The organism is uncultured Gilvimarinus sp. (assembly GCF_963975215.1).
In the GTDB taxonomy this organism is placed as follows: Bacteria; Pseudomonadota; Gammaproteobacteria; order Pseudomonadales; family Cellvibrionaceae; genus Gilvimarinus.
This window is the reverse complement of the sequence record NZ_CAXBFW010000003.1, coordinates 173,015-230,685: the sequence shown is the minus strand read 5'-3', so window position 1 is coordinate 230,685 and position 57,671 is coordinate 173,015. Positions and strand designations below refer to the sequence as shown.

Genomic DNA, 57,671 nt, shown 5'->3' with positions numbered 1-57,671 from the left:
ATTATTCACGACGAGTCTCTACAGGTGAACGCAAATCAAACCGTGCAGCGCGCGTTAGCTCGGTGCCGCACAGCCGGCGGCTAGCCCGCCCAATCAATAATGTAGCACCGGCAGGCGAGGCCTGCCGGTGGCTGGGTTACAGCGATGAAACGATAGAGATCATAACCCCGGCCGCTACCGCCGACCCGATCACGCCGGCCACATTGGGGCCCATCGCGTGCATCAGCAAATAGTTTTGCGGGTTAGCTTCAAGCCCAACTTTGTTGGATACCCGTGCCGCCATCGGCACAGCCGACACACCAGCCGAGCCAATCAATGGGTTAATTTTATGTTTGCAGAATAGGTTCATTAGCTTGGCCGTTAACACGCCCATCGCGGTGCCAATGCCAAAGGCCACAATCCCCAGCGCCAAAATACCCAGGGTTTTAGGGTCGAGGAATTTATCGGCGGCAAGCTTGGAGCCCACCGACAAACCCAAAAAGATAGTGGTGATATTGATCAGTGCGTTTTGCGCAGTGTCGCTTAAACGCTCAACCACACCGCACTCACGCATCAGGTTACCAAAGCAAAACATACCCAACAGTGGCGCGGCACTTGGCAGAATCAGCGCCACCAAGATCAACAAAATCAATGGGAAGACAATCTTCTCGCGCTTAGAGACAACGCGCATTTGCTCCATGCGGATTTTGCGCTCGTCCTCATTGGTGAGCAAACGCATAATGGGCGGCTGAATCAGAGGCACCAACGCCATATAAGAGTAGGCGGCAACAGCAATCGCACCCAACAATTCAGGCGCGAGAATGCTCGCCACGTAAATCGCCGTGGGGCCGTCGGCACCACCGATAATACCAATGGCCGCTGCGTCCTGGATCGAGAAGTCGATAATACCCGTAGTGGATAAACCAACCGCGCCCAGTACCGTGGCAAAAATACCAAACTGAGCCGCCGCCCCCAAAAACAAGGTTTTGGGATTGGCCAGCAGTGGGCCAAAATCGGTCATGGCCCCCACCCCCATAAAGATAACCAGAGGCGCTACACCACTGCCGATGGCAACCGTGTAAAACGAATAGAGCATGCCATTGGCATAGCCCAAATCGGTCGCCAAACGGTAAGCGTCGGCCTGCACGGCGGCGGGCGCGTGTTTATAGGCATCATTCAGAGCCTGCATACCGGCATCAGCGCTGGCGCCCAGCACTTGAGCAACTTGTGCCAACACATCCGGATACCCCGAGGCAATGGCATTCTCTACCGCCGACAGGGACAAACCGGCGCCGGGAATATTGGCCAAAATGGCACCAAAGCCAATCGGCACCAGCAACAGCGGCTCAAAGCCTTTACGAATCGCCAAAAACAATAGCAGCAAGCCCACCAGCAGCATCACACCTTGCCCCAAATCGAGGTGGTAGATGCCCGAGTCGTGCCACAGGCGTAAAAAGTTTTGCATAATCTAATTCCGACTAATTAAGCGATGCTGAGCAGACTGTCACCGGCGGTGACGGCGTCTCCGGCCTGGACATTGATAGAGGCGATAGTACCCGCGCGCGGCGCGCTTACCTCGGACTCCATTTTCATGGCCTCGAGAATGAGCAAGGTGTCACCCTCTTCCACCTGCTGCCCCACCTGTACGGTAAGCTTGCAAATGGTTCCGCCAAGTGGCGCTGGCACTGGCTCGCCGGTACCAGCCGCAGGCGCTGCTGCCGAACCTGATGCCGAAGCACCACCCACCGCCCCCAGCGCTGTGATATCACCGCCGTTTGAGACGGTAACGGCGTACTGCTTACCGTCCACCTCAACGGTGTAAATCTCTTCACCCGCTTCAGTGGTGGGCACACTACCTTCTTTACCGGTAGGTACAGGCTCAAAGGCGTCAGGGTTGCCACGGTTTTGCAAAAATTTAAGGCCCACCTGAGGAAACAGCGCATAAGTCAAAACATCGTCTATTTCACCGTCACCGGCGCTTAGCTCAATATTCTTTTCTTTTGCCTGAGTTAACAGCTCGTCTGTCAAAGCCTGTAGTTCGGGCTTAATCAGGTCGGCCGGGCGGCAAGTAATTGGCTCTGCATCGCCCAACACACGCTTTTGCAACTCGGCATTAACCGGTGCCGGTGAAGAGCCGTACTCGCCCTTAAGGACACCTTCGGTTTCGCGCGTAATGGTTTTGTAGCGCTCTCCGGTCAGTACATTCATCACCGCCTGTGAGCCCACAATTTGTGAGGTAGGTGTTACCAGTGGAATGTAGCCTAAATCTTCACGTACTTTAGGGATTTCACTCAGCACATCATCGAGCTTGTCGGTGGCGTTTTGCTCGCGCAGTTGGTTTTCCATATTGGTGAGCATGCCGCCGGGCACTTGTGCCACCAAGATACGCGAGTCGATACCTTTAAGGGCACCTTCAAACTTAGCGTACTTTTTGCGAACCTCGCGAAAGTAAGCCGCAATATCTTCGAGCTTATGAATGTCCAAGCCGGTGTCGCGCTCAGTGCCTTCAAGGCTGGCCACCAAAGTTTCAGTGGGGCTGTGACCGTAAGTCATGGACATCGACGAAATAGCGGTATCGACGTTGTCGATGCCCGCCTCGACACACTTGAGGTTAGTGGCGTGCGCCAAACCGGTGGTGGCGTGGCTTTGCATATGGATGGGGATACTGCAGCTTTCTTTAAGACGCTTAACCAGCTCGTACCCAACGTAGGGCCTCAGCAAACCCGCCATGTCTTTAATGGCGATAGAGTCAGCGCCCATGTCCTCAATGCGCTTACCCTGCTCGACCCAGCCCTCTAAGGTGTGAACCGGGCTTATGGTATAGGAGATAGTGCCCTGAGCGTGTTTGCCCTGCTGCTTAACAGCCTTTAGCGCCGTCTCGATGTTGCGCATATCGTTCATGGCATCAAACACCCGAAACACATCAACACCATTGTGAGCGGCACGCTCGACAAACTTCTCAACCACGTCATCGGCGTAGTGGCGATAACCCAACAAATTTTGTCCGCGCAGCAGCATCTGCATCGGGGTTTTGGGCATGGCCTTTTTCAGCTCGCGAATGCGGTGCCAAGGGTCTTCCCCCAGATAGCGGATACAGCTGTCGAAGGTCGCGCCGCCCCAGGTTTCTAACGACCAGAAGCCGATTTCGTCGAGTTTTGCCGCAATCGGCAACATATCATCGAGCCGCATACGCGTGGCAAACAATGACTGGTGCGCATCGCGCAAAACCACATCCGTAATACCCAATGGCTTTTTAAGCTCGCTCATGGTGTTTTCTACCCCAAAATTATCGTTCGTATCGGCGAAGCGCCGCTCACATCAATTGTTATCTGGTTGACTGTCGCCTCAGTGGCGCGCGCGATGCAGCTTGATGGCCTTTTCGATGGCGCTGCGCACGGCTGGGTCCACCCCGGTCTCGGCTGCGACCTGCCGCGAGGGACGCGGAGTTTCAGCGATCACAGGGTCCGGGAAAAAACGCATCACCAATTTCGACATGATCAGCGTGGCAATAACCAACAATGTCAGAAAGACCAGCACGGTACCCATACCGTAGATCATGAGATCCATGCCCTGCTGCATCAGAGTATCTTGCATTATGATTACCTTTAATTAATCGTCATTGGCGCCAATGTAAGACAGCGCACCATGACAGTGATCAGGCGGCGCGGCGCAAACGGCCGTGCATTTTCTCTTATCTTTCAAAAACTTACAAGACGCCACATACCGCCCGACCAAAACTTGCAGACATTTAGCCTACGTTTTTTGAATTTTAACGAAATTTACCGAACTTTCACCGATTTTAAGCTAAAAATAATTGAGCGCCGACAGCGCCACACAAACTGTGTACACTACGCGGCCTTAAATCCGCCCCCAACCAAGGAGCACGCAATGAGCCATCTGCAGCTGGCCCCGATGGAGGGCGTTGTCGATCATCAGGTGCGCGACCTACTGACCCGCATTGGCGGCATTGATGGCTGCGTTACCGAGTTTGTGCGTGTGGTGGACCAGCGTCTGCCACGGCGGGTGTTTCGCCGGCTGGCCCCAGAGCTGGACAATGATTGCCTGACCCCCGCCGGCGTGCCGGTTAAGCTGCAATTGCTGGGTGGCCAACCAAGCCCCATGGCCGACAACGCGGTACGCGCCACCTTAGCCGGCGCCAATGCGATTGATATCAACTTTGGTTGCCCGGCCAAAACGGTAAACAAAAGCGATGGGGGCGCCTGCCTATTGCGTCAGCCCGAGCGGGTCTATGACATTGTCAGCGCGGTACGCAAGGCCGTTCCGGACACTATTACGGTTAGCGCCAAGATTCGTCTGGGTTTTGATGCCCGGGACAACTATCTGGAAAACGCCTGCGCGGTCGAGGCCGCGGGCGCCAGCTCACTGGCCGTACACGCGCGATCAAAAGCCGATGGCTATCGCCCTCCGGCCTATTGGGAGTGTATTGGCGAGATTAAACAGCAACTCGGCATCCCCGTGATTGCCAACGGCGAGATTTGGACTGTTGCCGATTACTACCGTTGTCGCGAGCGTTCAGGCTGCAGCGACGTAATGCTTGGCCGGGGCTTATTGGCCTGCCCCGATCTGGCGCGACAAATTAAAGCCAGTCTTGCCGGTGAAGCTTATACCCCCATGAGCTGGCTGGAGGTGTGTGCTTTATTACAGCAGTACTTTGAACTCTGCCGGCCAAACTACCCAGACAAATTTGCCGGCAATCGCATCAAGCAGTGGCTGGTCTATTTACGCCGGCAATACCCCGAGGCCGCCATATTTTTTGATGCGGTTAAGCGCATCCAGCAGCCCGAGTTGCTCAGCGCCCATTTCAGCGCACAACTGGCCTCACGCGCAGGCTAATACCTAGCAGCGACTGTGTTCTAAGTCGTCATGGCGGATAAGGCTCACCGGATCTGAACACAGTTGCTGCTAGTGGCGGTTGCGCTGCTCGAGCCGCGGCTCGGATACAGCGACAAAACCTTGCTCATCCAAGCCGATTGCCTGAGTGGAACCATAGGGGCCCAACTCTTTCATGGTATGCCCCAAAGCCTGTAGCCCCTCGCGCAACTCAGGGGCCGCCGATTGCTCCAGGTACAGAGCATCGGGCCGCCACTGATGATGAATTCGGCTGGCCGCCAAAGCTTTAGCCACGGGCATATTAAGGTCAATGGTATTCAACAGCGCCTGCACCACCTGGGTAATAATCGTCGGCCCGCCAGCGGCACCAAGAGTCATCACCGGCACTCCGTTTTGCAACAGTAGTGTAGGGCTCATACTCGACAGCGGCCGTTTACCCGGCGCAATGCTGTTGGCCTCGCTGCCCACCAGGCCGTAAATATTCGGCACCCCCGGCTGCGAGGCAAAGTCGTCCATCTGATTATTCATCACCACGCCGGTACCCGGGATAATGACCTTGGAGCCAAAGTCGGTATTCACGGTCGTGGTAATGGCAACCCAGTTACCGGCCTTGTCGGCCACTGAGATATGGGTGGTGTGCTTATCAAACAAATTAATATCGGCCGCCGCTGGGGTGCCGTGCGCCACCGTGTGATCGGTTTTATCCAGTGCAATCTTTTTGCTCAGAGTTTTAGCGTAGGCTTTGCTGATCAGGTTTTTTGGTACATCGGTAAACGCCGGATCCCCCAGCCAGTAAGCCCGGTCGGCAAACGCCAATTTCATCGCCTCGGCTGTCACATGATAGCGCTCAAGGGTAGACAGCTTCGCCATATCGAATGGCTCTAAGATATTTAAAATTTGCGCCACATGCACACCACCTGAGCTGGGCGGGCCAAACCCCACCACCTCATAGTCCCGGTAGTTCGAGCGAACAGGAGAGCGCCGGTGCATTTGATAACGGTTAAAATCCTCTTTGCGAATCAAACCGCCATTGGCCTGCATCCAGCGCCCAACCTGCCCGGCAAAGTCACCCTGATAAAAATACTTAGCGCCTTGTCGCGCTAACTGCCTGTAGGTTTCGGCCAAATCGTGCTGCAACAGGCGATGCCCCGCCGGCCAGGGCTGGCCTTGATTATCCAGCAGCACCTTGGCGGTACCCTTAAAACTGGCCAACTGGTCGCGATTGCGCGCCAGACGGTCGGCGTAAATTTGATCAATGGCAAAACCTTTTTCGGCCAAGGCAATGGCCGGCTGGTACACTTGCTCACGCTTTAACGCGCCGCCCTTTTGCAGCAGATAATCGTACACCGCCACCGACCCGGGAATGCCTGAGGCAAGTGCACCGATGCGACTTAAGTCCCGCTGCAACTTACCCTCGACCACATACATATCGCGGCTTGCCAGCATGGGGGCGGTTTCGCGCCCATCGAGAGCTTCTATGGTGCCGTCGGCCCAGCGCACCAGAGCAAAACAACCACCGCCAATACCTGAGTTGTGCCCATCCACCACCCCCAGCGCCAAAGCGGCCGCTACCGCGGCATCCAGCGCATTACCACCGGCCGCCAGCACCTCCATTGCCGCCTCCGTCGCCCGGGGCTGCACCGTAGCCACTGCCGCGCGCCCATCGGCGGTGACTTGCGCGTACCCTGTCATTTCCGCCCTGGCCATTACCGGGCACAACAACCAAGTAACTAGCAACAGCTGTAGTAATTGACGCATGAAATCTCCAAACGAGTGGTTAAGCGAGCCATAAAGGCCCATCAAGCAAAACAACCAGCTTACAAGCCTACCGCATAAATAAAAAACCCCCGCAAATTGCGAGGGTTTTAGGCGTTTATATCGGGTAGATTAAAACCAGAAGGCGTCTCCGCGACGACCTTCAACCCCCATATGGGCGCTTATTTTACCGCAGCGTACTACCCGAAAGCTCAGTACAGATAAACGCAGGCACTCAGTGAGACGAAACATGACATTACCTCTGAAAACAACGATTCGTTCAAGCTGCCGATTCTGACGCCAGTCAGAAGCACTGCAAGAGCACGCCCCGCGTGTATGAAGCGCCTCTCCCCAAAGTAACAAGTTTTGACTAATAACACGCCAAAACCGCACCTCGCGTTCCCTTTCTACCCATTATACCTAAATCCAGGTAACGATCATCTGTAAATTCGTCAGTATCGGTTAAGGCCCTGCAGAGCCCGCAGAGCTGGAACCGGAAGCCTCTTGCGCCTCTCCCGAGCTGACCTCGCTCGACTCTGGCGCCGAAGAGACGGTAGCCACGGCTTGCCCGGGGGCAACAGTAGACGGTATCGCGCTGGAGTCGCTGTCAGCGGACAGTACCTGATCCACAAGCTCGCGCCCCTGCTCTTTAATTGCCGTAACAATCGGCTCGCGAATCGATGACTCTGGCGAGGTAAATATCTCAGCCGGGGTTGTTTTGGCTTGCTCCTCACGCACGGCCTGCTGCGACGCTACCACTTTAAAACGCAGCACTCCTACCACCTGCCGCGCTTCGGTCATCACCTCTATTCGCCAGTTGCCCTGCGGATAGGGCGGAAACTTGAGCTTATGAGACCAGGCCCGATAGCCGGCTTTGCGGCCACCATTAATATCCAGCGCAATCTTATCGACCACCTTCCCGTTTAAGCGCCACACATGATAGATACGCTCGCGCAGCCCACGCGGCGCGTGAATGGCGGTATAGGCGTATAAGCCTTGCTGCAGCTGGTCAACACTCACCACCTTCAGCTGCTCGGTTGGCGCTTTTACCTTGTCATCGATGGCTCCGGTAATCGCCACCTCGGTCAACCAAAGCGTGGCGGGCGGTACCCAGGGGCGCGCCACCACACCAACCACAGCGGCGGCCAACAACAATGCAGCCGCCAGCGCCGTACGACGCCACCAACCAAACGAAAAATCCCGCACCATATTGAGAAAAGACAAAACCACCGCCACCGCTAACGACCAAAAATAAGACTGCGAGGTGGGCAAGTGCAAAAGAATCGGCAGTGCGGTCAGCAGCACGGCAAACAGCGTAAAACCGTGAAAAAAGAAATACAGCCAGCGCTTAGTGGCCAACCAGCGATAGTAGATCGGGTCGATAACTGAGATAGCCGCCGCCGTCATGAGCATAGCGGTAAACACCAGCTGGCCACTGTTCCAGGCGGTGGTGATAAAAAAGAAGGGAATAACAAAAAACAGACTTTCCTGATGCACCATTTGGGTGGCAAACTTCACGACCGGGTCTGGCAGCTCTACGCCAAACCGGTGGCTTAACCCACGCTTGAGCAAGTTTTCCAGCATCAGCAAAACCCAGGCGGCCAGCATCAGCAGCGATACCAGCTGGGCAAACCGCTCCTGCTCGCGCTCGACCAAAAAGAAACTGGCCACCCCGGAAACAAAGCCCACCAGCGCCAACAACCCCGGGTACCGGGCGGCCAGCTTGGCACAAACCACAACAAACTTTTTGATTACCTGCAAATGCTTTCACCTAACAATCGCGCAGCCCAGTGCTAGCGCCGACAAAATTATACTGCAACAAGCCGCTGCCGTACCTTGCGTAATACGCAATACCGAGCTGCCACCGCTGCGCCGGGCAGGTACCTTGGTTTGCACAGTATTACGCGATACTATCGGCTATAACATCCAAGCCAACAAAAGAGCCACGCAATGTCCGAGTTTCGCACGGTAAAATCCTCACAAATCGTCCTTAAAGAGCTGATGATTCCGTCTTATTCCAACTTTGGCGGCAAGGTGCATGGCGGGGTTATTTTGTCCTTGATGGATAAAATCGCATACACCACCGCCGCCAGTCACTCGCGCAACTATTGTGTAACGGCCTCGGTCGATTCGGTTAATTTTGTAAGCCCTGTGGAAGTGGGCGAGCTGGTCACGCTAATGGCATCGGTTAACTATGTGGGGCGCTCATCAATGGAGGTGGGCATTAAAGTCTACTCCGAAGACTTTAAGCTGGGCATAAATAAGCATACCAACACCTCTTACTTTACCATGGTGGCAATCGATGAAGACACGCGTAAGCCCGTACCGGCACCGGGCTTAATTTTAGAGGATGAAGTGGAGGTGCGCCGTTTTATTTGGGGTAAGTTTCGCAAACGTTTTAAATCTGAGTACCGGGAGCAGTTGCAAGGCTTACAACAAGATCTGGACATTGCCACCGAAACTCAAAAACTGATGGGCGAAAATTGCCAAATCGCCCTCCCCTAAAAAACCGTTATCTTTTAGCCCGGCAACTGACCTCACCTTCGTCGAGAGCGAGTGTCACTTCACGGGTTTGATGATCGATCGCAAGCACCTCGGCGGTAACCTCCTCCGCCGCCGTCATTGCAATAAAAGGTTTATCATCTGTGGCGGACGCCATCTCGGCAGGCACTTGTTCGGGCTCACTCATCACCGGCGTATTACTCGCAGGCTCTGATACTTTGACTTCAGCCGCCGCTGGCGGCTGTTCTGTGGCGGCAGTTTCGGGCTTATCGTTACAGGCGCTGGTTAAAACGCCCAAAGCAATAAGGGTAGCCATACTGCTGACCGTGCGTAGCATCTTCATGTCATCCTCTCCGTTGGATTGTCGTGCCCGTTGCGGGCAAGTATCAATTGATGAAGAGTATAGAAGGCTTCGCCGCCTAAAGACAGTAGCAGCATCACAGCTACATTAGACACACATAACTAACGGCGCGCCGCGGTAAACTCGTCCACCTCGTTGCTCGCTCCCAGAATTACCGGAACTCGCTGATGCAGGTGCTCGGGCTGGACCTCAAGAATCCGCTGCACACCACTGCTCGCTTTACCCCCGGCCTGCTCTACCAGCATGGCCATAGGGTTTGCTTCATACAGCAAGCGCAACTTGCCATTGTGAATATTACTTTGGGTGTTAGCGGGATACAGAAAAATGCCTCCGCGCACCAATACTCTGTGTACATCGCCCACCATGGCGCCGTTCCAGCGCATATTAAAATCTTTGCCGCGCGCGCCCTCGCTACCGGCCTGTAACGCTTGAATATACGCCTGAGTATCCGGCGCCCAGTGACGCTGATTGGAGATATTAATGGCGTACTCCTGACAGTCCGGTGCAATCGTCAGCTCGGGCTCGGTGAGCCAGTACTGACCATCGCTATCGAGGGTGTACAAACGCGACGGGCCCCCGGTGGTTAACGCCAATTGCGTTGACGGACCATACAACACATAACCGGCACACACTTGTGCCCGACCTGGCTGCGCGAACTGCGCGGGCGAGTCAGGGGCCACATCCAGGGCGCGGTACACGGTAAAAATAGTGCCGATCTGAGCATTAATATCGATGTTTGAAGAGCCATCGAGCGGGTCAAACGCCACCACGTAAGGGCCCCCGGCATTACCGGCCACGACCTGGTCCTCCTCTTCGGAGGCCAGCGCCCGCACCTGCCCCGAGGCCAACAGCGCCTGTTTAAGAATATCGTTGGCGATCACATCAAGCTTTTTTTGGGTTTCGCCCTGTACATTTTGCTGCGCCGCTGAGCCCAACACGCCAGCCAGAGCACCGCGACGCACTTTATCGGCAATGGTTTTACTGGCTTGCAGTAGCGTCAATACCAGTTCGCGCAAATCAGGTGCTACCTGATCGCGCTGCAATTGCGACTCGACAGTTTGCATAAAAAGTCCTTATGAAAGAGGTGCGCCACTGGCGGACAGCAATGCCCACCGCGGCAGTGTGCAGTGAGTGCGATAACCGTTACGGGGCTACGTCGTTGGCAATGGTGCAAATTTGGGCAAAGTGATCCGGGTCCAGACTCGCCCCCCCCACCAATAGACCGTCGACATTGGGCATTGCCAATAGCTCGGCCGCATTGTCTTTTTTAACGCTGCCGCCATAGAGGATCTGCACGCCCTCGGCCGCCTCTTCGCCCAATATGGCGCACAGCTCTTGATATATATACTGGTGAACGTCTTGCACTTGCTCGGCACTGGCCGCCTTACCGGTACCAATGGCCCACACGGGCTCATAAGCGATGCACAGTCTTTTTTCCTGCAGCGCTAAACCCGGCAGCGCCTGATGCAACTGGCGATACAAAATATCGTGCGTCAAACCCAACTCGTGCTGCTGATCATTTTCACCCACACATAAAATAGGCATTAACCCGGCGCTTAGCGCACGCTCAATTTTGGTGTGGCAAGAGGCATCGTTTTCGAGGAACATCTGCCGCCGCTCGGAGTGCCCAATCAGGCAAAAGCCGCAGCCTACCTCTTTTAGCATTTGCGCCGAGGTTTCACCGGTAAAGGCCCCCGAAGCAAACTTACTGACGTTTTGACTACCCACTAAAATATTGGAGTTGCGTAAAAAATTCACCATATCGCTGATGTACACGTACGGCGGCGCAATCCCCACCTCAGCCTTAAAGCTCTTGCTTAACACCGAGGCCACCGACGTGCAGATTAAATCGGTGCCGCCGTTGAGTTTCCAGTTCGCCACCACGAGCGGAGCGCGTTTTTTCATAAACTGACTTCCTTAAACAAGGCTTTTGCCTAACCAGTTAATATTTATGACTTACCAATATTACCTTAATCGTCATTATTGGTCTAGCCAATAATGACGATTACTGCCAATGCCGGATCCTATAAATACCGCACGGGCAGTGCTCTGCCTAAAAGAGTAGCCGCAGCCAGCGGCCTCTGGCAATCAAGCGGCGTGTAATCCGCTGCCACGGACAATAGCAAGATACCGCCTCGTCTATAGCCAATAGCAATACCTTCATCGATAATAGCCACACAACGTCGAACATAATAAAAAAGCGAGCCACCATGAAATCAACCGCACTGCTACTCGCGCTGGCATTATTAACGCCGCCGCTTGCCGCGTCTGAACCCGACCGCGACACAATCCGAACCAATGTCACCCTAACAGCCGAGCATTTACCTCAGCCTGGTGTACCAACCGGCGAGCTACAGGGCCCATTTGAGTTTCACAGCCGGATTATCCCCAACACGGTGCGGCGCTATTGGCTGTTTGTACCGGCGCAATACGATGCTAAAAGCCCCGCAAGCTTACTGGTATTTCAAGACGGACAGCGGGCGACAAACCCTGACGGGCCCATCCGCATTCAACATGTGATGGCAAACTTAATCGCCCAGGGCGATATGCCCGTAACGATTGGCTTGTTTGTCACGCCCGGGAACCTATCAAAGACCTACCCCGACAACCTCGGCATGAGCAACCCCGATCACCGCTGGCAAGAGTACGACGTACTAAGCGACCGCTACGCACGCTTGTTGATTGACGAGATGCTACCCGAGATCGAACAGCGCTATAACCTTACCGATGATCCAGAGCAACGCGCTATCGGCGGCACCAGCAGCGGGGCGATAGCAGCCTTTACGGTCGCGTGGGAGCGGCTCGACTATTTTCGCAAGGTGTACAGCGGCATTGGCAGTTACGTGTCCATTGGCTATCGGCCCGATGCCGAGCCGCCACGGCTGCAAGGCGGGCAGAATTACCCGGCACTGATTCGCCGTGAAGCGATCCGCCCGGTGCGTATTTTTATCCAAGACGGAAGTAACGATTTAGATAACGAGTGGGGAGACTGGTTTTTAGCGAATCAGCAAATGGTTAAGGCCTTAGCCTACGCTAATCGCGCCGCCGACAAGAACAATACCGCCGGCCCGCGCTATGAGTTTACCCACGTCTGGACCGATGGCGTGCACAACGATGATCACCCGGGCGCACTTTTACCCGAGGGCCTAAAGTGGCTATGGGCCGACTCTGCTAACGAGCGCTCACTCAGCCCTTGAGTGCGAGCTTGCACCGTGTCGCGCCCAGGCGGTGATTAACGACTCGCCGTCTCGGTATCTGAAACATTAGTCGACTGACTCGCCAGCATTTGCGCGGCAAGCGCCTGCGCCTTTTCTTGCTCGTAACGCGAAGCAGAGGCGACAACAGAGCCGCCATCACCGCTCGTCAACCAGCGCCGGATACGCCCGGCATCACCCAGTGGAGTGCGCTTGCCAAACGAATCTAACATCACCATCGCGGTGGGCTCGCCGGCGACATCCACCACCATCACCAAGCAGCGCCCGGCGTTGGTTAAATAGCCCGTTTTACTTAATAACACATCCCAGCGAGAGCTGCGCACCAAAGGGTTGGTGTTGGCGTAATACAGTGAATACCCCGGGTGGGTAAACCACACATCGTGTTTAGCACCGGTGCTTGCCTCGCGAACTTCAGGATAAGCAAACGCGGCTTTTAGCATTTTGCTTAAATCGGCGGCGGTGGATACATTGTCTTCGGACAGCCCACTAGGGTCGACAAAGTGCGTATGGCGCATCCCCAGAGCTTTTGCTTTTGCATTCATAGCCGCGATAAAAGCATCGTAGCCGTCGGGGTGATGGCGCGCCAACAGATAGGCGGCATAGTTTTCTGACGACATTAACGCGATCGTCAGTAAATCGCCACGCTTTGCCTTAGAGCCCGGACGGATACGTGAGTAGGCGTTGGCAGCGGCTGGCTTATGGCGCTTCTCTACGGTTAACCGCTCCGACAGCGAGGCTCCGGAGTCCAGCACGACTAGCGCCGTCATCACTTTGGTCACCGAGGCGATGGGCATAACCCAATCGGCGCGCTTGCTAAAGCTGGGCTCGCTGGCCTGTAGCGGCGCCACATAAGCACTTACCGAGGCCAGCTTTAGCGTTTCGGGTGACGGCGCCGCCCACACACCGACACTGGCTAGCAAAGCCCACACCACGGCCACCAGCGGCCTTGCGCCACGAACCCAATAGATCATTATTTTGCCTCCCAAAGCGCTACTTTATCTGCCACAAGGTTAACACGGTTTAGCCTTAAACAACCTCGACCAATCGAGCCCGCGGGTGGCTTTTTGCGGGTGGCGCGCACAAAGCCGGCAATAAACCGCATTCTTTACCCAGAGGCTGTGCTATAAACACAGTTTGTTGCAGGCTTGATCGGGGCTCGCCGCCCAAGCCTTTAAATGGCCAAGGAGATGACAATGAAACAGGTAATAACCGCGCTCAGTTTATGTGTATTGGCACAGGCTAGCACCGCCGAAACCCCTAACTCACTGGATTTAAACAGCTTAAGTGAAGCGGTCAGCAACACTCAGGCAGGGGCCGGGCAGGCCTCGGGGCTGATGTCCAGCCTGACCGAGCAACTGAGCATTTCCAAAACGCAGGCGGCGGGCGGCACATCCGCGTTGATGGCGCTGGCCAGCAATGGGCTGTCGGACGACAACGCGGCCATGTTAAAAGATATTATCCCCAGCAGTGGCGGCGCGGCGGGCGGGCTCGCCTCATCGCTGATGGGCTCTATTACCAGTATGGATGGGGTCGCATCGGCCTTTAGCCAGCTTGGTTTAGACCCCGCCATGATCGAGCAATTTACCCCTATTTTGATGGATTATGTAGGCAAAAATGGCGGCAGCGAGTTGTTAGGACAGCTTAGCTCTATTTGGGGCGGCTAAACTCCCGGCCGCCCGGCGCTGCATCCGGCAAAGCCGTCAGCGCCAGATTAAGCCTGGCAGGGTTGGCAAGATTGCGCGGCTACACAGTGCTTACCAATCTAAAAAAACATCGCGCGGATTAAACTCATAACTGACACAGGAGCGCTGTTTTAAATCGCGGATCGCACGTATGTCACGCTGAGCCTGGAGGCTCCAGATTGGAGGCTCGGAAGAGGCTAATTGATAACCGTTAGTCAGTAACTGTTGCACAATAGCGCGCCTAGCCCCCACGGCCTGCCCGGCGCGCTGAAACGGCCCCTGATGCGTCACGCGCTCGGGGGTAGCCGTGCGGCCGGCATAGGCCAACAAGGTGGCTATACCGCTTTCATCTTGACGTAAATGAATTTCGACCCGCCAGCCACGGCGCATTAATACCAGCGGATCGTACGAGGTTGGTATTAATACACAGCGCTGATCCGGCGACGACATAAAACCACCTCTTACAAGTTTTTGTCTAAAAACACCAAAATATCTTTGAGCACAGGCACGGCGTGAGTATCAAAACAACTGCCCAGCGCCTCAATACAACCGGTGTCCATATAGGCGTGGTTATTGCCCTCGTATACCGTAACGCTGGCCGCTTGCCCCGCCGCTTTAAGCTTGGCAACATAAGCCTTTACCGCCTCTGGCGGCGTGGTGGTATCAATGCTGCCCACGTGATGAAACTGCGGCGGAAGTTGATACTCGGACGCCTGCGGAATATTAAAAATCGGCGACACCGCCCGGTAGTAGTCGGGCTGATTTTGTACTGTCACAGCTGCGCCAAAAATACCGCGCGGCTCGGCGCCGGCAAACTGCCAAAACATATTGCCTTTTGTTTCAAAGCCGCCCTGGGCGGCGGCCAATAAATCGAACGCACCATAGCTGATCACGGCCGCCTGCACCGCCAAACCATCATCGTCCGCCACCTGCTCGGCGGTTTTGCCCGCGGGTAACCAAGTGGGGTTAAAACCTAAACTGTCACCGGCAAAGCCATCCGACTCCAGCGCCCGCCCGCGGGTTAACACCATGGAGGCCAGATGGCCACCGGCACTATCCCCCGTGACCGCAATGCGTGTCGGATCGCCGCCGTACTCGGCAATGTGGGCCTTAACCCAGAGCAACCCACCAAACACATCTTCGACAATCTCATTCATCCGCGTGGTATTGTCGTTATCGGGCAGTAAACGGTAATTAACGTTAGCCACCACATAGCCGCCGTGTTCGGCTAAATAAGCGCTCATGGCGTCCATCACGCTTTCATTGTTAATGAGCCAGCCACCGCCGTGGTAGATAACCACTACCGGTGCCTTACTCGCGGCCTCCGGCTGATAAATATCCAAACTCAAAGTTCGGCCGCCGGCCTCGGCCCAGGGAATGTCGTCGTGTTTTGTCACCCCTTTGCTAACCTCACCGGCCAGCGCCCAGGGGGAGACCGCAAACCACAGCAGCAGGCATAAAGCGTACTTAACACCCTTGCGGTGTGTGCTGGATACATCGTTATTCATTGTTATTAGCTCCGTTTGTTGAACAATATTGTCTGACTTTAATGTAAGCCTTACCCCCGCGCCAGATCAGCCAACACTTATTGGCACTACTTTACCAGCGCTACCAACTAACATCAGCGGCCTGGCGAATAAACGCATCGATATAGTCAGTTTCGCGCTCGGCTGAGCGCACGCCAAGGTAAATATGCTTATTAATCCCCCCCTCACCCAAACTGACGGCGCAGATAGGCAGGCTGCCGGCGTACTCCTCCACCAGCCAGCGCGGCAGTGCAGCCACCCCGCGCCCTACGGCAACAGTGTGCAACAAAATATCCGTCGTCTCGATGGTTTTGTGGCGGCGCGGCGCCACACCCGCAGGCTGCATAAACTGGTTGTAAATATCCAAGCGCTCGGCCGGCACCGGGTACGAAATTAACACTTCGTCGACCAACTGCTCTGGGCGCACAAAATCCGCTTGCGCCAGCGGGTGATTAGCGGCAACCACTAACACCTGCTCATAATCAAACACGGGGGTAAACTCAACGCCCGGCTTATGCAGTGGGTCGGGGGTGACCAGCAGATCAATATCGTGGCCAAACAGGGCTGCCATACCGCCAAACTGAAACTGTTGTTTTACATCAACATCGACCCCAGGCCACGCCGTTAAGTAAGGGCCCACTATTTTTAACAACCACTGGTAACAAGGGTGGCACTCCATTCCGATGCGTAAAATGCCACGCTCGCCGGCGGCCATACGGGCAATCACATCTTCAGCGTGCTCAAGCTGCGGCAACAAGCGCCCGGCAAGCCCCAGCAGGTATTGGCCCGCCTGAGTGGGCCGTAAGCTTCGGCCCTCGCGCTCCCACACAGGGGCCCCCAGCTGCAGCTCTAGTTTTTTAATAGCGTGGCTCAAGGCCGATTGCGTTAAATGCAATCGCTCGGCCGCTGCCGTTAGCGAGCCGCCCTGCTCCACGGCCCGTAAAATCGCCAAATGACTACGCTCGATCATTCCTATCCCAACCTCGGCCAGCATTAAATCATGAATATAATTCATTAAATAATGAATTAATACCATTTTTAATCATACAAAAGCCCGCCTACACTGGCGCCCTTACTGACCAGGAGGCCAACATGGCAACGACACACAACTTGGGGTTTCCCCGTATAGGCGCTAAGCGCGAACTAAAATTTGCCCAAGAGGGCTTTTGGAAAGACCAATTGCCCGAGCGCGAATTGCAACAAACCGGGCAAGCGCTGCGCGCCCGTCACTGGCAAGCGCAAGCACACCTCGACTGGGCGCCGGTGGGTGACTTCTCTTTTTACGATCAAGTGCTGGACACAAGCTTTACTTTGGGCCACATCCCGTCACGGGTAAATAACCTGGCCGGCTCCGAGCTGGACAACTACTTTCGTATTGCCCGCGGCCGCTCTAAGGGCGATAGCGATTGTCAGTGCGTGCACGCCGGGGAAATGACCAAATGGTTTGACACTAACTATCATTACATCGTCCCGGAGTTTAGCGCCGGGGATACCTTTACCCTCAACCCCGACCGCCTGCTGGCGCAATTGGCCGAGGCTCGCGCGCAAAACGTCAACGCCAAGCCGGTGATTATCGGACCCATTACCTATTTGTGGCTGGGCAAAAGCAAAGACGGCTCGGAGCGCTTAGCATTACTTGAGCAATTGCTGCCCGTTTATAGCGAACTACTGCGGGTATTTGCCGGCGAAGGTATAGAGTGGGTGCAAATCGACGAGCCCGCGCTGGTGACAGATTTAGATGGCGACTGGCAGCACGCCGTCAACGTCGCGTATCACACCTTAAAAAGTGCTCCGGTAAAATTACTGCTGGCCACGTACTTTGGTGAGTTGGCTGACAATTTAAAACTCACCTGTGAGTTGCCTGTGGCGGGTATTCATATTGATGCGATCAGCGCGCCGGACGAGGTAAACAAAATTGTCGATTGGCTACCCGGGCATAAAGTCCTGTCGCTCGGCGTTATCAGCGGCCGCAATATTTGGAAGACAGACCTCGGCGCAACACTCGACAGGCTCGAACCTATTGCCGAAAAACTCGGCGATCGTTTGTGGCTTGCGCCTTCGTGCTCGCTGCTGCATGTGCCGGTGGATCTGGACGCGGAAGAATCCCTCGACCCAGAGGTTAAAAACTGGCTGGCATTTGCACAGCAAAAGCTCAGTGAGCTGGAGGTTATTGCCACTGCGCTAAACGGCGGGCGCGCGAGTGTTGCCGCCGAGTTAGAGGCAAATGCCAAAGCAGTGACTGCACGTAAAGTATCCAACCGCGTGCATAACGAGGCGGTAAGAGCGCGGGTTGCCAGCATCACCCCAACCCTGGGCGAGCGACAAAGTCCCTACGCCCTGCGCGCCAAAAAGCAAAGCGTGCGTTTTAAACTGCCGGCGTACCCTACCACCACCATTGGTTCGTTCCCGCAGACACTAGACATCCGTCAAACCCGCCGCCAGTTTAAAAGTGGCGAGCTAAACAACGAGGATTATCAAACCCGTATTAAAGCCGAAATCGAGCGCTCCGTGCGCGAGCAAGAGGCACTGGAGCTTGACGTGTTAGTCCACGGCGAAGCCGAGCGCAACGACATGGTCGAGTACTTTGGCGAGCAACTGGAGGGCTACGTGTTTAGCCAATACGGCTGGGTGCAATCGTACGGTTCTCGCTGTGTTAAACCGCCGATTTTATTTGGCGACATAAGCCGCCCTAAAGCCATGACCGTCGCCTGGACGCAATACGCTCAATCGCTTACCGACAAACCGTTAAAAGGGATGCTGACCGGCCCGGTAACCATTTTAAATTGGTCATTTGTTCGCGACGACCAGCCCCGCGCGGAAACCTGTAAGCAGTTAGCGCTGGCGATTCGCGATGAAGTGCAGGATTTGGAGAAAGCCGGCGTGGGGATTATTCAAATTGACGAAGCCGCCCTGCGCGAAGGGTTACCACTGCGCAAAAGCCAATGGCAACACTATTTAAACTGGGCCGTGGAGAGTTTTCGCATCAGCGCCAATGGTGTCGCCGATGAAACACAGATTCATACCCACATGTGTTACTCGGAGTTTAATGACATTATCGAGTCCATCGCTCACATGGACGCCGATGTCATTACCATCGAGACATCGCGCTCGGATATGGAGCTGCTGGATGCTTTTGATAGTTTTAATTACCCTAACGACATAGGCCCAGGTGTGTACGACATTCACTCGCCTAACATTCCAAGCCAAGAGCACATTATTAATTTAATGAGCAAGGCGGGCGAGCGAATCCCGGCCGAGCGTTTGTGGGTAAACCCGGACTGCGGCTTAAAAACCCGCCAGTGGGACGAGGTAGTACCCGCGCTTAAAAACATGGTGAGTGCGGCAAAAGCGCTGCGTCAGTCAGCGTAAATCCCGCACCACCCGTCTCCCCCGGGAATGTTAATTCCCGGGGGAGACTTTCTGTTTAAAAGCCTTCTTCGTGCAGCCACTGCGTCATAGTGGCAAACCAATCGATCGGATTGCGCATGCCAAAACCATGACCACCCGTGGGTAATATCAACATTCCGGCACTCACCCCGTGGGCTTTTAACGCCTGATAATAGCGCAGTGAATTTTCGACCAATACTGAACCATCGTCACCCGCGTGCACTAAAAACCCGGGGGGCGTCGCCTCGGTCACTTGTGTTTCGTTAGAAAAATATTGCTGCCACCGGGGGTCAATCGGCTCACCCATTAAATTGCTGCGTGAGCCCTTGTGGGCGATATCGTCCTGAAAACTAATGACCGGATACACCAGCACCTGAAAATCCGGCCGCAATTGCCCCGCGGGCCAGCGCTCAAGTACCGGGTCGGTGTAGTGCACCGCCGCCGATGAGGCCAAATGCCCGCCGGCAGAAAAACCCATCACCCCCACTTTGTCGGTATCGACATTCCAGGCATCGGCGTTTTCGCGAACCAAGGCGATCGCCTGCTGCACATCCTGCAGCGGCCCGAATTTCTTATCCGTCATGGTGGCATCAAGCGGATCGCGATACTTAAGCACAAAAGCGGCGATACCTTCCCGGTTTAAACGCCTGGCTATTTCATAGCCTTCTTTAACGATTGAGACACCACGGTAGCCTCCTCCCGGGCAAATCACTACGGCTGTTCCTGTGGCGTTAGCCGGGTCGGGCAAATAGGCTGTCATGCTTGGCAACGTCACTTGCATTAAAAAGGTATCGGGGTTGGCCGCGTCACGCACCGTTTCTAAATCGTCACTGGCACGGCCGTTGGGGATGTCGGCGGAACGCGTCACATCGTACAGAGAATACACCTTGGGTTCGGCGTCAACACCGGCGGTGCTACCCTTCGGTGCGCTGGCGCACGCGCTCAGCAGCAGCGCCGAGGCGAGTAATCCTAAAGCGCGCTGAAGCCTATGTTGTTGAGCTAGGGTGGGCATTTTAATCTCCTTAAGCAGGCTGGGTATGAATATTGTTATTTGTATCGCGTTGGTATGGCGAATGTATCTCAATGTAAATCTTGGGTCACTATCGGAACAATTTTTATTTTACTGCCTCAATAGCTCGGACAGCGAAAACTACCCGGCTAAAAACGGCATATGCCCTTTTGCTTAATGGTTGAGCTTAACGCTGCGGTAGGTATCCCTCCCTAACAACAACGAGTGTCATTATGAATAAAGTTAGCCCACCTCTTAAGTACTCCGGCAACGACCCACACATCACCGCGCCGACGGTAAACCGCCGATTAACGGCCCCAGTCAATCGGCGGCGCGCGCTGGCAACGTTTGGCGCCTCTCTTGCCGGTTTTGGGGTACTAAGCGGATGTGGCGCTGATGCCGGATCGGGCAGTGGAGCAACAAACAGCCGTAGCCCGGCAATTGCGACGGGTGAAGGGCGCTGCGTTTTAATACCCTCGGAGACGGAAGGCCCCTATCCATTATCGGCCGTGCTCAGTAACTCAACTTATGTACGCGGCCAGATTAACGAAGACAAAACAGGCGTCCCCTTGACACTAAAGTTCAAGCTGGTGGATATCAACAACAGTTGCGAGCCGTTCCCCTACGCATCATTTTATGTGTGGCACTGTGATAAAGACGGGCTTTATTCCGGTTACGCTCAACCCGGCAACGATACTCGCGGGCAAACTTTTTGCCGCGGCATTCAGGATGTCAACGCCAACGGCGAAGTCACCTTTCATACTATTTACCCCGGCTGGTACGCAGGCCGCATTACCCACATACATTTTCAAGTATTTTTATACAACGATACCGCGTCACTTGCCACCGCCACCTCGCAGCTGACGTTTCCGCAAGACATTACCCGGGCGGTGTATGGCACCGCGCCATACCGCAATCACGGTCAGAACACGTCGGTTAGTGCCATCGATCGCGACGGAATATTTGCCGACGGCTATGAGAATCAGCTGGCGTCCGTGAGCGGCTCGGTAGCGGATGGCTATGTCGCAACACTAACCGTGGGCATTGCGGCACCCTAAAACGAACCGCGATAAAAGCCAGGGACGGCACTAGCAGCAACTGTGTTCAGATCCGGTGAGCCTTATCAGCCCATGACGACTTAGAACACAGTTGCTGCTAGGCTTTACGCTGAAACACGCCCACCAGCGCCGCCGTAAATAAAAGCACGAGCGCAACACTAACAACCACCAGTACATGAGTCATGGTAATGCCCAGCGCAATCTCTGGCGTGGCCTTACACATATCTTGCACCTGAAACATCCAGGGCATCCATTCATCCAGCGGCGCCCACGATGGAAAGTTGGCCATAAAAGCGCAGCTGCCACCGTCGCCAACACCGTATTCGATTTTAATTAAATTCCAACTCTCATTGGCAAGCCCAACGGCAAGGCCAAGGCCCAGTGCACTGCACAGCAAACGGCCCCAAAAAAAGCGTTTAATAAACAGCGCCAGCAATGCCACCCAAAATAACGCCAACACCCAAACCCGCACATAAATACACACCTCGCAGGGGTAATACTGCCAGAGGTGCTGAAACAGTAACGCACCGATTTCAAGCAGCGCCATCAGCGCGGCGAGCGCCAGCCAAAAATTGCGGCACGAGGCGCTGTGAAGTAATCGGGAAACCGGGTGTATCGACATGTTTAATCCTTAAAAATAACAAAACAAAGAGCGATTTTGATGACATTTTGCCTCGTCACCGCCGGCACGCTTGTTTAACGTTAACGCAAAACTATGTGCCATACAGTATAACCAAACGCAATCAAATGATCGCTGCTCACTTCAAATATTACCAAGCAATGTGTTGGGCGCATTTTTAGTCAGTATTCCGTGATTGCACTCACATTAACGCAGACAACTAAGTGGTCACAATACGTCGCGATGTGCGGCACTGCGTTTTTTATGCCGCACCACTGGAAACTCAAGCGGCTTTAGTTGGCAACCATGCCCTGTTGTCATGCAGGCAAAGTCACCTGAGACAAAGCTCAAAAATCGCCTTGCCCCGACACGCAAATGATTGCGTCTGCAGCAGGCGATCAAACTATAACAGTAAGGCTAAGCAGCAAGGAGAGTTCATTGTGAAATTAACATCACTCACGGCCAGCGCCACTCTAGTTTTGACAGCGCTGACATCCCACACCAGTTCGGCGCAAACACAAAACTACGGCGAGGCGCTGCAAAAATCTCTGTATTTTTACGAAGCGCAACAAGCCGGCCCACTACCGGAATGGAACCGCGTACCCTGGCGCGGCGACTCGACCCCGGACGACGGCGATGATGTCGGCCTGGACTTGCGCGGCGGCTGGTTTGACGCCGGCGACCACGTAAAGTTCGGCTTTCCGATGGCCGCCACCACCACATTGCTGGCATGGGGCGGCATCGATTATCGCCAGGCGTATCAGGATTCCGGCCAGTACCAGCACCTACTTAACAACCTGCGTTTTGTGAACGATTATTTTATCAACGCGCACCCATCACCTAACGTGCTTTACGGTCAGGTAGGGGTAGGCTCGGCGGATCACACTTTTTGGGGGCCGGCCGAGGTCGTACACCACAAAATACCCAACTCCCGGCAATCGATGAAAATTGACCTAAGTTGCCCCGGCCCCGATCTGGCCGCTGAAACTGCTGCCGCCATGGCCTCATCCTCGATGGTGTTTGCCCCGAACGACTCGGCCTACGCTAGCACTTTGTTGACGCACGCCGAGCAACTGTTTGCGTTTGCCGAACAAACCACCGGCAGCGACGGCACCGACAACGCCTACTCCAATTGCATTACCGATGCCCAGTCGTTTTACAACTCCACCTACGGCGTTTACTGGGACGAAATGGCCTGGGGCGCACTGTGGCTATGGCGTGCAACCGGCAACAGCGACTACCTCGACAAAGCCATTGGTTACTACGATCAAATGGGCAGCGAGAATCAAACCAATACCCCGGTGTACACCTGGTCACTGGGCTGGAACGATAAAGCCTACGCCGTGTACGTCATGATGGCTGCACTGGTCGGCGATGAGCGCTATCACACCGATGCCCAACGCTATCTGGATCACTGGAGCATTGGCAATGGCAACCGCACCCCCGGTGGTATCGTAGTGGTAGACAGCTCCGGTTGGGGGGTTAACCGCTACGCGGCTAACATCGCCTACTTAGCGCTCTACTACGCCGACGCCCTGGGGGAGTCAGACCCACTGTACACCCGTTACCAGGATTTTGGTCTGGCGCAAATCGATTATATTTTGGGTGATAACCCGGCCAACCGCAGCTATCAAGTGGGCTATGGCAACAACTTCCCAACCAACGTGCATCACCGTACATCGCACGGCTCGTGGGCCGATAGCCTGCAGGTGCCCGCCCAGCAGCGCCACATTTTGTACGGCGCCGTGGTGGGTGGCCCGGACGCCGACACCAACTACACGGAAGATCGCGGCGACTACATCATGAACGAAGTAGCCGTCGATTATAACTCGGGCTTTACCAGTGCAACGGCAGCGCTCTATAACGATTACGGTGGCAACCCGCTACCCGAATCGCAGTTTCCACCCGACGAGCAGCCTCTGGACGACGAGTACCTCGTGGGCGCCACCGTCAACAGTGAGGGGCCACGTCACCTGGAAATTCGTGCCGTTATTCAAAACCGCAGTACCACGCCGGCACAGGGGCGCGATGATTTATCGTTCCGCTACTTTTACGATTTAAGCGAAGTGTACGACGCCGGCTACAGTGCCAGTGACGTCACCATTTCCACCGCTTACTCGCAAGCCAGCAGCGTTACCGGCCCACACGCGTGGGGCGATCCGGCCGATCATATTTACTACGCCGAAGTGAGCTTTGCCGGTGATGTAATCTTCCCCGGTGGCCAGTCGGCGCACCGCCGCGAAGTGCAGTTCCGCGCCTCGTTACCCACCAACACAGACACTAACGTGTGGGACAGCAGCAACGACCCTTCCTGGATGGCCGCGTATAACAACCCCAGCGATCAGTACGGTTATCCGTCCGAGGTGATTCCGGTGTACGGCGACGACGGCCTGCTGCACGGTGAAGAGCCCGGTGGCGGCTGTGGTGGTAGCAGCGGTGTTAACTGTTTGCCAACCGCCAGCGATTTAAGCGTGACTACCGCGTTTGAAACCGCGGTCGACATCCAGCTGCAAGGCTCAGACAGCGACGGTAACGTGACGCAATACAATGTCACCTCGGCGCCTGTCAGCGGTGCGCTAACTGGCTCCGGTGCCAACCTTACCTACACGCCGGACGATGACTTTAGCGGCAGCGACAGTCTGACCTACACTGTCACCGATAATGCCGGTGGCGTATCTGAGCCCGCCGTGGTGGATATTAATGTCGAGGCCGAATTAGTGCCTTCGGTGGCCATCAGCTCACCGGCCAATGGCACCGAGCTAGAGTTGGGCGCTGATTTTACCGTGCAGTTTAACCTTGCTAACGCCGACGGCGTGCGCGTAAGGGTCAATGACATGGTGATCACCGACGTAACCAGCGGCAACAGTGTCGTACTAAGCGCCCCTAGCTCAGTGGGTGACTTTACCGTTAGCCTAAGCGCGCTGGACGACACCGGCACCGAGGTAGGCACGCCCGACACCATCACCTTAACGGCGGTAAGTGAGCCGTTGAACACGCCGCCGGTAGCCTGTGTCGATCAGGCGAACGCCACCGTCAGTGTCGGTCAAACCCTCAACCTTGACGCCAGCTGCTCGGCCGACCCCGATGGCGATAACCTGAGCTTTGCCTGGGATTTGGGCAACGGTCAAAGCGCCGCCGGCCAAACCGCCAGCGTAAGTTACGCCAGCGCCGGTAGCTATACCGTCACCTTAACCGCCAATGACGGCACTGACACCGACACAGCCACCACCAATGTCACCGTCGAAGCGGCAACCGGCGGCGGTCAGTGTGAGTACATCGTGACCAACGAGTGGAACAGCGGTTACACCGGGATAGTGCGCATCACCAACAGTGGCACCAGCGCCATAAACGGCTGGAGCGTTAGCTGGAGCTACACGGATGGCTCATCAATGGTAAACAGCTGGAACGCTAATGTGACCGGCTCAAACCCACTCACAGCCAGCAACCTTAGCTGGAACAGTACCATCCAGCCCGGGCAATCTACCGAGTTTGGTTTTCAGGTCAATAAAGGCTCTGCTAACGCCGTGATACCAGCGCTTAGTGGCAGTGTGTGTGATCAGTAAACGGCTCTTTGAGGCTAATGTGTAACGGTTAGCCTCTATTTGTCCCGCAGGCCGGCATAGTAGCACTATGCCGGCCTTTTTTATGGAGGCGCCAGGGCTAACTGGTACGGGGCGCAAACATAATAATCGCCATCCCCACTAGCGCCACAGCCACCCCCACTAGATCCCATAGGGTTGGCCGAATACCGTCCACCCACCACAGCCACAGCAAAGCGACAAAGATATACACCCCACCATAGGCGGCATACACCCGCCCCGCCGCTGCCGGGTGCAAGGTGAGCAGCCAGGCAAACAGCGCTAAACTCAAAGCTGCAGGCAACAGCAACCATACGGTTTTGCCCTCCCGCAGCCACAAATAAGGCAGGTAGCAGCCCACGATCTCGGCCACCGCGGTAATCACAAATAAGCCCAGGGTTCGCAGGAGCGTCAAGGGTAGCTCAGTCAAGAAATTAACCTTTATAGATTGGTGTTAATCGTTATCGCACCCCCCCCAGCAGGGGTACGATAAACCGCCTTACACTTGGTAACCCGGCCATCAAGGTTGCCGGGCCGCGGTGGAGGCGCCGCGATGAACGAAAGGTTCATGCAAACTTTAAAAACAAGTATTTGCGCGCGAATCCAAACGTGTGTCAGGTTAATAGTACCTCAATACAATTTCGGCCCGCACGCTTTGCCCGGTATAAGGCGTCATCGGCGCGTAATAACGCCTCTTTAACCGACCCGTCCTGCGCCTGAACCATCGTCATGCCGCCGCTGATTGAGCAGTACACCTCGTGGCCATCAAGCGTAAACGGTGTGCTATTCATCGATTGGCACAACCTCTGAGCCACCGCTTGCGTTGCGGCTAACTCACTGTGAGGCAATAAAACAGCAAACTCCTCGCCGCCCACGCGCCCCAGCAGATCCTGACTGCGTAAGATAGTCCGCCAGCGTTTGCAGGTGGCCTCCAGCACTTTATCGCCGGCGGCATGGCCGTAGTTATCGTTGATCTTTTTAAAGTGGTCCAGATCAATCATTAATATCGCCAGCGGGTACTGCTGCTCGCGTGCGCGGGTAAACTCAGCGGCCGCGCACTCTAAAAAGTGGCGCCGGTTCATCTCTCCGGTAAGCGTGTCCACACAGGCAATATGACGCAGGCTCGACTCTAATAACTTGTGCGGCGTGATATCGCGAAAAAACCATACTCGCCCCAAATACTGGCCGGCATCACTTTGCAGGCCAACACTGTGGCGCTCTAGTACCCGGCCATCCGTTAGCTCAATCTCACACAAATCCGCCTCGGTCGGCCGGGCGTAAAGCTGCTCAACGCGGCTTAAAAATGCCTCAGGGGCTTTTAATAGCCGCAACGCCGGGGCCATCAACTTATCTTCCGCTATGGTGCCATCGGCCTGCTGATGCGCTGACACATAATCCGGGGCAATTTGCCAGGTCTCTAAAAAACGCTGATTGAATGAGACGATCTGCCCCATACCGTCGACGACCAATATAGCGTCCGGCGAGGCCTCTTGAATTGCTTTTAGCAAAGTGCGATCAAACACGGCCGATGATGGCACCGTGTCGAACGGGGCAGTATGAGTGGGCATATTCTCATCCATTATGGGTTACCCGCGGGGGGATATACGCTCGTATCACGCACTAAATCTCACGCAAATCGCTGGCGCCCAAGATATAGCAGCCGCGGCAGGCCACGTCCATTACAAAGCATTACACACGGATAAAAACATGTTGCCCACTGCCGATTAACGCCCCCCCCCACCTCACGGTGAGCAACAGCCCGGGTATTGCGCTCTAGTGAGTCACCGCTTGGGTGCCCGGCCGTTTTTTGTCAACGTTGTCACAGTTTGACCAAGCAACACCGTCACACCTTACAGTTTTTCCAAGGTGTGACGCCACAATCGCGTGCGAAGCGTAGAGTCGCTGTGCAAGACGCCATCACGGGCGTCCCTTGAGGAGAACCTGCCACGCGCCTGCCTGGCAGTGAATACCAATAATCAAAAGGGTCATCGCTATGAAAATGTCACACACACTGGGTGCACTTAAACGCTACTGCGCCACGGCTTTGTTTTTGGCTGGCGGCGCCGTCGCCGGCAACGCACAGGCAGCCACCGTCGATCTACTGGTTTTATACGATAACTACTCCGCCGGCTATTTTGGCGGCGATCCACAAACCGCCATGAACAACTGGGTTAACCAAATGAACGCCGCCTACGCCGACAGTCAGGTGGACGTGCAATTGCGTTTAGTCGGTGTGCGCCACAACGAACAAGGCGGCGCCAATCAAGGAGAAGTGCTCAATAATGTTCGCCTAAACAGCAATGTCGCCGCCCTGCGCAATCAGTTGGGTGCCGACTTTGTCTCGCAAATGCACAGCACGGGCGCGTGTGGTGTGGGTTATGTCGCGGTCGACGCTAACTGGACGTTTAACGTAGTACACCCGGGCTGCGGGCCGATGGTGATGCTGCACGAGCTGGGGCATAACATGGGCATCAACCACTCGCGTAAACAAGGCGACACCGGCGGTGCCCGCTTTGGCTACGGTGTGGGCTACGGGGTACAAAACGTGTTTGTGGACGTGATGGCTTACGAAGGCGTGTTTAATACCACTCGGGTTAATCGTTTCTCTAACCCCAACCTGATTTGTCGCGGCTATCCGTGCGGTTTGCCTGTAGGGCATCCACAAGAGGCCTACGCGGCACTGGCCATTCACAATGTGCGCGACGAAATCGCCGGGTTCCGCGCCACCGCCGGCACCAGTGGGCCGGTACAGCTAGCCCAGCACTGCAACTACGGCGGCTACAACGTTGGCCTCACCCCAGGTAATTACAACCTAGGGCAACTGATGGCCAAGGGCATTGTGAACGACGATATTTCATCCGTGCGTGTGCAACAGGGCTACAAAGTAGAGTTGTTTCAACACGACAACTTTACCGGCAACATGCTCACCCGAACCGCAGACGACAACTGCCTGAACAACGAGGGCTTTAACGACGATGTAAGCTCGTTACGGGTATCAAGCGTGAGTGGCTTTAACCAAACCATTCAGGCTGAAAACTACGCCGCCATGGCCGGCGTGCAGTTAGAAAACACCACCGATGCCGGCGGCGGCCAAAACGTTGGCTGGATCGAGAGTAACGACTGGATGGCCTACAACGGCATCACCATTCCAAGCTCGGGCAACTACACCATTGAATACCGGGTTGCGAGCCCAAGCGGTGGCCGTTTGTCACTGGATTTAAACGGCGGCGCCACGTTATTGGGTGAGCTTAATGTCCCTGCGACCGGCGGCTGGCAAAGCTGGACCACGGTGTCCCATACGGTTTACATCAACGCCGGCACCTATAATTTTGGGGTTTTCGCGCAAGCCGGTGGTTGGAACTTCAACTGGTTTCGCATTCGTCAATAATCCACACGAAACAACTCCGCGCCAATACTGGCGCGGAGCTCTATGGTTGAGGAAGTTATATGAATAAACCACTCATGGCGCTGTGCCTGCTTTTAGTGGCAACGGCTGCCCTTTGGTTTGCGCTGGATCCCGACGCCAGCTCACCCGCCGCCGGGCCAAGCCCTGTGCAGCCCGCCCAACCCGCGCCGGTGGCCGCCACTCACAGCGTGGGCAACAGCCCCGATGCCGTGGCTGCCGCGCCCGCGACACAAACAAATAGCGCACCCGCGACGGACAATAACGCCAGCGATAAAACCCAACCTTCGTTCGAGGAGCGACTCAGCGCCATGCAACAGCGTCGTCCTAATCGCACCTACGACGAGGCCGACGTACGCGCCGCGGTGCAGCGTGATAGCGCCTGGAGCAACGAGACACCCGACAACCTAGACGAGCTGCCACTTGAAAGCGAAGCGCTCAACGATGGTCGTCAGATCATTACCTTTGATCCACTGAAGCTCGAAACCCTAATGCCCGGCGACCAGGTCAACGTCAGCATCGACGAAACCGGCGAGCAGTACACCGTGAATATCAACCGCATAGAGCAGCACGATTACAACAGTGTCAGCTGGTACGGTGAGATTAATGGCAACGATGGGCAAACCTATCAGGTCAGCTTTACTCAGGGCGAAACCCTAACGGTGGGCGGGCTCAGCACCCCCGATGGCAACTACCAGTTACAAGCCCACGGGGACGCCGGTTGGATTGCCTCCAGCGCCTCGCTGTTTAAAGTGCAAGAAGGCCAAACCGACGCTATTGTGCCAGGCGAATTAGACCACTAAGCCCATTACTACTGCAGTGCCCCCGCCATAGCGGCCCAAACGCCGCTATGGCCACGCCCGGCACAACGTCCTAAATGTATTCCCCTGCCCGCCGATAAGCCAGATATCGTCAAACCTATTGCACCTTGTTCAGCAGACAGAGCACACCGCCGGCCAGCTGTCATCGGATCAAACCGGGGAACACCTATGCTGTCGCTGATTCGCGAGCGCTCTATTAAAGCCAAATTGTTGGGCGTTATCGCCGCCGCTTTTATTGCACTATTGCTGTTGCTGATCAGTCAGCTGATCGTGCAGCTGGGCTCCATGAAAAACGCCATTACCGAGCAGACCCGCGCCAGCATGGAGCAAGAAGTGCTCGGGCGAGTCTCAAGCGAGGCGGCCAACCTCGGCAATCAGGTCTCCGGCTATATCAACAGCTTATACCGTGTATCCGGCGGGCTGGCCGAGACCATGACCTGGAGCATTGAGCACCCCGACACCCGCCTTAGCCGCGAGCAAGTCAACGAGCAACTGCAGATCGCCCTGACAAAACACACCGACATCAGCGCGCTCTACTCCCAGTACGAAGCCGACGCTTACGATGGCCGCGATGCGGAGCTGATCGGCACCGAGGCGATCCACACCGTACCCGACACCGGGAGCCTTGAGGTGTACTGGATACGCGATCAGAGCGGTAATGTCGTGCAAGAGCGAGTGCTCGACGCCAGCGAGAAGTACGCCGCCGATAAAAATGAGTTTGGCCAACGGGAAGCCGAGTGGTACTTGTGCGCGCGCGACACCCAAAAGCCCTGCACTATGGAGCCCTACTTTTACGAGATATCCGACGGCTACAGCGAGCTTATGACCAGCCTGATTAGCCCGGTGGTGGTCGACGGTGAATTTAAAGGCGTGGTGGGTATCGACATCAATTTGCCGGTTATTCAAAAACTGATCGAAGCGCTTGGCAGTGAACTTTACCAAGGTAAAAGCCGCATTACCCTCATCAGTGAGAAAGGCCTGATTGTCGGCTCCAACAGTTATAAAAAGTCGTTAACACGACCCTTAAAAGAGGCCATGGAACACTACGATAACCGCCTTAGCAGTTTACACAACAGCAGCGACAAAACCTGGCTCGATAACGGGACTTACTATGTTGCCCACCCGGTTGTTATTAACGCGTCAAATACGACCTGGTCACTGCTGATCGAGCTGCCCGAAGCCGTGGTGCAGGGCTCAACCAATGCCCTAATCGACACCATGGACGACAATATTTCTAGCATGCTCACCAGCGAAATTATAACCGCGCTGGTCGCCACCGCCATTATTATGTTTATCGTACTTTTGTTGGTGCGCTCGATTGTACAGCCCATACGCAGCCTTGATGTGCGTATGCAAAACCTCGCCAGCCAAGATGGCGACTTGCGCAAAAGCATCGATATTCACACCCACGCCGAACTGATCTCCCTAAGTGACGGGTTTAATCGTTTTATCGCTAAGCTGCGCATTATGATCGATGAGATCAAACACATTGGCACTCAAGCCAAAGGCTCCGCCACACAAATTCAGTCCATCAACAACCAATCGGCCAGCGCCACCTATCAACAGCAGCGCGAGATTGACTCGGTGGTTACCGCCACCAATGAGATGTCGCAAACCGCGTCGGGGGTTTCGCAGCTGGCGGTACAGGTATCGGATAATGCCACCACCGCCTTAAACACGGTTATTGCCTCGCGCGAGGCGCTATCGGGCTCGGTACAGCACGTCAAAGAACTGAGCGATGACATGCAGCAGGCCAGCGAGCGCATTAGCGATGTCGCGCAGCGCACCGAAGATATTGGCCGAATTCTGGATGTGATCCGCGCGGTGGCCGAGCAAACCAATTTACTCGCCTTAAACGCCGCCATCGAAGCCGCCCGCGCCGGCGAGCAGGGCCGTGGTTTTGCGGTCGTCGCCGATGAGGTGCGCAACCTCGCCTCCAAAACACATCACAGCACCAATGAGATCAACGACCTTATCAACAGCTTAAAAGACGGGGTCGATAAAGCCGTCGCGGTCATTGCCAGCGGCACCGACAAAGCCAATCTCGCCATGAACGATACCCAATCATCGTTTAACGAACTGTCATCGGTGGTACAGGATGTTAACTCGATTGCCGACAACATTGCCCAGGTGGCCACCGCCGCCGAAGAGCAAAGCTCGGTAAGTGAAGAGATCAGCCGCAACCTAACCATCATCGGCGACGCCGCCAACTCGCTGGCCGATATGACCCGCGAAAGTAATAACGCCGGTGTTGAGCTGGAAGTGGTCATGGCGCAGCTGGACGAACAGCTGGCCTCACTAAAAACATAAATAAAACGGCGGCTGGTAGGTTATTGGCTACTCAGCCGCCGTGCAGCGCGTTGCAACCTATTTTCGTCGACGATTAAATAGGCGGCGTAATCTAGCCACTCATCTCCCGCACCACGCCCGCTCTAACGCAGCGCAACACGCCATATTCATAAACGCCGTCTAGCGCATCAAACACAGGTTTTAGCTTAAAGGGTTCGTCATCGTGGGCGAGCATGACATCTAAGATAGCGTCCAGCTCTTGTTGCGGCAGCTCCACCACTTCGGCAACTTCCAGCTGGCCCTGTTCAATCAAGCCGGCCAGATGCGTAAATACCGTGGTTTCCGTCAGTTCGCGCTGGCGCGCAATCGCGGGGATGTCCATACCGGCTTTAAACAGGGCAAAGGTTTCATGCTCGGTGGCGCGAACGTTTTGCGGGCTGCCAGCGTACTCGGCCAGGCTTTCAACGTGGGCATTAACCGCCGCGACAAAGTCTTCACCATAATGCTCCAGCTTACTGGTGCCCACCCCAGATATGCGCCCCAGCGCCTCCAGACTTTGCGGCTGGTGGCTGACAACCTCCATTAAAGTGGCATCGTGAAAAATCATATAGGGCGGGATATCTTGCTCGGCGGCCAGGCGCTTACGCAACTCGCGCAGCGACTCCCATAAGACTTTGTCGGGGCCCATTAACGAGCCACCGGCGTTTGAGCGAGACTTCTTACCCGCAGTGGTGGTTTTAATATCTTGTCGCAGCTCGATGCTGTCGTCGCCTTTTAATAAAGCGCGGCATTTTTCCGTCAAAAGTAAGCCGCCATAGCCGGCAACATCGACCTCGATAATGCCACGCGCGGCCAACTGACGAAACACCGAGCGCCACTGGTTGGCGTCCAGCTCGGTGCCTATGCCAAACGTGCTGAGTTTTTCATGGCCAAACTGCTCGACTTTAGGCGTCGCTTTGCCCAGCAGCACATCAATTAAGTGGTTCACCCCAAAACGCTGCCCAGTGCGATAGCAACAACTGAGCGCCTTTTGCGCAACCACCGTGCCGTCAAACGTTTGCGGCGGTGTTAAGCAGGTGTCGCAATTGTTGCAAGGGGTATGATCGTGCTCGCCAAAATAGGCCAGCAGGGCCTGGCGCCGACACGTGGTAATTTCGCACAAGCCCAGCATGGCATCGAGCTTGTGGTTTTCGGTGCGTTTGTGATCGTCCGAGCCCTGGGACTGGCTCATCATCTGCTTGAGTTTAAGTACATCTTGCACGCCGTAGGCCATCCAGGCCGTCGCGTTTTGCCCATCGCGGCCCGCCCGGCCCGTTTCCTGATAATACGCCTCAATACTTTTTGGGAGATCCAAATGGGCGACAAAGCGCACATCGGGTTTATCGATGCCCATGCCAAAGGCGATGGTGGCGACAATAATAACGCCCTCTTCACGCAAGAAGCGCTCTTGATGGCGCTGCCGGGTCGGCCCCGGCAAACCGGCGTGATAAGGCAACGCGGTAAAGCCTTGCTTGCTCAACCACTCGGCCGTCTCATCGACTTTGCGGCGCGATAAACAGTACACAATACCCGCATCGTCCGGGTGCTCATTGTGTAGCAGGCGCAGCAACTGCTGACGCGCGTCTTGTTTTTGCTCGATGCGGTATTGAATATTGGGCCGGTCAAAGCCGCTGACAAATTGCGCGGCATCCTCCAGCTGCAGGCGCGTAATAATCTCAGCCCGGGTGCGGTCATCGGCCGTGGCGGTTAAGGCCACCCGCGGCACATGGGGAAACTGTTGGTGTAACAGGCTCAGCTGTAGATAATCCGAGCGGAAATCGTGCCCCCACTGGGAGACACAGTGAGCCTCATCGATGGCAAACAGCGACAGGGGTAACTCGTGCAGCATATCGAGCGTGCGCTGCTGAATCAGCCGCTCGGGCGCCACATACAAAATTTTAATCTCGCCTTGGCGCAGCCCCTGCTCAATGGCGCGCACCTCGTCAAAAGCCAGGCTGGAGTTGATGTAAGCGGCGCTGATGCCAAGCTGGGCCAGCGCATCAACCTGATCCTGCATCAGGGCAATCAGGGGCGAAACAATCACGGCTACCCCGTCGCGCACCAGCGCGGGTATCTGATAACACAATGACTTACCACCACCAGTGGGCATCAGCACCAGCGCATCTCGCCCGGCAATAACGGTATCGATTATTTCGGCCTGTGGGCCCCTAAAGGCTTGGTAGCCAAAGGTATTTTGCAGTGTTTGTAGGGCAGCTTGATTCATGCCGTGGAGTTTAGCAGTTTTAGCCAGCTCCACCCATGTGATACACCACCTAAAAAACCACAGACAACACTATTGATAATTATTAGCATTTGCATTAATGTGCTTGAGAATCAGATGACAACCAGAGGGCCCCCATTATGACCGACCTGAGCAGCGCCAACGTCGGCCTGATTTTTGGCACAGACACCGGCAACACCGAGGAAGTCGGCGACAAGATTTCAACGGCACTGGCAAGCCAGGGCGTAGTCGTTGAGATGTTAAACGTCACCGATACCTCCCCAGAGCAAATCGAAGAGTTCGACTTCATTATCATGGGGATTCCAACCTGGGATTTTGGTGGCATTCAAGATGACTGGGAGGATTTTGAGGAGCAAATTCTGGCGACTAAACTCGCCGGTAAAACGGTTGCCCTGTACGGCTTGGGTGACCAACTCGGCTACGGCTACTACTTTGTCGATGCGATGGGTTGGCTTAACGAGCGGGTATTAAAGGCCGGCGCAACCGTCATAGGCCACTGGTCAACCGAGGGCTATACCTACGACGAATCGCTGGCCGTTAACGCCGAAAGAACCGAGTTTTGCGGCCTGGCGATCGACGACGACCAACAGTTTGAGCTGACCGATGAGCGTATTGAGCGATGGGTTGAACAGATTGTACAAGAGTACCAACAGGCCAGCGCGGCGTAACCTAAACGCCCACACACCGGAGAGCCCCATGATCAAGCACGCAGCAGGCAACAAACAATTTTTGTGCGACAAACACCGGGCGCTCGCCCTACACAACCCCGAACAAAGCAAACGCTTGTGCTGTAAATTGCGCGCCATGGCCCGCGATTATATAAACCAGCAGCGCTGGGATGAGGCTATCCCCGTGTGCGGCACAGCCTTTGAGACCGCCGATATCCTGTTGCGCCATGACAGCAATAGCAAACATGCCACCGAGCGCTACCTGCGCAGCGCCATTGAGCTGAGCTATACCCTGCGTAAAAGCCGCCACCAGCCAGATCTGAGCGCCATGGTGGATTTAGTCCGCCAGCGCTTAGCGCCACTGTACCCGCCCGCACCCCTGCAAACGCTGCTCGCACCGCTGGTTGATATCGCCTTCTCACCCCTTGGCGACGTGGACGAATGGATGGAGATGCTGCTCGCCATGGATGACGCTCACCGTCAAACCCGTCACTGAGCTTTAACCACCTTATTGCCTGACAGCCCCAAAGCTCGCTATAGTGCGGCGCAATAACCGGGTGCCATCGCACCCGCCGCATGGCTGAAGAGGTCAATACAGTGAACCCGGCAACAACTACCGGCGTAATCGCACAAACGAAACATTGGTTTGAGACAGTCGTACTCGGGCTTAATTTGTGCCCCTTCGCCCACGCCCCAGCCAAGCACAACCGCATTCGCTTTGCGGTATTTGACGAGCCCGAAGAGCTGGGGCTAATGGAAGTACTGAGTGACGAGGTGGGGCGTTTGCAAAACACCCCAATCGACGAGCTGGAAACCACACTATTGATTCTGCCCGAGGGGTTTGAGGACTTTTACTTTTACACGGTTACCGTGCAGCAAGCCGACAGCTGGCTCAACAAGAAAGGCTTGCAGGGAGAGTATCAAGTTGCGCACTTTCACCCCGATTATCAGTTTTCTGATACCGATTACGACGAGCGCAGCAATTTTACCAACCGCTCCCCCTACCCTATTTTGCACCTGCTGCGCGAACAAAGCTTAAGCACCGCCATCGATAACGGCGCCGATACGGAGTCGATTCCGGCACGCAACATTGCGCGAATGGAAAACTTAACCGAGCAAGAAATAGCCAAGCTATTTGACTACTTACCGCGCTAAGCCTTAACCGTTAAGCCTGCGCGAATACAGTGCCACGGCGAGTCAATTAACCCGCCTCTTATCTGCTTCAATCGACGTCACTTAATGCGCGCTTGGTGCGCCTTTCATTAATATTACGCAGCTGCTCGGAGTAATGCTTGATTTGCGTAATATCAATAAAGGTACCCAGTAACTGTTTTGGCCGCCCGCGCTCGTCGCGCTCATACACAGCGTCATAGGCGTAGCACCAAATCCAGTAACCGTCTTTGTGCCAAAAACGATACTCCATTTCTAAAAAGCTTGGGCCGCTTAAGGTTAATGCTTTTTCCACTTGTGCATTAATACTGTCGATTTCATCCGGATGAAACAGGCTCGAAATATCGTCAATCGCGTTTAAGTCTTCTTTGGTGTAGCCCGTTAAGCGCGTATATTGCTGATTGACAAACGTATTGGTTTCGCTCGATAAGTCATAAATATACAAACCGCAAATGGCTAAATCGACCACCGTTTGCAAAAAACTCTCACTTTCGGCTAGTTTATTTTCGGCGGTTTTAAGGTCGGTAACATCGGCCGCCGAGCCGATAATGCGATAGATTTCACCCAGATCATTCATTAACGGGTAGAGCGACGTTTTCCACCATGTGGGCTTGCCGTGTAAAGGAAAGCTCTCGATATAAGACATGGGCCGCCCCAACTGCCGGCAGCGCTGAAAGCGCGAATCTATTTGCTCGGCCATACTCAAAGGCAGCACATGGGGCGCCAACGCCAGTGCAGACTTACCCACCAGCTGGTCAGAGTGAACCTCAAGTGCTTTTTCAATGGCGGGGTTAATCGACTTGTATAATACCTTTCCGTCATTGGTACAATCGAGCACAAAAACACCGTAGCTGGTGCCGGTATAAATAGATTCCAGTAACTGATTTTTTTCTGACAGGCTCAACTCCATGTCTTTACGGTGCTGAATATCTTCCAGGGTTCCGCACATGAGTTGACTGTTATTTAAGTCGCTGGCAACGCACTTACCGTACGCACGAAACCAGCGTAACTCGCGATTGACGGTGACCCCTAGAAACTCGATATCAAAGGCTTCACCAGAGGATATTTTACGCTCTAACTCAGTAAAAAATATCGCCTGATAATCCGCATCTATATGCGCCTCCCACAAACTCATACTAATGTCGCTAGGCTCGCGCGGGTAACCCAAAAGCTGCCAAAAAGCCGGTGACCACCAGAGTAAGCCCGAATCAATCTGCCACTCCCACAGCCCCTCGTGAGTAGCCGAGGTAATACGTTCCAGCCGGCTGTTGATAGCCTGCAACTGCTGTTGCTGCGCCAAACGCTCCGAGATGTCCGTAACCGAGGCATACACTTGATTACCCGTGGCATGCTCACGTTTCACCAGCTTCAGCTCTAGGGGAATTTTGGTACCGCTGCGGTGGATGCCCTGAGCAACGCACTCCGGTAGCTGCGACGGCGCGGGAGTATCAGGCGAAAAAAATGTCGCTAAGGTGTCATGGGCATCACTTGCCGCACTAAAATCAATCAGCGTATCAATGGTCTGCCCCACTAACTGGCCGGTATCGTAGCCAAAGAGGTAGCTCGAGGCGTTGTTGGCCATACTAATCTGACCGTGGCTGTCTATCACCATCAGCCCTATGGGTGAGGCGTTGGCAGACTCACGCAAATGGTACTCGGCATCGTAACGGGCTTTTAGCTCTAAACGCTCAAGCTTCTCGTTGTTAGCTGCCTCCATGGTCTGACGAAGCTGGCACATACTGGGGATTTTTAGGGCTTTTGGCACCACCCATAACAAACCTAACGCGGCGGCCAACGCCACCAGTGCTGTAAACGCAGAAACTAGTGCGTGCACGCCAAAGCTACCAACCCAAATGGTATACACGCGAAAACAATGATTAATACCGCACAGTAAAATACAAACGCCAAATAACGTAATTAAACGAGGGTAACGCAAATCGTCTCGCTTGCGACGAAATATCAGCAACCCTATGGCGATCGTAAAAAAGGACAACCCTAACAGAGCATCAGCAACAACCTGAGTCCAGAGTAGCGCAGGCTGCCAGTGGATATTATGGCCCAAAGGGAGAAAATTCTGACGAAAAAAATCCAACCACATAGTCGTCACTTACCTCCGGGCCATGACCTATACCGTTACGCTACTGCCGACCGAACATGCCTTTAAAGGCATTGGCCAAATCAGCTGGGTAGACGACGGTTTTAGAGTTGTCGGAGCGCGATAAATCGCCGATCGACTCAATATATTTTTCACCCAGCAAATACATCACTGGCAATTCATCGCCGCCGGCCACCGACTCTGTCACCACCTGAATCGCTCGTGCGGAGGCATCGGCCAATACTATTTTGGCCTCGGCATCACGGCGCGACGCCTCTAACCGACCGTCGGCCTCAAGAATAGCCGCTTGCTTTTCGCCCTCAGCTTTAGTCACAGCCGCGCGGCGCTGGCGCTCGGCAGCCGCTTGCTCTTCCATCGCCTGCTGCATAGTCGTTGATGGATTAATGTCCTGAATCTCAACCGTTTTTAAAATAATGCCCCAATCGGCAATATCGTCCGAGATCGAATCTTTCAGGCGAGTTTTAATCTGATCCCGCGAGGACAGCGCCGAATCCAAGGCCATCTCACCAATAATCGAGCGCAGCGACGTCTGAATAAGGTTTTGAATGGCAATAATGTAATCTTCTACCCCGTATACCGACTTCTCGGGGCTCACAATATTAATATAAGCCACGGCGTTGGCAATGATCACCGCGTTGTCTTGGGTTATCACGTCTTGCGATGGAATATCCAGCACGATGTCTTTGGTGGTTACCTTGTAGGCCACCGTGTCAAAAAACGGAATAATAAGGTTAAGGCCGGGCGTTAGCGTTTGATGATACCGCCCCAATCGCTGCACGACATCTTTTCGCCCCTGAGGCACAATACGAACCCCGCGGGTAATAACAATCAATGCCACGGCAACGATAGCGGCGGCGGTAATCAGTGCGTCCATAAGTTACTCCTTGTTGATATTATTGCGGCTTTACAATTAAGTCATTGCCCGAAAAATCCACTACCACCACCCGGTCACCCGGCGACAGTGGCTGCTCACAAATAAATCGCCACTCATCCTCACCCAGTACTGGCGCCGAAAATCGCAGTTGCCCCCGGCTGGTGGCGACTTGATAATCCAGCACGGTGGCCACTTTGCCCACCATTGACTCATGGGCCATACCCGAGCGGGTTTTATCCTTCATTTTAGGCGCGACAAATTTAAACCACGCCACCAAACAGCACAGCGACAGCAGCGCCCATAACAGTAGTTGCCAGGCCAGAGCCATAGGCACAAACAAGCTCACCAACCCCACTGCAATTGCGCTAACCCCAAGCCACAGCATAAAAAAGCTGGGCAAGAGTATCTCAAGTGCTGCCAACAAAAAACCAATAACCACCCAGTGCCAAGCCAGCAGGCCCGAATCTAGCCACGATTCCATACAACTCTCCTTGAGTGTTAATAACCCCATGTTCGCTTAATCGAACCGAGTATAACCCAAAGTAAGGTGAATACGCGCCAAATCTAAACAATCTGGCACAGATCCGCTACCTGGGCGCCAACACCCCTAACTGTAGCCCGTTCAGGTACGGTTTTCGCGCATTAACACCCAGCGATAAAGCCTTCGGCCAAATATAGGCTCGTTACCGTTAACGACGTAATATTTTCTTACAAGACGGGAAAAAGAGGTGGCGCAAGAGAGAGCCGGCAACATAAGGCGCCTGGGACGACAACAGCAGAAAAAGGGGGGAGACGAGCTCTGGAATAGCTCCGTGTGCAAGCCGGTATTCACCGGCAAAATCACCTCAAAGACGCGCCTTTAAAGGGCCACCGGCTACAGATTAAAGGGGCCGAACAATCACTTCCACTCGTCTGTTCATTTTATCATTCGCGCTAGAGTCATTCATGACCGAGCCGACACCGGCAACTTCAATTTTTTGTGCTTTAACACCAACCTCCAGCAAGCGTTGTTTAACGGCCTCCGCCCGGTTGCGAGACAACCGCATGTTAAAATCGTAGGTTCCGGTCGCGTCTGCATGCCCGACAATCAATAACTGCTCATTAGCTTGCACATTCAGAGTCTCGCCAAGTTCACTAATAACGGGACTCATCCGCTCAGTGATATGGGCGCTGCCTCGGTCAAAGTATATTTTCGCCACCTCTAGTACATCCGATTGGTCATACACAGGCACTACCTGAACGCTCGCCAAGTCGAGTGTCCGGGTCAAATCTCGATCAGAAAAAAACACATCTATCACCGCGCGCGGACGCGTATCCAGATCGGCAATGTGAAGCGAAAGATAGGTGCCACCGGCACCGCCTAAGGGGTTGTGCGCAGCAACATAAGACTGAGAGTGAGCATCCCCATCAAGTAGGCGATCTGTCAACAATTGCCAGCCCGCAATATCACCGCAAACCAAGCCATAACAAGTGTAAATCTGGCTGAACCCTTGATTATCTAGCTTTTCCAGCATCTCCTTAAACAGATAGCCAGCGGTATATTCACTACCGTAATCAAAGATCTCACGAACGTGGTAACCATTAACACTTTGTGTTTGGCTCGCATAATAACCCTCCGAATAGCCACCCTCAGGTGCATCTCGGTAGGCTATAGCGCCCGTCACCAACGGATGATTAGAGCGATACCACTCATCATGCATAACAGACTCTGCGCCCCACTCGGCAAAAGCTAAGCCGGACGCCAACAACCCAGCACATAATAGGGACAATTTGATACTACCAATCATTTAATACACCTTTACTTTAAATTTCCGCCTTCTTGCACAATATGGCTTTGCATACGTATCGTAGACTGTGAAACTAACGCGATATACTCGTCACCAGTAAATAACTCAGCTCCGTTGCAAACTCGCTGTTCTGGGCTTGTGTTTAATATGCCAAACAAACCCGAGACAGTTTCCCGAATTAGTGTTTTTACCAAAGGAACTTTCAGCTTATAGCACCAAAAGGTTCTTATTTTTAGCAGGTTAGCATCTTGAATATTAATATTAACCTTAGCGCCGTCCTCGCCAATATCACGAGACTCTGAAGACCTAAATAACAAGCTATCGTTAGGGATTATGTCCCGCTCAAAAAATTCACTCTCATGCTGCAAACGGACTCGTCGCTTAACTTTATAGTATTCAAAGATTGCTTTAGTTGGGCTGATTACATCAACGACCCCTATGTTAGGACTCAGTACATCAGAAGCTTTGTCCATTGCCTCTGCAGCAAGCCTTGCTTTGCCATATGCAACCGTCATATTACCTATTGCCGCTGGTGCATTATCCACATTCGACGCGTTCATAAAGAGCGGAATCATACCCTTAGCAAGGGACTTACGCATCGGCGACAAGCGCGCGTGATTTAAAGACCCTGCTCTAGCCGCCTCGAACGTAGCCGTGTTCAGTGTAACTTTAGCCCGGTAGATGTAAACAAACTCAAAAATGCCGCCAAGCAATATCAAAAATAGCGGCATAACAATAATAAATTCGGTAACGGCCTGACCTCTAAGGTGTGTTTTCTTCATCGCCGATCCCTGATGACACCTCTAATAAATATTTATGAAGATTTACTAAACGAGAATAGTAGGGAGAACCCGAGTTCACCTTGTGACGACCTTGCTCGAGGGTCGCGCTCGCCTGATAAAAACGCGTAAGCGACAGGTTGTACCAAGCCCTGGCATCATCTGGGTTTCTTTTTAATATTTCACTGTAACTTGACGCGGCCGCATCGAGCCGCCCTTGGCGATTATAAATATTACCAAGCTTAAGATTCGCCTCGGTGTATTCCGGGTCGCGTTCAAGTACTTTGAGATACAAGGTTTCAGCCGTTCCAAGGCGACCGTCCGAGTAGGCGCTATCTGCACTCGTCATCATATCAAGCATGGAGACCTGTGACTTTTCTGATTGAGTCGAACAACCTGAAAAGAGTAACAAAGAAACCAAGATATAAACTTTTTTCAAAACTCCTCCGGTATAATTATCGTGCCTTTCTCTATTCCTTTGGTAGCCGCAGCTCCTGCCCGACACTCTAAAGCATGCCTCGCTTTAGCATCGCGGTAAAATCCAAAAATACGTGCACACTGGACAACCTTAGTTACGGCGTAACCTTCATCCAAAAAAAAGATATCAATTGAACGAGTCATAAAACACATATGTACAGCATTACAGTTCTTAAAAAACATACACTCACCCACGCCCAGCTCTGGCCGGCCAATCAACCCGCGGGCACGGTCTAAAAATCCATTAGGGCGATAAACCATATCGAAAACCACCCCTTTATCGCTCGCACGTAATCTAACGGCATCGGTCATCTACATCACATCCATTAGCTGAGTAACAATAGGGAAGAACAATATGATAAATGTGGTGGGGAAAATAAACATTACCAATGGCCCAACCAATTTTACCGGCGCTTGCATGGCGAGCTTTTCGGCTTTTTGAAATCGTTCGACCCGGCGCTGATCGGCCTGTATTCTAAGCGTCGTACCTACACTTGCACCCGACTTCTCGGCATGAGACAACGCAGACACAAGATTACCAATCTCTCTGATTTGCAAACGTTCGGCCATCGCCCTAAGGGCATCTATTTTCCCGGCGCCAGCCGTAATATCCCGCAAAACCTTCTTAAACTCTAGATTTAATGCACCTTTAGGCCCTTTCTGCACGGCTTGCATTAATGCACCATTTAAATTCATCCCCGACTCAACCGCCATGGTAATAAAATCCAAATACACGGGCAGTAGCCTCACGATCTCTTTTTCAATCTTCTTTCGCCGATCGCTTAAATTAAGCTCAGGAAAAACAAAGCCGAGCGCCAAAAAGCTAATAGGAACTGCCACCCCCGGGCTATCGAGCATTTTCATGCAAGCCCAGGACATCAACATAAAAAGTAACGCCGACACAATCTTAAGACCAAAAAACTGCTCCGGAGATATCAAATACCCCAGGCCTGAGCGATGCAGCCTCACTTTAGTTTTCTCTATATACTCAACGCCCAGTCGCTCACCAACGTAATAGGAAAAAAAGCTAACCACCGGCCAGAACAGGCGCATAGTAATCGGCAACGGGTCAAGAAACTCCCTGTCATCCTGAGGAATCTCCTTACGAATTGCGTGTATGGCATAAACCCCCAAAAATAGGGAGATAGCGCAAAACAGCCCAATCAGACTGATAGAGAAGTTCTCAGACATCGATATTCACGATTTTTTGAATAAAAAAGTAACCCAACGATTCCAATATCACCACAATCGCGATCACCACCCAACCATACCAAGCCTCCCACAACAGCGACATCTGTTCGGGCTCCATTTGATACAGCACAACGCCCAGCAAAATGGGCAGACCCGTCATCACATAGCCCTGGGCCCGGCCCTGGGATGTTAGGGCATCGATCTTCCCTTCCATTTCTAGCTTCTTGCGTAAGGTGTCCGCCATTCTCTCAATCGTATCGGCAAGGTTTCCACCAATTTCGCGCGAAATTTTTATTCCGGATATCACCAGGTTCAAATCGATCAGCGGAACTCTTTCGTATAAGTTATCCAATGCCACACTAAAATCAACACCAACACGAACTTCCCGCATAAAAAGATCAAATTCTTGTTTTACCGGCCCGCTCATCTCATACACAACGGACTCCATTGACTGATTTAGGCTAGATCCCGCCTTCATTGCTGTCGATGTAGCCTGCAGCATGTCAGGAAGATCGTTTAAAAACCTCTTTTGACGCTTACGCTTCATAATCCTAAATATAAAAGGCGGTGAGGAAGCCAACACCACGCTCACCACAAACGCAACAGCCCAGCTACCAACAAAAAGAAATACCAGAAAAAATGCGGAAAAAAGAATCGCAATATTGATAATAAATAGCTTTTCTGGCTCTACAAAAAGAAATAAATCCGATAGCTTTATCTTAGCGTCTTCGGTAAATCTCTCCCGATAAAGCACAGCCGCCCTTGAAAACATCGCCGAAACAATCCAGGCCAGAACCGCTGCCGATATCGCAAAAAAGGTAGCAACCAGAAGTATTTCCACGCTCATAGCTAAGACAACTCCCGAGCTTCAGAAAATATCTCCCGATCAATGTCAAGGCCGCGTTTGGCAAGCTCCTCGTAAAATTGGGGTACAATTCCTGTGGTAATAAACTTACCCACTACCTTTCCCTCACTGGAGAATCCGGTCTGTTGAAAGCGGAATATTTCCCCAAGCTGAACCCGATTGCCCTCAACCCCAGACACCTCGCAAATACTGGTCACCTTACGGGTACCGCAAGCAAAGCGCGTTTGCTGCACGATGATATTTACGGCCGATGATATTTGCTCTCTAATGGCCAAAACCGGCAGATCCATACCGGCCATCATGACCATCACCTCAATCCGGGAGATACAATCGCGAGGGCTGTTAGCGTGAGCAGTGGTTAAAGACCCATCGTGGCCGGTATTCATGGCCTGAAGCATATCCAGTGTTTCTCCGCCGCGACACTCACCCACAACAATTCGATCCGGGCGCATACGCAAGCAGTTCTTTACCAATTCACGAATCGGGACCGCGCCTTTACCCTCTTGGTTTGCGGGCCGCGCCTCGAGTGAAATAAGGTTGTCCTGATAAAGTTTAAGCTCGGCCGCATCCTCAACCGTAATAATACGCTCGGTCTCGGGGATAAAATTAGAGAGCACATTTAAAAGTGTGGTTTTACCAGAGCCCGTGCCACCAGAGATGATCACATTTTGCTTGTGAACAACGGCCATCTCCAGAAACTTAACCATTTCTTCATTGAAAGTGCCAAAATTTACCAAATCTGACGCCCACAAGCGCTCTTTCATAAACTTACGGATGGTGATGCAGGGCCCTTTTAGAGCGATGGGCGGAATAACCGCATTAACCCTTGAGCCATCTTTTAAGCGCGCATCTACCGTCGGCGAGCTCTCATCAATTCTGCGCCCCAATGGGGTTACAATTCGCTCAATGGCGGAGAGCACCGCGCGATCATCCGTAAAGCTAACTGATGACTGATAGGTTTTACCTTGCTTCTCGTAGAATATTTCATCAGCCGCGTTAACCATTATCTCGCTGACATCATCCATTGCCAAAAGAGACTCCAGTGGCCCCAACCCCACAGCCTCATTGAGTACTTGTATGCAGAGCTGATCTTTATCGATGCTTTCGGGTATATCATCAAACTGCAACAGTATTTTTTTTATCAGATCTTCTGTAACCGTACGCAGCTGATCGTCTGTCATGCTATTAACATCTACCCGGCGCAGATCCATCTGCTTTAACAACTCTTTATGAACATTAACCCGATACTCTTTCATGGGCCCCTCATGTTCAGTGTCGAGGGTATCGGCTGCCGGCTCAGTCCCTGAGACCGCTGGCTCTTTTAAAGCCAAAGGAGGCTCGACTTTATTTTTTACGTCACCCGAGCCTTTAACTTTAATGATATAAGAGTTAATCTCAATCGAGTCTGAATCCAGTACCGGACCGTAATCATCAATCGACTTTCCATTGACTTTAGTACCGCTTTTTCCGCCTAAATCCTTGATGTATATACCTGTGTCCGTAGCGCGTAGCTCTGCATGGCGCTTTCCAACCATCCAACCATGCAGTTTAATCACGCAATCGTCGTCTTTACCCAGGTAACAGCTGGAATCGCGGCACACGACATCAGTAACCTTGGTACCTTTTTGAGTTTTAACATTGATGTGAAGCACGGTACCGCCTTAATCCAACAGTTGATCGGTGATGGAGTTTTCACTACGTAATTGCGTCAGCTCGCGGATATTATTTTGTAAGTTTTCCGGAATTTCTTCTAGCGCCCCATGGATAGTTGGCGTCACCAAAATAACAAGCTCGCTACGTCCTTCGACAAAGTTTCGAGACTTAAATAACTCACCAATAATAGGGATATCACCCAATAGCGGTACTTTATCGTATATTTTACTATCTTCAGATTTCAAAAGCCCCGAAATAACCATTGTCTCGCCGTGCTTTAGATTTACAACAGACTCCGTATTACGGGTTAATATACCGGGGATACCGTTCACAGAGTTCGAAAAATCAATAGAGCTCATTTCCGCCCTAACTCGCGAGATAATATTTCCATCATCATCGGCGACAGGCTCGATATCTAACTGAATACCGTAATCTTGCATTTCTACCACGGGTTGACCAAATTCATTCAACACTGCGATGGGATACTCACCACCAGACTGAAAGGTTGCGATCTCACCGCTTCGGGTGCTCAGTGATGGCTCCGCCAGTATCCTGGCGTAGCCATCCTCCTCTAAAAGCTGAATCATTGACGTAATCCCCGTAAGCAGGCCAGCGTACGGATAGGATGCCGTTGACGAGACGCTAATAGGTGACGGGGTACCCTCAAATAGCGACAGTAATGGGTTAGATTCACTACCGTATACATAAGCATCATTGGTAACAAAGTTGTGGACATAACCAATGCTAGGGCCCGCAATAGACTCTTGCCAATCGATACCAATTTGCTTCGTAAAGCTCTTATTTACCTCAAGCACCTGAACTTTCATATTAATCATTTGCTTAAACGCCATACTCTCTGGCCGTACAAACGAAATAAGATTATCAAAAGTTAGGTTTGCAACTTGGTTTTCAAATAGCGCCAGATCTTCACTGGGAACCCGTCCCTCTGCGATGATATACCCACCCTCGTAGCGAAAAGTAACCCCTGAAAAACTCCGGAATATTGAGCGAATACGATCGACCTCTTGCTTAATATCCTGACTGAGAATATTGACGACATAACTATTTTTTCTATCTCCACGCGTCCAAATATATAGCTCTGTCTTGCCAGCTTGTTTAGGCACTAAAACGATTTCGCCATTATCTAAAACGCTGGTACCCAAAATAGCATCGTTTCCCACCGCTATTCTGACAACCTCGCCCACCTCGATAGTTTTAACCGACCCTACGTACGCCTCTATCGATTGCGTATCGGCATTGGCCGCCGCGGACAAAATACTCACAATAGCGACGATGCAACATACCGCATACTTCCATTTGTACATACTAGTTTCCAACCCCGGTTTGCATGGCGACACTTTTACTGCTGATATCTTCATTATTCAGGTTTCTATTTATGGGCATACTCAACCTGGCCGATCTACGATCGCCACCAAGCGCCTGAACGGCGACTCTCTTTCCCGCAATAACACCGTCCTCGACCATGCTGCCACCGATAAACTGGTAGCCACCGGTCGACAGCTCGCCATTAATATAATCGTCCATGCTCACAGAGTCGCTCAAACGGCCGTTCACGTCCTCTGAATTCCGTAAGAATATTGCCATGTCGCCCTTTTCGCGCGCCAAGGTTAATAACCCTGCATTTTTATAGGTCACGGCTACGGTAACCGAGCCATAATCTAACACTGCACTATTATTGTCATGACGAAAAAACTCATCATCCCGACTGACCAAAGAGATAGCATCGACAGAGAGAACACGAACTTTATCCAGCAATGGAACCAGCATTTGGTCATCGATAGCGGTCTCACCGGCGTCTTTCTTCTCTGTAACTAACGAAATATCGATATAATCCCCTGGCAACACCATCCCAGATACGGCGTTAATATTGTCCACCTCAAAGCTGATCGCTCGCTCGCCAGCGTTAAGAAGCTCAGAAAACCGCGTAACACTATCGCCGCCCAAATAATGCGATAGCAAAGGCTCGCCCGACGCCATCGGGAAATTAAGTACTTTTCCGTCAACCAAAGAAAACCGGTCTGGCGTTATCGTAGCTGGCGATAAAAAATCCGACGAAACCTCAGCAACGGCCATATTGCCAGGACCTAATACGTCGCCGGCGCGAAGCGCCGTTGACGCCACCACCACTTTCACACTACCGCCTATCTGACCTTGTATTTGCGAGCGAATAGCCGTCTCTTTATTCTGCAGGTAGCGTGTCGCCAACCAAAAGGCGAGCGCCGCTATCACAATAGCTACCACTAATAAAACCCAGCTTTTCTTATTCCCTGCTACCACTGCCACTAATCAGTTCTCCTCATAGGTCAGCAACTTCGCCGACTCATTATTGTCACTACTTACACCGGGGATAACGGACTCATCTACCTGCATATGGCTTAGCGACTGCGCATACATATAGCTGGCATGGTTTTTTTTAACGCCCTCAACTAATAAATCGACCACATTTTTACCATCCTCACCAGGCAACGGCGCTAAAATTGCCATCGCAAAAAAAACGAGCCCTATGATATACTCAACCGCCCCAAATCCTCGCTGGTTATTCATTTATACTCCGTAACTATCGCTAAAATCTGGGTCAGGGAGTTCTTTCCAATAATCGATATATTCAGGTTTTCACCAGACCGAGAAAGCGCCAACCCTGCCTCTTTATCCCTCAATCGATTTTCTGAATGGATAACACTCCAACCATCGTTAACAAATTCTCGACGATAAAAGTTAAAGTTTGTTGTCACTGAAGACTTGTTAGTTAACCAAAGCATTCTGTTATTTTTACCCATATCATGGGTTTTCATATCATTGACAACTTTCGTGTCTGATAACATTGGAAACCCTTTCCCATAAGCAAAGTCCTTTTCGCTTCGCATACCGGGTAAGTTTGATATCGCCAAAAAACCTTGCAACTGCATCTGCGGTTTCTCAGGCTCGTTAAACTGAACGGTATAGAGCAAGTCATCATTGATATGAGACAGCACAACCAAATCATTCATGCGCGCTTTACGAATCTCATCACCCCAGGCATCGCGATAAAACGATTCGACTTCTGTGGGGTTTCGACTCGTCGAGAATCCGCTAACGGCCATCGTCATACCGTTAAACTCCATATCATCGGCAATGATGTGAAGCTCAAAATTGTCGGGCACCGGAAAGCTAACATCGGCATGCAACGACATTGGACAGGCGAGTAACATCAATGTTAATAGGGATGTGTAATATGGCATAACAGTCCTTTGGCAAACGCTTTTTCGGCTGGCGCCGCGATCCTTAGGGCATCACTCCTGGTATGTATGTCCGTAGCTTTCTAACTGAGGAGTCAAACGGCTCATACAAGACTCTGGTGTTCTTAATTCCGTGTCGTTATAAACCTCACCCAACCTAGCGCAAGGTACGGCATCTGGTTCGACCTTACCGAAATTAAGAAAAGAAACCTCTTTAACAAGAGGTAACTTACTAAACACTGAGAAAAGACTTTCAGCGCCTATTTCGTCGAACAAAGTGGTAGGTACCAATCCGCCGACCGTAGATTTCGCGTGCGTTGGCCCACCGACCGACCAACCTTCTGTCATCAATGCATTGGTACGCGACATAGAAAGAGCCTCATCAGCGGAAAAACCCTCGGCGAAAGAATCCTCAAACCACTCTAAATACTTCAACGATACGCTTACGCTTGATTCGTAAACGCCCTTAAGATTTGGATTAAAACCATCAGACAGATCTAACACCTTCCCGAAGGCGCTCTGCAAAGAGCCAAAGCCTGCCAAGCCGTGTTCTGCGGTACTTACCGAGACGTACATGGCTGATTGACCTTCGTTATCTTCTTCTGCCTCCTCATAAATCGGCGTCAGCTCGCCGTCTATACCAGTTCGAACTCTAAGCACAGGGTTGAGTGGCTCTGAATTTTGACCTGAGTCGCTCTTAGTAGTAATCCTGCTTTTTGAATGAGAGAGGATTCTTCCCTCTATCTCTAGCGCAATAGTTTCATCCGATTTTTCTGGGGCATCATCCACACTGCCACCGGGAGCTGACCCAAAATAGGCTACCCTTTCCCAGACGGAATAGCGCGCCGCCTGCTCTACCATTTGCCGGTTCTCGATATATTTATACATGACAGGAACAAGCAATGTTAAAGGTAGAAGAACAAACCCCACCACTATTACAAATTCAGTTAGCACGCTTCCACTGTGAGATTTCACAATCACTCCAAAGTAGCTATGTCGCGCAGGCACATGTCATTCAACAAAAAGCTCTTTGGGTATCGACATGCAAAAGTCCCACATTACCTGCTGAGCCGTCGATGTCTTTTTCGAGGAAGATACAGGACTCTCATAATCCTGATAGTAACCCCACATCAAATCTAAGGTTCGTTTACTCAGCACGCTCATAACATCGTCTGTATTTTCTTTAGACCAAGGGTCCAGCCCTCTTCTCGCAACAGGTTTATAACCTTCAACCTCTTTTTGTCTAGTAAAACCTTCTTTTAGCGAGGTCATACCAACATCATTACGAAAGTGCTCATTGTAAAGATCTTCAGCGCCATGACCAGCCTCGTTAGCCTTGGCAACACAAGTGTCAAGCTTTCCCCTCGATACAGAATCTAATGCCATTATCGCTCTTACATCGGGACGTAAAGACCAGTGAAATTTATCCATGTATGGATTAACGACAGGAACCTCAAAATCATTCGAAATTGCAAGATTACACCCAAAAGACATCACCATCATAGAAAGAAAAACTGCTCTATTTTTCACCTCGCCTTCACCTCTATTCATCCAATATAGATTTACACTAATACTAAAAATAAATTTACCTTAAAAAATTTCCTTAAAAATCACAGAGCTCCGAACGAAATCAACATAGAAAGCAGTGGCCTGGAGTCTTCAACAAGCCGAGTTTGCCAAAACGGATTGTAAAGATTCCCGTACTCATGGAGACCATCACTTCTCCCCCACTCTACATTCCACGAAAACTCTCGACTTCCATAGTGAGATTCATCCGGCCGAGCAAAAAAACTTTGTGCGCTACCCGATGCATACAACCTATTTCCAGCCATTCCGCCATCGCTCTCAATCGTTAATCTATCGATACGACTATAGCTTTCCATAGAATTATCTACGGTCTTCTGCGTTCTAATATCGCCCTCGCCCTTACTTAAAAAAATACTAAATTCTGGCATCTCGTCAGTCTTAGCATCATCTTTAAAATCATAAAAATCTCTTAACCCTTTTGTTTTTTTTATGTTGTTATACTCGTACACCTTTCCGCTTCCTATCACAGAGGGATATTTCAAGTTTCTTGCCGCATCGCCATTTATCCAGGCGCCCCCCCACCAACGTTTTTCATTGCCACCCGCGTAATCCAAGGCCTCCCAGTCATCCTCATCGTAATTTCTACGGCTGTTGTTTTTATAACCTTCGTACTTGAATCTATCGCCAATTCTATCTTTGTTTAAAGAGTGAGCTGCCCCCCAGCCAAGAGGCGTCTCAGAGGTCCAACTTATGCCAAACCCCAAATCAAATTTCTGATAGAATGACAATGTATCGGCTGCGGTCCAATTCCACCGAACAACCGACTTACCTTTGTTATTAACCTCAACCGGAATAAAATCCGATCCACCGTTTTTCTCCCCCCAAAACTCGTAAAATCCAACATCGACCTTCTTGAAAAAACGATATGAACGATTAGCTGAAAACTTATCTCTTGAGTCATTCACCAAATTAGAAAACTCGTTAAATCGTTGAGTCGTTCTATTATCACCACCTTTACTATTGGCAGCCACGTTATTTCGTTCAAAACGCTGGATATCTCCGCCCCAAGACTCTAGAACTTCTTTTATGTTCACCGCACTCCCCGCCATACTAGAGGTGACATCGGGATCATTCCGCGCTAGAACATCTTGATAAACTGAATAATTTGCCGCTAGAGTTAAGGCATGATTGACACGTTGGAACTCACTTAATGCATAAATGATATTTTCTTGAACGGTATCGATAATAAAGTCACCTGCCTCGAAAAAATCAACCATTGCATCTGTTGCTTTCGCCAATATATCAGTAGCCTTTTTTATGAAAGGTCCGACATAGGGTATAACTTGAGCAAACTGCCCTAAAGTCTCTAAGTTTTGGGCGAACTCATTGACTTCATTCGACCAAGACACCAAGCCAATATACTGTCCTATAACCACCTGATTGGCGATCATTGCGCGGTTGGTAATAGCGATCATGTTCAAATCGCGGGTTTGAACATTGACGGTGCTGTAAACGGTATTATCGGCGGTATTTTGCAGTCGAATCCGCTCAGAAGCGACCCAACCGACATCGTATAGCGAGAATACTGCCAAGGCGATGGCAGCAAAGAACGCAATAGTGAAGACTGTTGCGTATCCCTCCTCACGTCTTTTTTTACTTAATGGGAGCGAACTATTCATCTAGTAGATTATCAATGTTGGTACTGGCTCAGTACGGCTTCACCGTGGGACAAACAAAAATCCCAAACTTCTTTCTGAACTGAAGTCGGGAAGTCGTCACCCACACTAAGCCCCTTATAGTCAGACTTATACTTAAGCGAAACTAAAGTCGTATTCCGACGTACGTCATCGCCAAAGCCGCTCTTTACGTCACTCGGCACATCACTCCCCGATACCGAGCCATTTAAATACTCACTATCGTCATAGAGGCTAAATTCTGCCATGTCTCCGTTCGGATCTACACTGATCACGCTTTCATCCGACTTAATATCCTCAACGTTCAAGTTTTGGATTCTAATAAGATTATCCATCGCTGCTGATAAATATTTTGCGTAACCAGCCTCATTAGAGCACTCGGACTCCAAGCTCCCCTGCGGGTACCGAGCCCCCCTCATCTAAACTAAAAGGGTTTTCCCAGGGGCTTCCTTCTGCCAGAGACAGCGCAGAGCTGGCAGTGAAAAAGATCATTAAACTGCATGCTAATTTTTTCATTTTTCCTCTATAAATAGAGGCTCGATCAACCTGAAATCGAGCCATCACTAAAACTATTAGCCGCCACCACTTTTTCCACCTTCGGTGGCTGTTTCGTTATAATTGCTTAGATTTACTTCTTTCTTCGCAGTTGTCACAGCCGCCTTACCTGCATTATTGGCCTCTGTAATAGCATCATCACCAGGCTCACCGCCCAATTCAGAAGCCATGGCAGCCACCTGATTACGTGCCGTCTTACCAAACAGCGTGAAGGCCCCAATGGCCGCAATAGCAATCAAAGCGACAATAATAATGTACTCTGTCATGCCCTGACCCTTAATACGTTTACTCATGTTACGCATGGTATAACTCCTTGTGATTGATAATAATACGACGCTATTGTACGAATTACCGCCTGTCAGATTAACCACCCAATCTGACTAATTTTCTTCCCTTTCCCAGCCGGCAATACTCCAATTTGAGTACACCATAAAATCAACATCACTACCCCATAAAGGCAGCGCTCAGCTGCGTTCGATTTTTCACACCACTTTTCTTCATTATTTTTTGCATATGAGTTTTTACTGTATAAGGAGATATGCTCAGACTTTCTGCAATTTCTTTATTACCCAACCCCTGACAACTTAGCACTGCAACCCTGCGCTCTCGCGCAGTAAGCGTTGTGCGATCAAAGAAATTATTAGACACCGACCGCCGTGCAACTAACTGATCTTTAATATGAAGCTCTAGCGAATAGCGGCTATACCATAAACCACCACGAGCGAGTGTGCTAACGGCTTTTACGATCGATTCGGCCTCACTATTTAACGATATAACACCCAGGAACCCACAGCTTAGCGCATAGGCTTCAGATTTATTACAGGACGCATTAATAGCGAGGGCGACGGGAATGGATAAAACATTTGAGCCAACCTGAGCCCAAATCCTCTTTGCCGAATCGATGGTCTTGCAAGCGACTATCACCAATTCAACATTAGAGAGATTACAGGCAATTATATTTTTAACTGTTACGGTTTTGTGACTGACAGCTAGCAAGTCAAGGCAGGATGATACCGCCCTACAGTCAACACCCTCTTCCTTAAATACTAATATTTTCTTCACAACAAATACCCTTGTCATCCTGACTTACCGTGACGGCAATTGAATCATCTAATGCCATATGGGATATTATCGATTACTTATTATTTCTCGTGCTACCATTGGTTTTTTACAGCCACAAAAGATGAGAACCGCATCACAGAGATTATTAATTCATACGTAAGGAACGCGCCATGAAGTCATTTATAGTCGCCCTGACTACGTTGTCAGCGAGTCTATTATTTAGTTCGACCATCGCAGAAGAGGCCGATCACCCCCTAGTATCTCGCTATGGCGATGCCGAGATATATAGGCAGCAAGAGGCGCACTACACCGAGTCTTACGTTGCGCTATCGAAACTTAAAGAAGACGAGAGCATTGATAAACTAACGGTTATTGGTAAGCAGACCGTGCATATCTACAGCCTAAAGGGCGGAAGATCACCGCTTGAAGTTGCCGAAAATTATAAACAATCCGTCGATAAACTTGAGGGAGAGGTTCTTTTATATTGCCACACAAAGGATCCATGCGGTTTTGAGTTCTCTAGAAGACTTCTGAAACCCGTATGGATATCGAGTGCAACTTCGGGCTTCTACGCCTTCAGCCAGTCGACAGAAAATTATCAATATCTCTCTGCCAAGGTCGGCCCCGACACTAGCCCAACCTATTTACAGTGGATTATTAAAGAGGATTATCACGATACGCTCGAAATTGTCCAGATAATCACAGAGCCTGAATCCTTGCTATTAGGGCAAGTTACTGTAGATACTAACGCCATCCGGCAATCTAGCGAACCTAGCACCACTTCCGTAAGCAAGAAAGAGGATGATGCGGGGCAAGATCACCCTCTTATATCTCGTTATCAAGGTAGCGCTATTACCCGTTATAGCGAGTCAGAATTTGCCGAGGTACGTCTTGCCACCGGCATTGCCGACGAGAACGACGAGGTCCCACACCTCGACCTTAAAGGTAAGTCGACAATAATTGGTTACGAAGCTCCTAAAGATCAATCCACACTGCAAGTTTTTGCCAACTATCTCGACGCGCTTAAAAAATCTGATTTTGAGATTCTGTTTCAGTGCGAACATAGAGAATGCGGCGACGAACAAATAAAACAGCTCTGGAGCGGCTCACCACAAAGAGGGCGCTTTGGCAATGCGATAACAACCAGCATTTACAAGCGTGATGACTATCGCATGCTCACCGCAAAAAAAGAGATTGGTAAAGAAGAAGTTTACCTATCGGTTTATGTTCATAAAGACGGCGCCATCCATGAAGTGGAAATCGTCCACGATATTGTAGAAATAACCAAAATGAACACTGACCTCGTAACGATTAACGCCCAGTATCTGACCGACTCTCTCGCCCGCGAGGGTAAAGTGGTACTGCACGGCTTGAATTTTGCCACGGGGGAAGCGGAGTTACTGCCTAGCTCACAAGAGGCATTAAAAGTGATTTTGACGTATTTAGAGTCCACACCAACAGAGCGCTTTTATGTGGTGGGCCACACCGATACCACCGGCGATCACGCGCTTAATATGCAGTTGTCTGAACAGCGCGCCGAGAGCATACGCACCGCGCTGATAGAGCAAGGGGTAAATGCCGACCGGCTGCTTGCAGCCGGTGTAGGGGCCATGACCCCCATTAGCAGCAATACATCAAACGATGGTCACTCGCAAAACCGCCGGGTCGAGCTGGTGCTGCGCTAGCGGTTAACGCCGGGCACTGCGCCCGGCGTCACCTACACCAGAACTCCCGCGTCCAAACCTATAAACAAAACAGCCTCTTCAAAGATCGCCATATGGGGGCGATATAAGCCGCATAAAGCTTAATTTATGTGTCCTTATCAGAGGTGCCTAAGCGCATAAAATCGTCACCGTACAGCGCGGTCAATAATGGCTCACCAGCATCATTAACCCGAAACTGACCATACTCGGCCGAGGTAAAATCCTGGCCGGCACCCTCTTTAAAAAAGTAGGCGTTAGTAGCAAATTTTACGCGTTTATTGCGCACACGATAGGTAATTAAAATTTCATCGTCTGCCAACGACTTAGCGTCATTGGATGCTAAACGGGAGAAACGCGCCACGCGGTTCTCGTCAAGCTTCGCCACAAACGCGCCGTCAAAAACACGCTTATCCGATAGAGCCGGGTCACGACTGTGCGCTTGCTGTAAATCATCGGCAATAGCAAAACGCAGTGTCATATAGTCACCTTGCATTAAGCTGCGCGGGTCGACCGGCGCCAACTCCAAATAGACAGTATCGCCCTGAGCCAGATGACGCTCTTTACTCCAGATGCTGACATTCACTAAGGCCAACATCGCCACTAAGGTAATTACCACCACAATCCGGCTCATGGCTCCACCTCCAGAGCGCGAGCATCGTCGCCCTTCGTGCTGGGCCACAAATAGCAAAACAGCGCTCGCGCGCCCAACAACAATAGGCCCAACAGCAACAAGGTCATTGATTTAATCAGCAAAGTGGTATCGAGCAAATAATAGTAGCTGCTAAGGGCTAACAGTAGTGATACACACGCGAGTCCAAACAGCACACGATTGCGGCCGTAAAAAGCCAGCAACAGTAAAATAACGGCCTGCAATAGACCGTAAGCGTACCAAGAGGCCGCGCTCAAACACACGATAAATACTGCAATAAATGCCCATTGCCCCGGCCGAACGATAACATGACTCTGGCGGACGACCACCAAAATCAACTTTACTAACACCGCAATCGTTAGAGCCTCGGCAAGCCATGCCCAACCACTGCCCTGCACACCAAATACATCTTCGAATTCAGCAAGTTGCCAACGACGAATATACTGTACGCACAATAAAGCGATTGCCCAGCCGAAGCCCAGCGCCTGACAAAGTCGCATATGCCGTAGGCTTGAGAACTCCGCGAGCCAGACAAGCGCCAATAACACAATCAAGAGACTACCGGCGAAGTGCGCTAACCCTGAAGCAATCAATGCCAAGGCAAACGCCACGCCCCCAAAAGCGGCAACCACCAACCGGTGGACAAAATGGGGGAGCACAAGTAACCCACTCTGAAACACACACACAGCCCACCAATATAAAGCCATGTCAGGTTCCAGATTTTTATTGATGGCAAAAACTAACAGCACCTGCCCGGCAAGACTTAACGCGAGACCAAAATTGTCATTAAAATCGTTGCGCCACCGGGTAAGCAACAACACCGCGGCGCCTATCAGCAGCAACCCGCTGATGGTTAACGCAAGCCGGCTGTCAAACAAATCCGCAAAAGCCGCGCCCACGGCGACCAGTAAAAACAACGAGGCCACCCACGCCGACAGCGCCAATAGGGCTTTAACGTACCAGGGGTTTTCGGGCTCAGAAGAAGCACCGGTATTGACAGTGATACCGGCGGCGCGCAGGCGCTCGGCAAGATCCATTGATGTGTTACTCATGGCGAGCTTGCTCCTTAGCGCTGAGCTGCTTTAACCACAATGCCGCCCCGGTGCCCATGCCCAGCAGCGACATCGCCAATAACAACATCCCCGCCGCCTCACCAGTGTCGGCAATAGCCTTAAACAACAGGCACTGAAGCACCATAATGACCGACATGCAGCCACCGGCGAGCAGCATTAAATCAAAGCGCCAATAGCGGTACACCCAATAGGTGGCCGCCAGTGCCCCGGCGTAAACCAGTAGCACCAGTGCACTGGTACTGGCGGGGCTAAATACCCACTCGAGCGCCAGTGAAG

The 57,671-nt window shown here is 52.3% G+C and carries 55 protein-coding genes (2 of these 55 running past the window's edge); 14 read left to right on the top strand and 41 right to left on the bottom strand.

Annotation, left to right across the window (positions count from 1 at the left end; genetic code table 11):
- The 4 genes from AAC019_RS04180 to AAC019_RS04165 all read right to left on the bottom strand — a co-directional run.
- A protein-coding gene (locus AAC019_RS04180) for a DEAD/DEAH box helicase (protein WP_339897311.1) crosses the window boundary here: on the bottom strand, positions 1-9 show its 5' end (the start). It extends 1,350 nt beyond the left edge of the window; the window shows 9 of its 1,359 coding nt (coding positions 1-9); the start codon lies at positions 7-9; its stop codon lies beyond the left edge, outside the window.
- A 127-nt stretch (positions 10-136) separates the two neighbouring features.
- Positions 137-1,444, bottom strand: a complete 1,308-nt coding sequence (locus tag AAC019_RS04175; RefSeq protein ID WP_339897310.1) for a sodium ion-translocating decarboxylase subunit beta — start codon at positions 1,442-1,444, stop codon at positions 137-139.
- A 17-nt stretch (positions 1,445-1,461) separates the two neighbouring features.
- Positions 1,462-3,246, bottom strand: a complete 1,785-nt coding sequence (gene oadA, locus AAC019_RS04170) for a sodium-extruding oxaloacetate decarboxylase subunit alpha (RefSeq protein ID WP_339897309.1) — start codon at positions 3,244-3,246, stop codon at positions 1,462-1,464.
- A gap of 78 nt (positions 3,247-3,324) precedes the next feature.
- On the bottom strand, positions 3,325-3,573 hold the full coding sequence (locus tag AAC019_RS04165; RefSeq protein WP_339897308.1) for an OadG family transporter subunit: 249 nt from the start codon (positions 3,571-3,573) through the stop codon (positions 3,325-3,327).
- Between the two features lie 294 nt (positions 3,574-3,867).
- Between AAC019_RS04165 and AAC019_RS04160 the strand changes: the two genes are divergently transcribed.
- Positions 3,868-4,833 (top strand): tRNA-dihydrouridine synthase, encoded by a 966-nt coding sequence (locus AAC019_RS04160; RefSeq protein ID WP_339897307.1) that lies wholly within the window; start codon positions 3,868-3,870, stop codon positions 4,831-4,833.
- A 69-nt stretch (positions 4,834-4,902) separates the two neighbouring features.
- Here AAC019_RS04160 and ggt read toward each other — a convergent pair whose 3' ends face one another.
- Both ggt and AAC019_RS04150 read right to left on the bottom strand, forming a co-directional pair.
- Positions 4,903-6,588, bottom strand: a complete 1,686-nt coding sequence (gene ggt / locus AAC019_RS04155; protein ID WP_339897306.1) for a gamma-glutamyltransferase — start codon at positions 6,586-6,588, stop codon at positions 4,903-4,905.
- A 459-nt stretch (positions 6,589-7,047) separates the two neighbouring features.
- Positions 7,048-8,346, bottom strand: a complete 1,299-nt coding sequence (locus AAC019_RS04150) for a DUF5924 family protein (RefSeq protein WP_339897305.1) — start codon at positions 8,344-8,346, stop codon at positions 7,048-7,050.
- 189 nt (positions 8,347-8,535) lie between these two features.
- Here AAC019_RS04150 and AAC019_RS04145 point away from each other — a divergent pair, with 189 nt between their 5' ends.
- Positions 8,536-9,090, top strand: a complete 555-nt coding sequence (locus AAC019_RS04145; RefSeq protein WP_339897304.1) for an acyl-CoA thioesterase — start codon at positions 8,536-8,538, stop codon at positions 9,088-9,090.
- A gap of 7 nt (positions 9,091-9,097) precedes the next feature.
- Here the strand turns inward: AAC019_RS04145 and AAC019_RS04140 are convergent, their stop codons facing one another.
- The 3 genes from AAC019_RS04140 to tpiA all read right to left on the bottom strand — a co-directional run bounded on the left by AAC019_RS04140 (position 9,098) and on the right by tpiA (position 11,353).
- On the bottom strand, positions 9,098-9,430 hold the full coding sequence (locus tag AAC019_RS04140; protein WP_339897303.1) for a hypothetical protein: 333 nt from the start codon (positions 9,428-9,430) through the stop codon (positions 9,098-9,100).
- A 119-nt stretch (positions 9,431-9,549) separates the two neighbouring features.
- The gene (locus AAC019_RS04135; RefSeq protein ID WP_339897302.1) at positions 9,550-10,512 is read right to left on the bottom strand and encodes a class 1 fructose-bisphosphatase; all 963 of its coding nucleotides are present in this window, start codon (positions 10,510-10,512) and stop codon (positions 9,550-9,552) included.
- A 79-nt stretch (positions 10,513-10,591) separates the two neighbouring features.
- Positions 10,592-11,353, bottom strand: coding sequence for a triose-phosphate isomerase (gene tpiA, locus AAC019_RS04130; protein WP_339897301.1), 762 nt, complete (start codon positions 11,351-11,353; stop codon positions 10,592-10,594).
- Positions 11,354-11,658: 305 nt separating this feature from the next.
- Between tpiA and AAC019_RS04125 the strand changes: the two genes are divergently transcribed.
- On the top strand, positions 11,659-12,645 hold the full coding sequence (locus tag AAC019_RS04125) for an alpha/beta hydrolase-fold protein (protein ID WP_339897300.1): 987 nt from the start codon (positions 11,659-11,661) through the stop codon (positions 12,643-12,645).
- Between the two features lie 35 nt (positions 12,646-12,680).
- Here AAC019_RS04125 and pbpG read toward each other — a convergent pair whose 3' ends face one another.
- Positions 12,681-13,634: a D-alanyl-D-alanine endopeptidase gene (pbpG, locus tag AAC019_RS04120; protein ID WP_339897299.1), complete on the bottom strand. Its 954-nt coding sequence runs from the start codon at positions 13,632-13,634 to the stop codon at positions 12,681-12,683.
- Positions 13,635-13,856: 222 nt separating this feature from the next.
- Between pbpG and AAC019_RS04115 the strand changes: the two genes are divergently transcribed.
- Positions 13,857-14,327 carry a DUF2780 domain-containing protein gene (locus AAC019_RS04115; RefSeq protein ID WP_339897298.1) on the top strand — a complete coding sequence of 157 codons (471 nt, stop codon included), beginning with the start codon at positions 13,857-13,859 and terminating at the stop codon, positions 14,325-14,327.
- 90 nt (positions 14,328-14,417) lie between these two features.
- Here the strand turns inward: AAC019_RS04115 and AAC019_RS04110 are convergent, their stop codons facing one another.
- The 3 genes from AAC019_RS04110 to AAC019_RS04100 form a co-directional block, all read right to left on the bottom strand.
- On the bottom strand, positions 14,418-14,795 hold the full coding sequence (locus AAC019_RS04110; RefSeq protein ID WP_339897297.1) for a hypothetical protein: 378 nt from the start codon (positions 14,793-14,795) through the stop codon (positions 14,418-14,420).
- An 11-nt stretch (positions 14,796-14,806) separates the two neighbouring features.
- Complete coding sequence (locus AAC019_RS04105; RefSeq protein WP_339897296.1) at positions 14,807-15,853, bottom strand: alpha/beta hydrolase; 1,047 nt, start codon at positions 15,851-15,853, stop codon at positions 14,807-14,809.
- Between the two features lie 100 nt (positions 15,854-15,953).
- Positions 15,954-16,907, bottom strand: coding sequence for a LysR family transcriptional regulator (locus AAC019_RS04100; protein ID WP_339897295.1), 954 nt, complete (start codon positions 16,905-16,907; stop codon positions 15,954-15,956).
- A gap of 56 nt (positions 16,908-16,963) precedes the next feature.
- On the opposite strand from AAC019_RS04100, the gene metE reads away from it, so the two are divergent.
- On the top strand, positions 16,964-19,240 hold the full coding sequence (metE, locus tag AAC019_RS04095) for a 5-methyltetrahydropteroyltriglutamate--homocysteine S-methyltransferase (RefSeq protein WP_339897294.1): 2,277 nt from the start codon (positions 16,964-16,966) through the stop codon (positions 19,238-19,240).
- A gap of 55 nt (positions 19,241-19,295) precedes the next feature.
- Here metE and AAC019_RS04090 read toward each other — a convergent pair whose 3' ends face one another.
- Positions 19,296-20,270: an alpha/beta hydrolase gene (locus tag AAC019_RS04090; protein WP_339897293.1), complete on the bottom strand. Its 975-nt coding sequence runs from the start codon at positions 20,268-20,270 to the stop codon at positions 19,296-19,298.
- Positions 20,271-20,500: 230 nt separating this feature from the next.
- Between AAC019_RS04090 and AAC019_RS04085 the strand changes: the two genes are divergently transcribed.
- Positions 20,501-21,325, top strand: a complete 825-nt coding sequence (locus tag AAC019_RS04085; RefSeq protein ID WP_339897292.1) for an intradiol ring-cleavage dioxygenase — start codon at positions 20,501-20,503, stop codon at positions 21,323-21,325.
- A gap of 97 nt (positions 21,326-21,422) precedes the next feature.
- On the opposite strand, the gene AAC019_RS04080 is transcribed toward AAC019_RS04085, so the two are convergent.
- Positions 21,423-21,947, bottom strand: a complete 525-nt coding sequence (locus AAC019_RS04080; protein ID WP_339897291.1) for a disulfide bond formation protein B — start codon at positions 21,945-21,947, stop codon at positions 21,423-21,425.
- Positions 21,948-22,423: 476 nt separating this feature from the next.
- Here AAC019_RS04080 and AAC019_RS04075 point away from each other — a divergent pair, with 476 nt between their 5' ends.
- Positions 22,424-25,507, top strand: a complete 3,084-nt coding sequence (locus tag AAC019_RS04075) for a glycoside hydrolase family 9 protein (RefSeq protein WP_339897327.1) — start codon at positions 22,424-22,426, stop codon at positions 25,505-25,507.
- A gap of 97 nt (positions 25,508-25,604) precedes the next feature.
- On the opposite strand, the gene AAC019_RS04070 is transcribed toward AAC019_RS04075, so the two are convergent.
- Together AAC019_RS04070 and AAC019_RS04065 are read right to left on the bottom strand one after the other, a co-directional pair.
- Positions 25,605-25,937 (bottom strand): YnfA family protein, encoded by a 333-nt coding sequence (locus tag AAC019_RS04070; RefSeq protein ID WP_339897326.1) that lies wholly within the window; start codon positions 25,935-25,937, stop codon positions 25,605-25,607.
- A gap of 199 nt (positions 25,938-26,136) precedes the next feature.
- Positions 26,137-27,090 (bottom strand): sensor domain-containing diguanylate cyclase, encoded by a 954-nt coding sequence (locus tag AAC019_RS04065; protein ID WP_339897290.1) that lies wholly within the window; start codon positions 27,088-27,090, stop codon positions 26,137-26,139.
- A gap of 425 nt (positions 27,091-27,515) precedes the next feature.
- Here AAC019_RS04065 and AAC019_RS04060 point away from each other — a divergent pair, with 425 nt between their 5' ends.
- From AAC019_RS04060 to AAC019_RS04050, 3 genes are all read left to right on the top strand, one after another.
- Positions 27,516-28,910 carry a carbohydrate-binding protein gene (locus AAC019_RS04060; protein WP_339897289.1) on the top strand — a complete coding sequence of 465 codons (1,395 nt, stop codon included), beginning with the start codon at positions 27,516-27,518 and terminating at the stop codon, positions 28,908-28,910.
- A 59-nt stretch (positions 28,911-28,969) separates the two neighbouring features.
- On the top strand, positions 28,970-29,728 hold the full coding sequence (locus AAC019_RS04055; RefSeq protein ID WP_339897288.1) for a hypothetical protein: 759 nt from the start codon (positions 28,970-28,972) through the stop codon (positions 29,726-29,728).
- Between the two features lie 186 nt (positions 29,729-29,914).
- Complete coding sequence (locus tag AAC019_RS04050) at positions 29,915-32,056, top strand: methyl-accepting chemotaxis protein (RefSeq protein WP_339897287.1); 2,142 nt, start codon at positions 29,915-29,917, stop codon at positions 32,054-32,056.
- A 91-nt stretch (positions 32,057-32,147) separates the two neighbouring features.
- Here the strand turns inward: AAC019_RS04050 and recQ are convergent, their stop codons facing one another.
- Positions 32,148-34,298 carry a DNA helicase RecQ gene (recQ, locus tag AAC019_RS04045; RefSeq protein ID WP_339897286.1) on the bottom strand — a complete coding sequence of 717 codons (2,151 nt, stop codon included), beginning with the start codon at positions 34,296-34,298 and terminating at the stop codon, positions 32,148-32,150.
- Between the two features lie 137 nt (positions 34,299-34,435).
- On the opposite strand from recQ, the gene AAC019_RS04040 reads away from it, so the two are divergent.
- From AAC019_RS04040 to AAC019_RS04030, 3 genes are all read left to right on the top strand, one after another.
- Positions 34,436-34,984: a flavodoxin gene (locus AAC019_RS04040; RefSeq protein WP_339897285.1), complete on the top strand. Its 549-nt coding sequence runs from the start codon at positions 34,436-34,438 to the stop codon at positions 34,982-34,984.
- 28 nt (positions 34,985-35,012) lie between these two features.
- Positions 35,013-35,480, top strand: a complete 468-nt coding sequence (locus tag AAC019_RS04035; RefSeq protein ID WP_339897284.1) for a hypothetical protein — start codon at positions 35,013-35,015, stop codon at positions 35,478-35,480.
- A gap of 101 nt (positions 35,481-35,581) precedes the next feature.
- Positions 35,582-36,139: a DUF1415 domain-containing protein gene (locus AAC019_RS04030; RefSeq protein ID WP_339897283.1), complete on the top strand. Its 558-nt coding sequence runs from the start codon at positions 35,582-35,584 to the stop codon at positions 36,137-36,139.
- A gap of 67 nt (positions 36,140-36,206) precedes the next feature.
- Here AAC019_RS04030 and AAC019_RS04025 read toward each other — a convergent pair whose 3' ends face one another.
- The 20 genes from AAC019_RS04025 to AAC019_RS03930 all read right to left on the bottom strand — a co-directional run bounded on the left by AAC019_RS04025 (position 36,207) and on the right by AAC019_RS03930 (position 53,970).
- Positions 36,207-38,252, bottom strand: coding sequence for a PAS domain-containing protein (locus AAC019_RS04025; protein WP_339897282.1), 2,046 nt, complete (start codon positions 38,250-38,252; stop codon positions 36,207-36,209).
- Between the two features lie 40 nt (positions 38,253-38,292).
- Entirely contained in the window at positions 38,293-39,144 is an 852-nt protein-coding gene (locus AAC019_RS04020) for a stomatin-like protein (RefSeq protein ID WP_339897281.1), read from the bottom strand.
- Between the two features lie 19 nt (positions 39,145-39,163).
- Positions 39,164-39,625 (bottom strand): NfeD family protein, encoded by a 462-nt coding sequence (locus tag AAC019_RS04015; RefSeq protein ID WP_339897280.1) that lies wholly within the window; start codon positions 39,623-39,625, stop codon positions 39,164-39,166.
- 400 nt (positions 39,626-40,025) lie between these two features.
- Positions 40,026-40,931: an OmpA family protein gene (locus AAC019_RS04010; RefSeq protein ID WP_339897279.1), complete on the bottom strand. Its 906-nt coding sequence runs from the start codon at positions 40,929-40,931 to the stop codon at positions 40,026-40,028.
- A gap of 11 nt (positions 40,932-40,942) precedes the next feature.
- On the bottom strand, positions 40,943-41,713 hold the full coding sequence (locus AAC019_RS04005; protein WP_339897278.1) for a TadE family protein: 771 nt from the start codon (positions 41,711-41,713) through the stop codon (positions 40,943-40,945).
- Positions 41,694-42,149, bottom strand: a complete 456-nt coding sequence (locus AAC019_RS04000; protein WP_339897277.1) for a tetratricopeptide repeat protein — start codon at positions 42,147-42,149, stop codon at positions 41,694-41,696. The genes AAC019_RS04005 and AAC019_RS04000 overlap by 20 nt, the downstream gene beginning before the upstream one ends.
- Complete coding sequence (locus AAC019_RS03995) at positions 42,146-42,499, bottom strand: DUF192 domain-containing protein (protein ID WP_339897276.1); 354 nt, start codon at positions 42,497-42,499, stop codon at positions 42,146-42,148. Before AAC019_RS03995 ends, AAC019_RS04000 begins: the two co-directional genes overlap by 4 nt.
- Positions 42,500-43,378, bottom strand: a complete 879-nt coding sequence (locus AAC019_RS03990; RefSeq protein ID WP_339897275.1) for a type II secretion system F family protein — start codon at positions 43,376-43,378, stop codon at positions 42,500-42,502.
- Positions 43,371-44,225, bottom strand: coding sequence for a type II secretion system F family protein (locus AAC019_RS03985; RefSeq protein WP_339897274.1), 855 nt, complete (start codon positions 44,223-44,225; stop codon positions 43,371-43,373). The genes AAC019_RS03990 and AAC019_RS03985 overlap by 8 nt, the downstream gene beginning before the upstream one ends.
- A gap of 2 nt (positions 44,226-44,227) precedes the next feature.
- A complete protein-coding gene (locus AAC019_RS03980) occupies positions 44,228-45,895 on the bottom strand; it encodes an ATPase, T2SS/T4P/T4SS family (RefSeq protein ID WP_339897273.1) in 1,668 nt (555 codons plus the stop codon).
- A gap of 9 nt (positions 45,896-45,904) precedes the next feature.
- Positions 45,905-47,221: a pilus assembly protein N-terminal domain-containing protein gene (locus AAC019_RS03975; RefSeq protein WP_339897272.1), complete on the bottom strand. Its 1,317-nt coding sequence runs from the start codon at positions 47,219-47,221 to the stop codon at positions 45,905-45,907.
- 1 nt (position 47,222) lies between these two features.
- A complete protein-coding gene (cpaB, locus tag AAC019_RS03970; protein WP_339897271.1) occupies positions 47,223-48,200 on the bottom strand; it encodes a Flp pilus assembly protein CpaB in 978 nt (325 codons plus the stop codon).
- 3 nt (positions 48,201-48,203) lie between these two features.
- Entirely contained in the window at positions 48,204-48,461 is a 258-nt protein-coding gene (locus AAC019_RS03965) for a hypothetical protein (RefSeq protein ID WP_339897270.1), read from the bottom strand.
- Positions 48,458-49,135, bottom strand: a complete 678-nt coding sequence (locus AAC019_RS03960; protein ID WP_339897269.1) for a hypothetical protein — start codon at positions 49,133-49,135, stop codon at positions 48,458-48,460. The genes AAC019_RS03965 and AAC019_RS03960 overlap by 4 nt, the downstream gene beginning before the upstream one ends.
- 51 nt (positions 49,136-49,186) lie before the next feature.
- On the bottom strand, positions 49,187-50,107 hold the full coding sequence (locus AAC019_RS03955; RefSeq protein ID WP_339897268.1) for a hypothetical protein: 921 nt from the start codon (positions 50,105-50,107) through the stop codon (positions 49,187-49,189).
- A 36-nt stretch (positions 50,108-50,143) separates the two neighbouring features.
- Positions 50,144-50,662, bottom strand: a complete 519-nt coding sequence (locus AAC019_RS03950; protein ID WP_339897267.1) for a hypothetical protein — start codon at positions 50,660-50,662, stop codon at positions 50,144-50,146.
- A gap of 80 nt (positions 50,663-50,742) precedes the next feature.
- Positions 50,743-52,338, bottom strand: coding sequence for a pilus assembly protein TadG-related protein (locus AAC019_RS03945; RefSeq protein ID WP_339897266.1), 1,596 nt, complete (start codon positions 52,336-52,338; stop codon positions 50,743-50,745).
- 11 nt (positions 52,339-52,349) lie between these two features.
- Positions 52,350-52,688, bottom strand: coding sequence for a hypothetical protein (locus AAC019_RS03940; protein WP_339897265.1), 339 nt, complete (start codon positions 52,686-52,688; stop codon positions 52,350-52,352).
- Between the two features lie 237 nt (positions 52,689-52,925).
- Positions 52,926-53,210 (bottom strand): pilus assembly protein, encoded by a 285-nt coding sequence (locus tag AAC019_RS03935; protein WP_339897264.1) that lies wholly within the window; start codon positions 53,208-53,210, stop codon positions 52,926-52,928.
- Positions 53,211-53,352: 142 nt separating this feature from the next.
- On the bottom strand, positions 53,353-53,970 hold the full coding sequence (locus AAC019_RS03930) for a response regulator transcription factor (protein WP_339897263.1): 618 nt from the start codon (positions 53,968-53,970) through the stop codon (positions 53,353-53,355).
- A gap of 170 nt (positions 53,971-54,140) precedes the next feature.
- Between AAC019_RS03930 and AAC019_RS03925 the strand changes: the two genes are divergently transcribed.
- Positions 54,141-55,655, top strand: a complete 1,515-nt coding sequence (locus AAC019_RS03925) for a DUF4892 domain-containing protein (RefSeq protein WP_339897262.1) — start codon at positions 54,141-54,143, stop codon at positions 55,653-55,655.
- Between the two features lie 124 nt (positions 55,656-55,779).
- On the opposite strand, the gene AAC019_RS03920 is transcribed toward AAC019_RS03925, so the two are convergent.
- The 3 genes in view from AAC019_RS03920 to AAC019_RS03910 are tightly spaced (each overlapping or abutting the next) and all read right to left on the bottom strand, a layout consistent with a single transcriptional unit that may run on beyond the window.
- Positions 55,780-56,304, bottom strand: a complete 525-nt coding sequence (locus AAC019_RS03920; protein WP_339897261.1) for a GDYXXLXY domain-containing protein — start codon at positions 56,302-56,304, stop codon at positions 55,780-55,782.
- Positions 56,301-57,374, bottom strand: a complete 1,074-nt coding sequence (locus tag AAC019_RS03915) for a DUF4401 domain-containing protein (protein WP_339897260.1) — start codon at positions 57,372-57,374, stop codon at positions 56,301-56,303. The genes AAC019_RS03920 and AAC019_RS03915 overlap by 4 nt, the downstream gene beginning before the upstream one ends.
- Positions 57,367-57,671, bottom strand: the end of a protein-coding gene (locus AAC019_RS03910) for a DUF2157 domain-containing protein (protein ID WP_339897259.1). The gene runs 676 nt beyond the window's last position; 305 of the gene's 981 nt are visible here — the last part of the coding sequence; the start codon falls outside the window, past its right edge; the stop codon is at positions 57,367-57,369. Before AAC019_RS03910 ends, AAC019_RS03915 begins: the two co-directional genes overlap by 8 nt.

Excerpts from the sequence above, each read along its gene's own strand:
- AAC019_RS04175 (WP_339897310.1), bottom strand. The coding sequence starts at position 1,444 with ATGCAAAACTTTTTACGCCTGTGGCACGACTCGGGCATCTACCACCTC.
- oadA (WP_339897309.1), bottom strand. The coding sequence starts at position 3,246 with ATGAGCGAGCTTAAAAAGCCATTGGGTATTACGGATGTGGTTTTGCGC.
- AAC019_RS04165 (WP_339897308.1), bottom strand. The coding sequence starts at position 3,573 with ATGCAAGATACTCTGATGCAGCAGGGCATGGATCTCATGATCTACGGT.
- AAC019_RS04160 (WP_339897307.1), top strand. The coding sequence starts at position 3,868 with ATGAGCCATCTGCAGCTGGCCCCGATGGAGGGCGTTGTCGATCATCAG.
- ggt (WP_339897306.1), bottom strand. The coding sequence starts at position 6,588 with ATGCGTCAATTACTACAGCTGTTGCTAGTTACTTGGTTGTTGTGCCCG.
- AAC019_RS04145 (WP_339897304.1), top strand. The coding sequence starts at position 8,536 with ATGTCCGAGTTTCGCACGGTAAAATCCTCACAAATCGTCCTTAAAGAG.
- AAC019_RS04140 (WP_339897303.1), bottom strand. The coding sequence starts at position 9,430 with ATGAAGATGCTACGCACGGTCAGCAGTATGGCTACCCTTATTGCTTTG.
- AAC019_RS04135 (WP_339897302.1), bottom strand. The coding sequence starts at position 10,512 with ATGCAAACTGTCGAGTCGCAATTGCAGCGCGATCAGGTAGCACCTGAT.
- tpiA (WP_339897301.1), bottom strand. The coding sequence starts at position 11,353 with ATGAAAAAACGCGCTCCGCTCGTGGTGGCGAACTGGAAACTCAACGGC.
- AAC019_RS04125 (WP_339897300.1), top strand. The coding sequence starts at position 11,659 with ATGAAATCAACCGCACTGCTACTCGCGCTGGCATTATTAACGCCGCCG.
- pbpG (WP_339897299.1), bottom strand. The coding sequence starts at position 13,634 with ATGATCTATTGGGTTCGTGGCGCAAGGCCGCTGGTGGCCGTGGTGTGG.
- AAC019_RS04115 (WP_339897298.1), top strand. The coding sequence starts at position 13,857 with ATGAAACAGGTAATAACCGCGCTCAGTTTATGTGTATTGGCACAGGCT.
- AAC019_RS04110 (WP_339897297.1), bottom strand. The coding sequence starts at position 14,795 with ATGTCGTCGCCGGATCAGCGCTGTGTATTAATACCAACCTCGTACGAT.
- AAC019_RS04105 (WP_339897296.1), bottom strand. The coding sequence starts at position 15,853 with ATGAATAACGATGTATCCAGCACACACCGCAAGGGTGTTAAGTACGCT.
- AAC019_RS04100 (WP_339897295.1), bottom strand. The coding sequence starts at position 16,907 with ATGGTATTAATTCATTATTTAATGAATTATATTCATGATTTAATGCTG.
- metE (WP_339897294.1), top strand. The coding sequence starts at position 16,964 with ATGGCAACGACACACAACTTGGGGTTTCCCCGTATAGGCGCTAAGCGC.
- AAC019_RS04090 (WP_339897293.1), bottom strand. The coding sequence starts at position 20,270 with ATGCCCACCCTAGCTCAACAACATAGGCTTCAGCGCGCTTTAGGATTA.
- AAC019_RS04085 (WP_339897292.1), top strand. The coding sequence starts at position 20,501 with ATGAATAAAGTTAGCCCACCTCTTAAGTACTCCGGCAACGACCCACAC.
- AAC019_RS04080 (WP_339897291.1), bottom strand. The coding sequence starts at position 21,947 with ATGTCGATACACCCGGTTTCCCGATTACTTCACAGCGCCTCGTGCCGC.
- AAC019_RS04065 (WP_339897290.1), bottom strand. The coding sequence starts at position 27,090 with ATGCCCACTCATACTGCCCCGTTCGACACGGTGCCATCATCGGCCGTG.
- AAC019_RS04060 (WP_339897289.1), top strand. The coding sequence starts at position 27,516 with ATGAAAATGTCACACACACTGGGTGCACTTAAACGCTACTGCGCCACG.
- AAC019_RS04055 (WP_339897288.1), top strand. The coding sequence starts at position 28,970 with ATGAATAAACCACTCATGGCGCTGTGCCTGCTTTTAGTGGCAACGGCT.
- AAC019_RS04050 (WP_339897287.1), top strand. The coding sequence starts at position 29,915 with ATGCTGTCGCTGATTCGCGAGCGCTCTATTAAAGCCAAATTGTTGGGC.
- recQ (WP_339897286.1), bottom strand. The coding sequence starts at position 34,298 with ATGAATCAAGCTGCCCTACAAACACTGCAAAATACCTTTGGCTACCAA.
- AAC019_RS04040 (WP_339897285.1), top strand. The coding sequence starts at position 34,436 with ATGACCGACCTGAGCAGCGCCAACGTCGGCCTGATTTTTGGCACAGAC.
- AAC019_RS04035 (WP_339897284.1), top strand. The coding sequence starts at position 35,013 with ATGATCAAGCACGCAGCAGGCAACAAACAATTTTTGTGCGACAAACAC.
- AAC019_RS04025 (WP_339897282.1), bottom strand. The coding sequence starts at position 38,252 with ATGTGGTTGGATTTTTTTCGTCAGAATTTTCTCCCTTTGGGCCATAAT.
- AAC019_RS04020 (WP_339897281.1), bottom strand. The coding sequence starts at position 39,144 with ATGGACGCACTGATTACCGCCGCCGCTATCGTTGCCGTGGCATTGATT.
- AAC019_RS04015 (WP_339897280.1), bottom strand. The coding sequence starts at position 39,625 with ATGGAATCGTGGCTAGATTCGGGCCTGCTGGCTTGGCACTGGGTGGTT.
- AAC019_RS04010 (WP_339897279.1), bottom strand. The coding sequence starts at position 40,931 with ATGATTGGTAGTATCAAATTGTCCCTATTATGTGCTGGGTTGTTGGCG.
- AAC019_RS04005 (WP_339897278.1), bottom strand. The coding sequence starts at position 41,713 with ATGAAGAAAACACACCTTAGAGGTCAGGCCGTTACCGAATTTATTATT.
- AAC019_RS03995 (WP_339897276.1), bottom strand. The coding sequence starts at position 42,499 with ATGACCGATGCCGTTAGATTACGTGCGAGCGATAAAGGGGTGGTTTTC.
- AAC019_RS03990 (WP_339897275.1), bottom strand. The coding sequence starts at position 43,378 with ATGTCTGAGAACTTCTCTATCAGTCTGATTGGGCTGTTTTGCGCTATC.
- AAC019_RS03985 (WP_339897274.1), bottom strand. The coding sequence starts at position 44,225 with ATGAGCGTGGAAATACTTCTGGTTGCTACCTTTTTTGCGATATCGGCA.
- AAC019_RS03975 (WP_339897272.1), bottom strand. The coding sequence starts at position 47,221 with ATGTACAAATGGAAGTATGCGGTATGTTGCATCGTCGCTATTGTGAGT.
- AAC019_RS03965 (WP_339897270.1), bottom strand. The coding sequence starts at position 48,461 with ATGAATAACCAGCGAGGATTTGGGGCGGTTGAGTATATCATAGGGCTC.
- AAC019_RS03960 (WP_339897269.1), bottom strand. The coding sequence starts at position 49,135 with ATGCCATATTACACATCCCTATTAACATTGATGTTACTCGCCTGTCCA.
- AAC019_RS03945 (WP_339897266.1), bottom strand. The coding sequence starts at position 52,338 with ATGAATAGTTCGCTCCCATTAAGTAAAAAAAGACGTGAGGAGGGATAC.
- AAC019_RS03940 (WP_339897265.1), bottom strand. The coding sequence starts at position 52,688 with ATGGATAATCTTATTAGAATCCAAAACTTGAACGTTGAGGATATTAAG.
- AAC019_RS03935 (WP_339897264.1), bottom strand. The coding sequence starts at position 53,210 with ATGCGTAACATGAGTAAACGTATTAAGGGTCAGGGCATGACAGAGTAC.
- AAC019_RS03925 (WP_339897262.1), top strand. The coding sequence starts at position 54,141 with ATGAAGTCATTTATAGTCGCCCTGACTACGTTGTCAGCGAGTCTATTA.
- AAC019_RS03920 (WP_339897261.1), bottom strand. The coding sequence starts at position 56,304 with ATGAGCCGGATTGTGGTGGTAATTACCTTAGTGGCGATGTTGGCCTTA.
- AAC019_RS03915 (WP_339897260.1), bottom strand. The coding sequence starts at position 57,374 with ATGAGTAACACATCAATGGATCTTGCCGAGCGCCTGCGCGCCGCCGGT.